Genomic DNA, 57,671 nt, shown 5'->3' with positions numbered 1-57,671 from the left:
AAGGCTGTCCACGTGGGCGTCGGTGATGTCCTCGCCGCGTACGCCGGCCAGCCAGACGACCTTCTGGACGCCCAGGGTCTGCCGCAGCTCCGCCTCGATCACCTCCCGGTTCTTGCCCCGGTTGCGGTTGTCGTTGACGATCGAGCTCTCGGTGACCAGCAGGGTGCCCTCGCCGTCCGTCTCGAAGGAACCGCCCTCGGCGACCAGCGGCGCCTGGACCCGGGGGATCCCGTACTTCTGGAGCAGGGTCCGGGCGACCGACCCGTCGTTCTTGTGCTCCTGCTTGTTGCCCCACCCGTTGAAGTTGAAGTCGACACCGAGGACCTTGCCGCCCTCCTCGACGAAGACGGGGACGGTGTCACGGGCCCACAGGTCGTCCACCGCGAGCGGGATGACCTCGACGTCGTTGCCACAGGCCCGCTGGGCCGCCGCCACCTGGTCGGGCCGCGCCATCATGACGACGGCCTCGTACTGCCCGACCGCCCGCGCGATCCGCGCGATGTCCTCGCGCACGTGGCGCAGGTCCTCCTCCCACACTCCGGCGGCCAGGGCCGGCCAGGACATGAAGGTACGGGTGTGGCTCTCCCACTCGGCGCCGAGGCGGCGCCCGTCGGCCGCGGGGGCGGACCCCTTCGTGGCCTCTGGCTGCACTCCGGCGGCGGACGGGCCGCAGGCCGAGGCACCGGCGACGACCGCGCCGATTCCGGCGAGGGTGCGCAGGACGGTCCGGCGGGTGGGGGGAAGGAAGGACACGGGGAACTCCGATCGTGGGCTGGCGGAAGGGGTGCATCCGGCCAGGGCGGGCGCGAGGTGTCACATAGGCCGACAAACCGGGCCCTATGGACAAGAGTGCGCGCTCCGCACCGCGAACGGCCGCTCTGCAGGGAGAAGTGATGCGGCCTCGTGTCGCCACTGTGGCACTGACTGGAAATTCAGTCAATTCGCGGAGCAGGGGAACCCAGCCGGCCCGTTTCCACTCCGATGGCCTCGCGCACCAGGTCGCGGGCGTGCCGCAGGGGGAGCAGGCCGCTGAGCCAGCGGACGCTGAGCCCCTCCAGCAGAGCCGTCAGCCGCTCCGCGGCCGCGGTGACGGCGCCGCGCGGAGCGGCCGGGCAGAGCTCGGCGAGGTGGCCCGCGATCTCCGCGGCCCAGGCCGCGCCCGCGGCGGCGAGCTCCTCGCGCAGCTCCGGGTCGAAGACCGAGTGGGCCCGCAGCTCGCCCCAGGCCGTACTGTTCTCGCGGACCTCGGGCAGGTCCTGGAACTCCAGCAGCAGAGTCCGCTCCAGCAACTGCCGCGGGCCCGGCGGCAGGACGTCCGGGCCGGTTTCCCGCGCCGTGGCGGTGTAGCGGTCGGCCCGGTCACCGATGAACGCCAGCGCGTGCCGCAGGATGCCGGCCCGGTCCTCGAAGTGGTAGTAGATCAGGGCGGTGGACACGCCGGCCTCGGCCGCCAGGTCCGCCATCCGCAACCCCCGGACGCCCTGACGTGCGATGACCCGCGCGGCGCCGGTGAGGATTTCTGTTCTTCGGTCGGTCACTGCGTGATCCCTCCTGGCCGGGTGCGTCTCGCATTGTCACACATTGACTGAAACTTTAGTTAGCGGCACGATGCGGCCAGGTCATTGCCGCATCGTTGAAAGAGCAACCGCATGTCCGAGCACCATCCCGGAGCGCAGCCCGCCCCCGCCCTCGCCCTCGCCCCCGCACCCGGCCCCGCACCGGCACCCGCGGCGCTGGCCGCAGACGACCCGTACGAGATCGGCGGCTACCGCCTCCACGCCCGCCTCGGCGCCGGCGGCATGGGGGTGGTCTACCTGGCGTACACGCCCGGGGGCCGCCCCATCGCGCTGAAGGCCGTGCGCAGCGAGTTCGCCGCGGATCCCGAGTTCCGGGAGCGGTTCGCCCAGGAGGTGGCCAGTGCCCGCCGGATCCACGGCCTGTTCACGGCCCAGGTCGTCGACTCCGGTGTCGACGACCGCACCCCCTGGCTGGCCACCGCCTACGTGCCCGGCCCGTCGCTGCACGAGGTGGTACGACGGCACGGGCCGCTGCCCGCCCGCACCGTCCTGCTGCTCGTCGCGGGCATCGCCGAGGCGCTCCAGGCCATCCACCGGGCGGGCGTGGTCCACCGCGACCTCAAGCCGGCCAATGTGCTGGTGGCCGGGGACGGGCCGCGCGTGATCGACTTCGGTATCGCGAGGGCGGCCGACGCGGCCGCGCTCACGGGAACGGGGCTGCGGATCGGCACCGCCGCCTTCATGGCCCCCGAGCAGGCGCTGGGGCACCGGGTGACACCGGCCACCGACGTCTTCGCGCTCGGGGCGCTCGCCGGGTACGTGGCGGGCGGCGTGCCGCCCTTCGGGAACGGCCCCGGGTCCGGCGCGCTGTACCGGGTGGTCCACGAGTACCCCGACCTCACCCGCGTACCCCCCGACCTGCACGACCTGATCTCGTGGTGCCTGGTCAAGCGCCCGGAGGACCGCCCCACGACCGTCGAGCTGATCGCGGCCGTGCACGCGCATCCCGAGGTGGGCCCCCGGCCGGAGTTCACCGACGGCTGGCTTCCCGCCCCGGTCCGGGACGAGGTCGGGGACCGGCCCGGTGCCTGGCCGTCCGCGCCGTCCGGGCCGTCCGCGCCGTCCGCGCCGGTCCACGTCCACGCCACGGGGGCGGCGCCCGTCCGGGCCGCCCCCGGGGCGCACGCGCCGACCCTCGCGGAGGCGGCCGGGGCCGGCCGCGCCCAGGGCGCCCCGCAGGTTCCCGCATGGGCGGTGGCGGCGGAGCCGCCCGCACCGGCAAGCGGGTCCGCGCCCGGGGGCCGGGCGACCGGGCGCGGGCGGGGCCGGCTGCCGGCGGTCGCCGCGGCGGTGGCCACGACCCTGCTGGCCTGCGCCGCAGCCGTGTATTACCTGGAGGGCCCGGAGGTGGGTGAGGCGGGCGAGGCGAGACCCGGCGGGAGCTCCGCCATCCCGTCCGGTCCGCCCGCGGCCTCCGCCCCTGCCCCGGCCGCGGGCTCCGGCTACGTGCCCGGCTACGCCCGGGCCGAGCTCACCGCCCCCGACGCCGGCTACGAGTTCGACCTGAAGGCCGGGAAGGTCGTGGCCGCGGAGACGGCCGCCTGGTACCTGGCGCGCGACGGCCAGGCGTTCCTGCCGTCCGAGGACTCGGACGCCTTCGTGGCCGAGGCCGGGGGGCTGACGGTCGCCGACTGCCTGCGCGGCATCGAGACACGGCCGGCCGCCACTCTGCCCTTCGGTGCTCTCGCCAAGGCGCGGCCGTTCTGTGTGCGCAGTCCGGACCGCGGCGAGATCGCGATCGTGCGCCTGGTCGAAGCGGGCGCGGACGGCTCCGTCACGATCGTCGCGGATCAGTACCGCCGCACCTGACGCCCCGCCCATCCCTCCCACTCCTCTTGACTGAATTTTCAGTTAACGCAAGGATGCCGAGTCATTCCGCCTCTTCCCCTCAGGAGGACCCCATGGACACGTCCCGCACCACCCGCCGCCGACTGCTCCAGTTCGGGGCGGCGGCCCTGCCGCTCGCCGCACTCGGGTCGGCCCTCCCCGCCGCCGCACACGCCGTCCTCGCCCCCGGCTCCGGTTCCGCGGCCCTGCGGATGCCCGAGGAGAGCGAGCGCCACCTCCGTACGTACATGGCCTGGCCCGCCCTGACCGCCGTGTGGGAGGGCAGGCTCGACGCGGTGCGCGGCGACATCGCCGACATCGCGTACGAGATATCGCGCTTCGAGCCGGTCGTGATGCTGGCCCGCCCCGGCCAGGCGGCCGACGCCCGGTACCGCTGCGGCCGAGGCGCCCGCCACGCCATCGACGTCATCGAGATCGCCAACGACGACCTGTGGATCCGCGACTTCGGCCCCACCTTCGTCGTGGGTCCCGGAGCGATCGCCGGTGTGGACACCAACTTCAACGGCTGGGGCAAGACCGGCACCACCTACGCCCAGCCGTTCGCCAACGACGCGGCCGCCGCCGGCATCCTCCTCGGCGAGTACGGAGTGCGCCGGATCCGGGCCGGATTCGTCGGCGAGGGCGGCTCGCTGGAGACCGACGGCGAGGGAACCCTGCTGGCCACCGTCAGCTCGCTCGTGAACCCCAACCGCAACCCGGGCATGAACCAGGAGCAGGTCGAACAGGAACTGAAGACCGCCCTCGGCATCGACAAGGTCGTCTGGGTGCCGGGCCTGGCGGGCCAGGACATCACCGACTGCCACATCGACTGCCTGGCCCGGTTCACCGCCCCCGGGCGCGTCATCCTGGACAAGCCGGGCGTGGGCGCGGACCGCAAATGGGTCGCCGTCCACGAGGAGACCAGGCGGATCCTGGAGAGCGCCACCGACGCCCGCGGCCGCCGCCTCGCCATCACGGAACTCCCCGGCCCCGACCGCGCCCGCATCCGCGGCAAGGGGCCCGAGTTCCTGTCCAGTTACACCAACTACTACACCGTGAACGGTGCGGTCCTCGCACCGCAGTTCGGCGACGGCCACGCCGACGGCCTGGCGTACGCGATCCTCCAGGCCGCCTACCCCGACCGGCAGGTGGTCCAGATCGCCATCGACAACGTCGCCGCCGGGGGCGGCGGCATCCACTGCGCCACCCAGTCCCACCCGGCCGTGCCGCCCGCCCTCCGATGACCGCCGCGCCCGCACCGGCCCGCGGGCCCCGCGCCGGGCCGCGTACGCCCGCACCCGAACGCCCCGGTAAGGTGCGGTCCATGGCGTCTCGCAGCACTCAGATCCTGGAAGCGGCCGCCCGGGTGATCGCCCGGCGCGGGGTCCGCGGGCTGCGCGTGGAGGAACTCGCGGCCGAGGCGGGCGTGTCCACCGCCCTGATCTACTACCACTTCAAGGACCGCACGGGGGTCCTGCGCCAGACCCTGGAGTTCATCAACGACCGGGCCGAGCGCTACACCACCGACCGCGCCCCGGACGCCCCGCCGCTCTCCCCCCGGGAGGAGCTGGAGGAGACCCTGCTCCTGGAGCTCCAGGACACGGTGGAGGTACGGGAGAACAGCTCGGCCTGGGGCGAACTGCGGGCGAGCGCCGTCTTCGACGAGGTGCTGCGCGAGGACCTGGCCAGGGCCACCCTGGTCTGGGTCCAGGAGGTCGCCGCGCTGCTCGGCCAGGTCCACCCGATGGCCCCCGCCTCGTCGCTGGCCGCCGCCGCCGAACGGCTCACCGCGCTGCTCGAAGGGCTCAGCATGCGCTGGCTCAGCGGCGGCATCAGGATCGGCCACGCGCGGGAGCTGATGAGCGGCGCCATCGACGCCGAACTGGCCGGCCTCCGCCAGGGCTGACCCGCCCGTCCGACGGCCCCGGCCCCGTGGCGGGGCCCGGCCCTGCCCGGGATGCCCTGCACCTTTCACTGGCCCTTCTATTGACTGAATTTTCAGTCAATGCCAGAGTGAGCCGAAGCCAGAGCTGCCCGCCACCCTGCGGCCGCTCCGCCCGGCCCTCTCCAGGAAGGGCCCGCGCCCGTCGCGCACGCTCCCCACTTCCCCTTGGTTTCACTCGAGGCCGCCCTAGCCATTGACTGAAATTTCAGTCGAGTGAAAGACTCTGTCAACGAAAGAAATGAGACACCTGATGTCTGAATACCGTATGCCTGCCGAGTGGGCCGAGCACGAGGGCTGCCTGATGGCCTGGCCGACCCGCGCGGACCTGTGGGGGAGCGTGCTGGCCGAGGTGAAGGAGGAGTACGCGAACGTCGCCCGCGCCATCGCCGCCTTCGAGCCCGTGACGATGGTCGCCCCGCCCGGCCACGGCGAGGACGCCCGTGCCCACTGTGGGCCCGACACCGTCGGCATCACCGTCATCGAGCTGCCGGTCGACGACTCCTGGTTCCGGGACTCCGGCCCGCTCTTCGTCCTCGACGGCGACGGCAACCGCGCCGGCGTGGACTTCCGCTTCAACGCCTGGGGCGGCAAGCACCACCCGTACGACGCCGACGACCGGATCAGCGCTCTGCTGCTGGACCACCTCGGGGTCGACCGCATCGCCTCCGGCATGATCCTCGAAGGCGGAGCGATCACCGTCGACGGTGAGGGCACGCTGATCACCACGGAGCAGTGCCTCCTGCACCCCAACCGCAACCCCGGCCTCGGCCGGGACGAGATCGAGGCCGAGCTGAAGGCCCGGCTCGGCGTCACCAAGGTCATCTGGCTCCCGTACGGCGGCCTCCTCGACACCGAGACCGACGGCCACGTCGACGGCGTGTGCGCCTTCGCCGCGCCCGGCACGGTCGTCGTCTCGCTGCCGTCCGACCCCACCCACCCCGACTACGCCCGGATGCGCGCCAACCGCGCGGTGCTGGAGGCCGCCACCGACGCCCGCGGCCGCCGGCTGGAGATCGTCGACGTACCGCAGACTGCCTTCGCGGACCTCGCCGACGGCCGGATCGAGGTGTCCTACCTGAACCACTACGTCGCCAACGGCGGCGTCGTCGTCCCCGTGGCCGGCCTGCACCAGGACGAGGACGCCCTCGCCGTGCTCGCCACCGCCTACCCGGGCCGCAAGGTCGTCGGCGTACGCGCGCTCGCGATCGCGTTCGGCGGCGGGGGCGTGCACTGCATCACCCAGCAGATCCCCGCCGCGGGCGGGCGCGCGACCAGCTCCGGCTGACCCGGGGTACCCCGCCGTAACCGGCGGACCGGCCCCGGCGGTCCGCCCGCTCCTCCCTCCCGCACCCCTCACGGCAAAGAGAGCGCGACGATGACCTTCTCCACATCCCGCACGAGCAGACGCCCCCACCGCCGGTCAGGCCGCCGTGCAGCGGCCGTCACCGCCGCGGCCTTGACCTCCGTCTCCCTGCTCGCGGCCTGCTCGGGCCCGCCCAGGAACGAAGGCGGCAACGTCACCGACGTCCACCTCTCCGCCACCACGCCCCCCGCGCGCGGCGAGATCGACTCCTTCAGCTGGGCCGTGTACGCCGAACCGCCCACCCTCGACCACACGGTGGCCTTCGACTACCCGCAGAACACCATCCTGTCCAACGTGTGCGAAAGCCTCATGCGCTGGACCCCGGCCCTCACCACCGAGCCCGGTCTCGCCCAGAAGGCGTCCAACCCCACACCCACCACCTGGGTCTACGACCTCCGTCCCGGCGTGCGCTTCCACGACGGCAAGGAGATGACCGCGGACGACGTGGTCTTCAGCCTCGGCCGCCAGATGGACCCCGACAACGCGGCGGCCTGGGCCCAGGTCTTCCAGAACGTCGCCTCCGTGACCAGGACCGGGCCGCTCCAGGTCACCGTCGAACTGAAGAAGCCCGACTCGCAGTTCCCGCAGTACATGGCCACCGCCGCCGGAGTGGTCGCCTCCAGGGCCGGCGTGGAGGCCGCGGGCAAGGACTACGGCACCACCGGGGGGCTCGCCTGCACCGGCCCCTTCACACTCGGCACCTGGAACAAGGGCCAGTCGATCGAACTGGACCGGTTCGACGGCTACTGGGGCACCAAGGCCAAGTCGAAGAAGGCCGTCTTCCGCTTCATGACCGACCCCTCCGCCCGGACCAACGCCATGCTCAGCGGCGAGGTCGACGGCGGCTACCTGATCCCCACCGAGAGCTACGCCCGCCTGCGGGCCTCCGGCGCCGGCACCCTCTACTTCGGGGAGGGACTCAGCACCGTCAACGTCAACATCACCCATATGAAGGGCCCCCTCGGTGACGTCCGCGTCCGCCGTGCCCTGTCCCTGGCCCTCGACCGCACCGGCTTCGTCAAGGCCGGACTCGGCGGCGCCGGCACCGTCACCAACTCCCTGACCACCCGCGCCGCCTGGGCCGCCGCACCCGAACGCACCCTGAAGACCGCGTTCGACGGACTCCCGCCCACCGGCCAGGACATCGCGAAGGCCAAGGCCCTCGTCGAGGAGGCCGGCGCCACCGGCAAGACCCTCACCGTGGCCACCAGCTCCATCGGCCAGGACGTCTCCCTCCTCGCCACCGCCGTCCAGGCCGCCGGCACGCAGATCGGCCTGGACATCCGGCTGAAGACCATCGCCCCGAACGCGTTCACCGCGCTGTTCACCGACCCGCAGGCGCGCGAGGGCATCGACATGTTCCCGCTCACCTACTACGACTCGATCACCGACCCGCTCGACCTGCTGCAGAACTTCAAGACCGGCGCCTACATGAACTTCGCCGGACACAGCGACCCCGAGTACGACCGGCTCGTCGACCAGGCCACCGCCACCTACCCGACCGAACAGCGCATGGACATCGAGGCGAAGCTCCAACGCCGGGCGGCCGAGCAGCTGTTGTGGATCCCCGTCGCCGAATGGCCCACCGCGCTCTTCATGAACGAGCGGATCACCGGCGCGCCCACCACCATCTCGTACATGTACCACCCGTGGGCCGCCGACGTGGGGGCCGCGCAGTGAGCTTCGCCAGATTCGCCGTGCGAAGGGTGGCGGAGATGGCCGCCACCCTCCTCACCGCCTCGTTCGTCGTCTTCGGTGCCATGTACCTGGCACCGGGCAGCCCGGCGAGCTTCCTCCTCGCCGGCCGGTCGGCCTCCCCGGAGGCGCTGGCCGCGATCAACGCCCAATACCACCTGGACGACCCCTTCCTCGTGCGCTACCTGCGCTGGCTCGGCGGCGTGCTCCAGGGCGACTTCGGCCGGTCGATCACCTACCGCACCGACGTCTCCCGCCTCCTCGCGGACCGGCTCCCCGTGACCCTGCTGCTGATCACCATGGCCCTCGTCCTGGTCGTCGCGCTCGGCCTGCTCCTGGGCCGGATCGCCGCCGTCCGCGGCGGGGCCGCCGATTCGGCCGTCCTCGTCACCACGACGTTCGCCGTCGGCACCCCGTCCTTCGTCGCGGCCGTCCTGCTCCAGGGCCTGTTCGCCGTCCGGCTCGGCTGGTTCCCCAGCAGCGGGGCCGGCGATGGCCTCGGCGACATGCTGTGGCACCTCACCCTCCCCGCGATCGCCCTGGCGCTCTACCTGACCGGCATGCTCGCCCGGGTGACCCGCTCCGCCATGCTCGAAGCCCTCGACAGCGAGCACGTCACCGTCGCCCGCAGCCGCGGAGTACCCGAACGACAGGTCATCCGCCGGCACGTGCTGCGCAACTCCCTCGGGACGGTCCTGACCACCGGCGGGCTGATCGTCTCGACCCTGCTGGTGTGCACCGTCCTCGTGGAGACCGCGTTCGGCATCGGCGGCATCGGCCAGCTCCTGGAACTGTCCACGACCACCAAGGACTTCCCGACCGTCCAGGCCGTCTCCCTGATCATCGTCGCCCTCTTCATGGCCGTGAACCTGATCGTGGACCTGCTGCTGCCCCTGGCCGACCCCCGGGTCACCCTCGGATCCAGGAGGGCCGCCGCATGACCGCCGTCCTCACCCGCCGCCCCGGCCTGGCCCGGATCCGCGCCACCGGGTCCGCCCTCCACCTCGTCTGCCTGGCCCTCGTCGCCGTCGTCGTCCTCGCGGCCCTGCTCGCGCCCCTCCTGGCGCCCTACGACCCCAACGCCGTCGACCTGGGCAACGCCCTCGCCGGACCCTCCGCGGCCCACCCGCTCGGCGTGGACGCCGCCGGCCGGGACACCCTCTCCCGGCTGCTGCTCGGCGCGCGTACCTCCCTGCTCGGCCCGCTGGGCGTCGTCGCCTTCTCCACCGTCGCCGGCATCGCCGTCGGCATGGCCGCCGCCTGGCGGGGCGGCTGGCTCGACTCCGTCCTCTCCCGCAGCACCGAGCTGGTCTTCGCCTTCCCCGGCATGCTGCTCGCCATCCTGATCGTCTCCGTGTACGGCGAAGGACTGCTCGCCCCCGTCATCGCGCTCGCCGTCGCCTACCTGCCCTACGTCAGCCGCCTCACCCGCTCGCTGGTCCTGGCCGAACGCGCCCGCCCGTACGTCAGCGCCTACCAGGTGCAGGGCCACTCGGCCGGGCAGATCTGCCTGCGCCACGTCCTTCCCAACATCGCCCCCGTCGTCCTCGCCCAGTCCACCATCAACTTCGGCTACGCCCTGATGGACCTCGCCGGGCTGTCCTTCCTCGGACTCGGCGTGCCCGCGCTCACCCCCGACTGGGGCCGCATGGTCTTCGACGGGCAGACGGCCGTCCAGCACGGCTACCCGCTGTCCGCGATCCTGCCCTGCGCCTTCATGGTGCTGACCGTCGTCGCCTTCAACGTGGTGGGCGAGCGGTGGGCCGACCGTGTCGCCAGGAGAGACCGATGAACCCCACCCGACCGGTGCCCACCCTCGACATCCGAGGCCTGAGGGTCACCCTGCCGGGCACCGCCCGGCCCGTCCTCGACGGCGTCGACCTCACCGTCGGCGCCGGCGAGACCGTCGCCCTCGTCGGCGAGTCCGGCTCCGGCAAGAGCCTCACCTCCCGCAGCGCGCTGCGCCTGCTGCCGCCCGGCGCGAGCGTCGAGGGCGCCGTACGGATCGCCGGCGAGGACGTGCTCACCATGGACACCGGCCGGCTGCGCGGCGTACGGGCGGGCTCGGTGGCCATGGTCTTCCAGGACCCGCGCGCCGCCGTCAACCCGCTGCGCCGCATCGGCGACTTTCTCACCGAGAGCGTCACCCTCACCGGGACCATGAGCAGGGCGGACGCCACCGCCCGGGCCGTCGGACTCCTGCGGGCGGTGGGCCTGGACGAAGCGGTCCTGGACAGGTTCCCCGGCCAGGTCTCCGGCGGGATGCTCCAGCGCGTCGTGATCGCGGCGGCGCTCATGGGAGACCCCGCGCTCCTGCTCGCCGACGAGCCCACCACGGCCCTGGACGTCACCAGCCAGGCCGAGGCCGTCGCCCTCCTGGCCGCACTGCGCGAACGCTTCGGCACCGGCCTGCTCTTCGTCACCCACGACCTCGACCTCGCCGCCGCCATCAGCGACCGCGTCTACGTCATGTACGCCGGGCGGATCGTGGAGACCGGCCCCGCCGAGGCTCTCTTCGCCCGCCCCCGCCACCCGTACACGGCCGCCCTGCTCGCCTCCACCCCCCGGATGGAGGGCCCCCGGGGCCGGCTCGCCGCGATCGAGGGCCAACCGCCGGACCTGCGCGAGCCCCTGCACGGCTGCGCCTTCGCCAGCCGCTGCCCACTGGCCACGGAGGTCTGCGACCAGCGGGCCCCGCTGCCGGCCGCGGCCCCGGACCGGCCGGACCACCGGGCCGCCTGCCACCACGGCGACCTGCTCGAAGGGAGCGCCGTCGATGCCTGAGAACGTACTGGAGGTCAGGGGACTGCACCGCACCTTCGGGGCCGTCCACGCGGTGGACGACGTGTCCTTCACGCTGCCCGAGGGCGGATCGCTGGGCGTCGTGGGGGAGTCCGGCTCCGGGAAGACGACCACCGCCCGCATCGTCGTCGGCCTGGAGCGGGCCGACGAGGGCGAGGTCCTGGTACGCGGCCGGTCCCGCACCGGGCCCGCCCGCACCGGAGGGCGGGCCGCGCGGCTCGCCCGCGCCCGGGAGGTCCAGATGGTCTTCCAGGACCCCTACCTCTCCCTGGACCCGCGCACCGGTGTCGAAGCGGCCCTGCGGGAGACCCTCCGGCTGCACTTCCCCGGCCGCGACCACGCGCGGCGGGTCCGCGAACTCCTCGACCAGGTCGGCCTGGGCACCCGGGCCGCCGACGCCCTGCCCCGGCAGCTCTCCGGCGGCCAGCGCCAGCGCGTCGCCATCGCCCGGGCCCTCGCCGTCGAGCCGGCCGTCCTCGTCCTGGACGAGGCGGTCGCCGCCCTCGACGTCTCCGTACAGGCGCAGATCCTCAACCTGCTCGCCGACATCAGGGAGCAGACCGGGATCGGGTACCTCTTCATCACCCACGACCTCGGAGTCGTGCGGTGCGTGACCGACGAGATCGTGGTGATGCGCCACGGGGCGGTCGTCGAGCAGGGCCGCACCGACGAGGTCCTCGCCGCGCCCGCCCACCCGTACACCCGGCTGCTGCTGGAGTCGGTGCCCCGCCCCGGGTGGGACCCGCGGGCGATCGCCGCCGCCCGGCGCGCCCTGTAGGGGGCCGGCGGATCCGGGCCGGGCTCGCGGGGCCTGGCGCCGCGGCCCCGCGCCCCGGCCTCCGCGCGGGCCCGCAGGTCGTGCCGGGCAGGCCGGCGATGCTTCCCCTCGGCACCGGGGGTCCGGGGAGCCTCGTCGCGTCCCGGGCCGCGCCCGGTCCGGGCTGATCCGCAGGACGCCCCGCAGGGGTCAGGCTCCGGGGCGGGTGCCGGCGGCGAGCGTACGGATGAGGGTGTGCAGCACCGGCCCGGAATCGACCTCGGAGCCGAGCGACTCCGCGGCGGCCAGGCCGTCCACGGCGGCGGCGACGGCCTCGCCCAGCGCGAGCGGGTCGACGCCTCCGGCTCCGGCCCGGGAGCCGTCCCGTTCGTCGTCCCGTTCGTCGGCCAGGACCTGGAAGAGCGTGACGAAGCACCCGCGCCAGCGGCGGTACTCCGCCTCCAGGCTCTCCCGCACCCGCTCGTCGTTCAGGGCGTGCCAGTGCAACGCGGAGTGGAGGTGGGAGAGTTCCGCGCCCTCGGGCCGGGAGAGCAGCTCGACCACCTGGTCGGCCCGCTCGGCGAACGACCCGGGGGCGGACACCGCCTCCTCCAGCGGGAGGATCCACTCCGGGCGGATGTCCGTGACGACGGCCAGGACGAGATCCGTGCGGTCCTGGAAGTGGTAGTGGCACATCCCGTGCGAAACACCCGACAGCGCCGCCACGTTGCGCGTGGTGAAGCGTTCGGCGAGGCCGCCCGCGAGCAGGGTCCGCGCGGCGGCGATCAGCCGGGCCCGCGTCTGTTCGCCCTTGGCCGAAGGCCGGGGCCGGCCCGTGCGGGCGGGGGTTGCGGACGGGCCGGGGGAGTCCTGTGCGGAAGCTGCCATGACGTCACTCTAACGAGCCCGTGCGCCGCCACCTGGGGCTTTCCCCGATCCTCCGGAACGCCCCCGTCCAAAGTATTGACCGAGCGCTTGGCCAGTTTTAGTTTTCCGGTCAACCCCGCAGTCGGCGGGGGGAGTTCACGGAGTTCACCCCACAAGGAGACCCCTCATGAACGATCACGCAGGGAACCCGCCCCGCGCGGGCATGGACAGGCGCCGGTTCCTGACGGCCGCCGGCGTCACCGCCGCGGCCGCCACCCTGGCGGTGGCCGAGGGACGGGCCCGGGCCGCGGCCCGCCCCGCCGCCGCGGCGGCGGCCGGCGCCTTCCGCGTACCGATCGAGGACGTCCGCCACACCCGCACCTGGATGGCCTGGCCGGACAGCAGCTCCATCTGGGGCGGCAAGCTCACCGGCGTCCAGTCGGACATCGCCCTCATCGCCCGCACCATCGCCAAGTACGAGCCGGTGTACCTCTGTGCCAACTCCGCCGGCGCGGCCAGGGCCCGTTCCCTGTGCGGTCCCACCGTCACCGTCATCACCACCATCCCCGTGGACGACTGCTGGATGCGCGACTCCGGACCGGTCTTCCGCACCGACGGGGTGGGCGGCCTGGACGCCGTCGGCCTCAACTTCAACGGCTGGGGCAACAAACAGGCCCACTCCAGGGACGCCCTGGTGGCGGGCCGGATCGCCGCGCACGTCGGCGTCCCGTTCACCGTCGCCGGACTGGTGGGGGAGGGCGGCGCCGTCGAGCAGGACGGCGCCGGCACCCTGATGGCCACCCGCAGCAGCCTCGTGAACCGCAACCGCAACCCCGGCAGGTCGCAGTCGCAGATCGAGGCCGCGCTGTGCGCCGCCTACGGTGCGACCAAGGTCATCTGGTTCGACGGCGTGGTCGGCCAGGACATCACCGACGACCACGTCGACGCGACCTCCCGCTTCCTCGCCCCGGGGAAGGCCCTCGTCCAGATGCCCCTCGCCTCGGACAACGACGTCTACGCCAAGGACGCGCGCCAGCAGCACCAGATCCTGACCGGCGCCACGACCGCGGGCGGCGCCCGGATGACCGTGGAGAAGCTCCAGGGCCCCGACTACAACAAGATCCGCTCCGCCAACCCCGACTTCCTCGCCTCCTACGCCAACTACTACGTGTGCAACGGCGCCGTCATCAGCGGCCAGTTCGGCGACACCCGGGCCGACCAGGCGGCCAGGGCCACGCTGACCCGCCTCTTCCCCGGCCGCGTCGTCGAGCAGCTCAACATCGACCGCCTCGGCACCGGCGGCGGCGGTATCCACTGCGTCACCCAGCAGCAGCCGGTCGCGTAACCCGCCCCGCCGGGCTTGGTCGGTCTCCGGCGGGGCCGCCATCGCCGCGCCGGCCGGCCTGTGGGGACCGCCGGCCGCTGTCACCGGACCGCGCACGGCGATCGCGGTCGCCGGGGCCCTCGCCCTGGCCACCCCGCTGCTGCTGCCCCGGTCGGTCCCGGCGGACCGCACCGCACTCAGCCGCGGGCCGCGAGGTGGTCGCCGAGGGCCTCGTGGGTCAGGTGCAGACCGGTCCGCAGGACCGCGTCGTGCCGGGTGGGGTGGGCCGAGCGGTGGGCGAGGTCGAGACCACGGGCCCGGTCGAGCTCGGCGGCGAACTCGTCCCCGCGCAGGGCGGCGTCCAGGGCCAGGGCGGTGGCCCGGACCAGCGGGGCGATGTCACGCAGCGCAGGATCGGGATCCGGGGACGGGCCGCAGCGGGCCCGCTCCCGGAGCTCCTGAGTGAAGCACTGCAGGGTGACGGCGCTCCGGACGGCCAGGCCCAGCCGCCCGTCGAGCCCGGCGGGCGGCGTCCGGGTCCGCCGGCGCCGGACGGCCCGGTCGAAGGCGGCCCGGCAGGCCTGCGGCCGTAGCCACAGCTGCTCCCCCTCGGGCAGCGGATCCGGGGCGGCGGGCGGCCCGCCGCGGCCGAGCCGGCCGGCCACCCCGTCGAGGAGGCGCCCGACACCGTCGCGGTAGGCGTCGAGGCCCGCCGCAGCCGACCGGTAGGGGTCCGGCGGCCACAGCAGCGGTCCGAGCAGCACCACCACGGCGATGCCGACCAGGGTCTCCGCCAGGCGGGCCAGCGGGTACCCGGGGAGGGCGGTTGCGTAGATCATCAGCGCGGTGATCAGGACCTGCTGGTTGGGGGAACCGGGCCGGCCCAGGACATACATGCCGGCGCACCCGCAGACCAGCACGGCGAGGAAGGCCAGTGACGAGGGCGGCAGCCGGTCCAGGAGGAGCGTGCTGAGCAGCACGCCCACGAAGACGCCCAGGAGCCGCTCCCACGCCAGGCGCGGCGCCGCGTACACGTCCTCACGGAGGATCAGGACGGCCGGCAGGGCGGCGGGCACAGGTGCCGTGCTCGTGCCCCACCACAGACAGAGGTACCAGGGCACCGCGGCGCAGATCACCAGCCGGGCGCCGGACCGCAGCCTTGGGCCGGCGGACGGGACGTGCGGATCGACGGCGACCGTACGGGGCATAACGGACATCGTAGGGTTCGCCGTCCTGTAGCCGGCCGAACCGCGTGTCGAACGAACGAGGAGTGCGACGTGGGACGTGAGGGCGGGCGGCGCCGGCCGCTGCTGATCGCCGCGGCGGCCGTGGTGGCCGTACTGGTGGGCGTGGGGCTGTACTGGTTCGAGCCGTGGAAGCTCTGGCAGGAGCAGACGGTGCGCGAGGCCCTGCCCAGTACGGCGCCGAGCGCACGGCCCTCGGGTTCCGCCGGGCCCGCCGCGCTCCGGACGCTCGCCACGGGCGACCTCATCAGCCACGAGCACACCACCCGTGGCGAGGTGAGGATCATCCAGGCGCAGGACGGCTCCCGGTTCCTGCGCCTGGAGGGGCTGGAGACCAGTAACGGACCGGACCTGAGGGTGTGGCTGACCGACGCCCCCGTGAAGGAGGGCGTGGCGGGCTGGCGCGTCTTCGACGACGGCGAGCACGTCAGCCTGGGCGAGCTCAAGGGCAACAAGGGGGACCAGAACTACCCGATCCCGGCGGACGTGAACCTGTCCGACTACACCAGCGTCAGCATCTGGTGCGACCGCTTCGACGTCTCCTTCGGCGCGGCCGCCCTCACCCCGGCCTGAGCCGGACCGCCGGCGCGCTCAGGTGCCGGTGAATGCCGGGCCCGTGCGGCGCGCCAGGGCGTTGCTGCCGATGGAGTTGTGGACGCTGAAGCCCACCGCGTCCGAGCGGTAGCGGTCGTCGGACCACTCGACCGGCCGGCCGTCCCGCGTGGTCGTCATCCGGCGCACCCGCAACAACGGGCTGGTGCGCCGTACTTCGAGGAGTTCGGCGTCCCGGGCCCCGGCGGCGACCGCGTCGATGAGGTGCTCCCCGTACGCGAACACCAGCCCCAGGTCCTCCAGCAGACGCTGCGTCACCGACGGGCAGTCCGGCTCGATGCCTTCGACGGCGGGGGCGATCCAGCCCGCGTACACCGTGCGTTCCAGCAGGACCGGTTCGCCGTCCAGCCCGCGCACGCGCAGGACGTGCAGCACGCGCGCGCCCGGCTCCACCTGGAGCCACATGGCGTCCCGGTCGGTGGCCGGCCGGTACTCCGACGACACCACCCGGCCGGTCGCCGTGCGGCCCATGGCCGCGGCCCACTGGGCGAAACTGCGCAGCTCGGCGAAGCTCTGGCTGCGGCGGCTGGCCAGTACCACGCGCCGGGCGCCCTGCCGGGACCCGATCAGACCCTCGGCGGTCAGGGCGGACACCGCCTGGCGGACGGTGCCGCGGGAGACCCCGAAGCGCGCGGCCAGCTCGGTCTCCGCGGGCAGGAGCGCCCCCACCGCGTACTCCTCGCGGTCGATCGCCCGGCGCAGTTCCTCGGCGATCTCCTCGTGCCGGGCCGTCATCGGTGGTGCTCCGTCCCTCGTCGTGAACGCCGAATGTGCGCAGTGTGTTTGACGCGTACAGCGTATGCGCAGGGTCGCTCGGACCGAAACGAGAGGAGAGTGTCCAGGTTATTGGCCGGAATCCGTCGCCCTCCGTTCACCGGAAGGTCACGGATGCCGGGCCTACTGAGGCCGACTTGTTCAGACAAGTTGGGCTCGGACCCACCGAGTCCGCCGTACCGCTCCCACCCCTCCCCGCGCCTTCCCCGCGCAACCTCCCAGGAGAGACCGTGTCCCTGCCGAGAAACGCCTGCCTCGCCGGCTGCCTTGCCGTCGTCGCCGCCCTCACCCTCACCGCCTGCGGCGCCGCTCCCGAGAAGGCCGACAACAAGACCGCCACCGGCAAGGACGCCGCCACCGCGACCTCCGCGGCGGACTTCGGCGGGATGGAGGCCCTCGTCGAGGCCGCCAAGAAGGAGGGCGTCCTGCACGCGATGGCCCTGCCCCGCGACTGGGCCAACTACGGCGCCCTCATCGACGGCTTCACCCAGAAGTACGGGATCAAGGTCGAGGTGGAGAACCCCGACGGCAGCAGCCAGGACGAGATCAACGCCGTCACCGGCCGCAAGGGCCAGGACCGCGCCCCCGACGTCCTGGACCTCGGCACCTCCTTCGCCGTCAGCGGCGCCCAGCAGGACCTGTTCGCCCCTTACAGGGTCGCCTCCTTCGGCGACATCCCCTCGGCGCAGCGGGACGACCAGGCCCGCTGGTACAACGACTACGGCGGCTACATCTCCATCGGCTGCGACGCCGGCCGGGTCAAGAACTGCCCCACCACCTTCAAGGACCTCCTCAAGCCCGAGTACAAGGGCCAGGTCGCCCTCAACGGCAACCCCACCAAGTCCGGCTCGGCCTTCGGCGGCGTCTACGCCGCCGCGCTCGCGAACGGCGGCTCCCTCGACGACATCCAGCCCGGCGTCGACTTCTTCGGCCAGCTGAAGAAGAACGGCAACTACACGCCCGTCGAGTCCACCCCGGCCACCGTCGAGAAGGGCGAGACGCCCATCAGCATCGACTGGGACTACCTGAACGCCGGCTACGCCGACCAGTTCAAGGGCAAGGGCGTCGACTGGAAGGTCGCCGTCCCCGAGGACGGCAAGTACGCGCAGTACTACGCCCAAGCCATCAACAAGGACGCCCCGCACCCCGCGGCCGCCCGGCTCTGGCAGGAGTGGCTCTACAGCGCCGAGGGCCAGAACCTGTGGCTCAAGGGGTACGCCCGCCCGGTGCTCATGGCCGCGATGGAAGGCGCCGGCACCCTCGACAAGGCCGCCGCCGCCAAGCTCCCCCAGGTCAGCGGAACTCCGGCCTTCCCCACGGAGGCCCAGCAGACCAAGGCCAAGGGCGTCCTCGCCCAGAGCTGGGCCAAGGCGGTCGCCGGCTGACCGCCGGCCCGGCCACCGGTACCAGTACCGACATCGACACGAGTTCATGACCACCGACATGACCACCGACATGACCGCACCCCGCACGGCGGCCGCGTCACCCGCGGCTGCCGCCCCGGCGGCCCCGCCCGCCCCCGCCGCCCCCGCCGCCCGGACCGGGCGGCGGGCCCTCCGCTCCGGCGCCCTCGCCGTCGTCCCCCTGCTGCTGTTCACCGCGGTCGCCTTCGGCCTGCCCGCCGTCGCCATGCTCGACGGCGCCTTCACGGTCGGGGACCCGGTCACCGGCGCCGCCTCGTACGGCCTCGGCAACCTGACCGCCTCCTGGCAGGGCGCCTACCTCACCGCCCTCCTCGGCAGCGTGAAACTGTCCGCCACCTCGGCGGTCCTCGCCGCCGTCCTCGGCCTTCTCCTCGCCCAGGCCGTCGTCACCTCCCCGCTGCGCGCCCTGCGCGAGGCCGTACTGACCGCCTCCGGCGTCCTCGCCAACTTCGGCGGCGTCCCGCTCGCCTTCGCCTTCGTCGCCACCCTCGGCAACTCCGGCGTCCTCACCCGCGAGCTGGGCCTGACCGACACCGGCTGGAGCCTCTACAGCTTCTGGGGCCTCGTCCTCGTCTACCTCTACTTCCTCGTCCCCCTCATGGTCCTCACCATCACCCCCGCCCTGGACGGGCTGCGCACCCAGTGGCGGGAGGCCGCCCAGAACAACGGCGCCACCCACCGCCAGTACTGGCAGCACGTCGCCCTGCCCGTCCTCGCCCCCTCCCTCCTCGGCGGACTCGTGCTCCTCTTCGGCAGCGCCTTCGCCGCGTACGCCACCGCCGCGGCCATGGTCGGCAGCTCGGTCCCGCTGGTCACACTTCAGATCGCCGACGCGATCTCCGGCAACGTGCTCATCGGACAGGAGAACGTGGCCCTCGCCCTCAGCCTCGACATGGTCCTCGTCGCGGGCCTGGTGATGGCGGTCTACCTGCCCCTGCAACGACGGAGCGCACGATGGCTCGCCTGACCGCCCGCCCGGCCGCCCGCCTGACCGCCCGCCCGGCCGCCCGTCCGGCCCGGGCCACCACCCCCTGGCGCGCCCTCGTCCTGGCCGCCGCGGCCCTGTACTTCCTTTTCCCGCTCGCCGCCTCCGTCGTCTTCACCGTCGACGTGCCCGGCCAGGGCATCCACCTCGGCGCCTACACCCGCATCCTGGAAACCGAGGGCTTCCTGACCAGCCTGCTGCTCTCCCTCGGACTCGCCGCCGCCACCATCGCGGTCGTCCTGCTGCTCATGGTCCCCGCCACGGTGGCGCTGCGGCTGAGCGCGCCGAAGCTGCGGCCCGTCGTCGAGGTCGTGTGTGCGCTGCCGCTGGTCGTGCCGCCCATCGCCTTCGTCGCCGGCATCGGCACCGTCCTGAAGTGGGGACCCGAGCACCTCTCCCGCACCCCGCTCTTCCAGACCTTCGTCGCCGTCCAGAACCCGGACTTCCCCCTCGTCCTGGTCCTCGCCAACGCCGTGATGGCCCTGCCGTTCGTGTACCGGGCCCTGGACGCGGGACTGCGCGCCATCGACGTCCGCACCCTCGTCGAGGCGGCCCGCTCCTGCGGCGCGAGCCTGCCGCACGCCCTGCTGCGCGCCGTCCTGCCGAACCTGCGCGGTGCCCTCCTGAGCGCCTCCTTCCTCACCTTCGCCCTGGTGCTCGGAGAGTTCACCACCGCCCAGCTCCTCGGCTTCCGGCCGTTCGCCGTCTGGATCGTCAACATCAGCGGCTCGCAGGCCCAGATGTCCGTGGCCGTCTCCGTCATGAGCCTGCTGGTCACCTGGCTGCTGCTCCTGCTCCTCGCCGGCCTGGGCGGCCGTAGCACCCCCTCCTCGACCACCGACCGGAAATGACGGACCCCATGAGCCTCACCGCATCCGCGCCGACCGCGAACGGCGCGCCCGCACCGGCCGACGCGGCCACCGTCGAACTGCGCGGTCTGCGCCGGTCCTTCGGCACCACCACCGCCCTCGACGGACTCGACCTGACCGTGCGCCCCGGCGAACTCCTCGCCCTGCTCGGCCCGTCGGGCTGCGGCAAGACCACAGCCCTGCGCATGCTGGCCGGCTTCGAACACCCGGACTCGGGCGAGATCCTCGTCGACGGCGAGGACGTCACCGCGGTCCCCGCACACCGTCGCGACGCCGGCATGGTCTTCCAGTCCTACAGCCTCTTTCCGCACCTGAACGCCCTCGACAACGTCGCCTTCGGACTGCGGATGCGTCGGATCCGCACCTCCGAGCGACGCACCCGCGCCGCGGAACTGCTCGAACTCGTCGGCCTCGCCGACCGGGGCGACCGCTACCCCCACCAGCTCTCCGGCGGTCAGCAGCAGCGCGTCGCACTGGCCCGCGCCCTCGCCCTGCGCCCGCGGGTCCTGCTCCTGGACGAGCCGCTGTCCGCCCTCGACGCCAAGGTGCGGCTGACGCTGCGCGAGGAGATCCGCCGCCTCCAGCAGGAGCTCGGCATCACCACCCTCTTCATCACCCACGACCAGGAGGAGGCGCTCTCCATGGCCGACCGCGTGGCGGTCATGCGCGCCGGCCGCCTGGAGCAGTGCGCCGCCCCGGCGGAGCTGTACGCGCGTCCCGCCACGGCCTTCGTCGCGGAGTTCGTGGGCACCATGAGCCGCATCCCGGGCCGGCTGCGCGCCTCCGACGCGACCGTCGCGGTCCTGGGCCGGCACCTCGCCGTCGACGGCGCCCCGCCGAGCATCGGGGGTGCGGCCGACGTCGACGTCCTCGTACGGCCGGAGTCGCTCGGCGTCACCATCGCCGAGGACGGGGAAGGCCGGGTCGTCGGCACCTCGTTCCTGGGCGCCACCGTCCGCGTGACCGTCGCCCTGGCCGACGGCACCCGGGTCAAGGCCGACGTCCCCGCGCACGACGCGGGGCGGCTCGCCCCGGGCACACCCGTCCACCTGTCCCTCCCGGACCGCCCCGTCCTGGTCGCTCCACGCACGCCCTGACGCCGGGGCGGCCACGGGCTTGCGCGGCCCGGCCCGGTGCCACGGGCCTGCGGCCGGTTCCGGGTCCGGGGCTGGGTCCGTGCTTGCGCCCGGGTCCGCGTTCGTGCCCGTGCGCGCGCCGGGGTCCGGGCCCGGGTCTGCGCCCGGTCCTGGTCGCTCCGCGCACGCCCTGACACCGGGGCGGCCACGGGCTCGCGCGGGCCGGCCCGGTGCCACGGGCCTGCGGCCGGCACGGTGCCAAGGCTGCGGAGGCCGCGCCCCGCGCGTGCCCGCGCCCGTATCCGCCTCCGGGTCCGGACCCGGATACGGATACGGGTCGGGTCCGCACCCGCCTCCGGGTCCAGGTCCCGGTCCAGGTCCGTGCCAGGGTCCGGTCTGTGCCCGTGCCTGTGCTCGTGGCCGGGCCCGGGTCGGGTCCGCACTCTGCCCGCGTCCGCGCCCGAAGCCCCTGTCCGTGCCCGCACACGCGTCCGCGCGCGTGCCCGAACCCGAGTCCGTGCCCGAAGTCCGCGTCCGCGCGTTCGCGCGTGGACGCCCGGCGCGGCGGCGGCCGGCGGGCGTCTCGCGCTCTGTCCGGCCCCCACTGCCCAGGCCCCGGCCGTAGGGCCGGCCCCGGCCCGCCTTCCCGCCACCCCGTACCGGAAAGAGACACCGTTCGTGACGTCCCCGCACCCGCCCGCCCCGCCGACGCTGCAAGCCGTCCTCTTCGACATGGACGGCACCCTCGTCGACACCGAACAGCTCTGGTGGGACACCGTGGCCGAGGCGGCCGAGCGGCTCGGGCACGTCCTCGTCGAGGCCGACCGGCCCGACGTGCTCGGCCGGCCCGTGGCGCACACCGCCGGATTCCTCGCCGCCCGGAGCGGCGCACCCGCCGCCGAGATCGCCGCCGCACTCCACCGGGCCTTCGCCGAGCGGGTCCGCACCCGGGTCGTGCCCCTGCCCGGCGCTCTGGCCCTGCTCGGCGCGCTGCGTGACGAGGGCGTCCCCACCGCGCTCGTCACCGCCTCCCCCCGGGAGGTCGCGGAGACCGTCGTGGCCGCTCTGGCGGAGGCCGGCCACGGCGGTTTCACGGTCACCGTCACGGCCGACGACACCGCCCTCACCAAGCCCAACCCCGACCCCTACCTCGCGGCCTGCCGCGCCCTGCGGGTTCCGCCCGCCGCCTGCGTGGCCGTCGAGGACACCCCCACCGGCGTCGCCTCCGCCGAAGCCGCCGGCTGCCAGGTCCTCGCCGTACCGTCCGCCGTCCGGATCGACCCGGCCCCCGGCCGTACGGTGCTGGGCAGCCTGGAGGAAGCCACCCCGGACCGGCTGCGGGCACTGGTCTCCGATGCGCCGGCGCCGCGGTTCCTCGTCCCCGTGCTCACCACCCGCCGCGCCCGCGCCGGGCAGCCCTTCACCGCCCGCGTCTCGGGTCTCGTCCGCGGCGCGGCCCGTCCCGTGACGTTCGTCGCCGCCGACCGCCCCGACTGGCTCACCGTCCACGCGGACGGCACCCTGAGCGGAACCCCCTCGCCGCTGCCGGGCCCGGACACCGCCGTCCCCGTCGCCGTCGCCAAGGTCACCGCGGTCGACGCGCACGGCGCCACCGCCCACCTCACCGTCCGTATCCCCGTGGTGGCCGCGGACGCGCCCGCGCTCGACCGGGTCCGGGTGATGAGCTGGAACCTGTGGCTGGGCGGCGCTCCCGTCGACGGCCACCGTGACAAGCAACTGGCCGTGCTCCTCGCCGCCGACGTGGACGTCGTCGGCCTGCAGGAGACCGCCGTGCACGCCGCGCCCGAACTCGCCGACGCACTCGGCTGGTTCCACCACAGCGCCGGGGAGAATCTCGCGATCCTCAGCCGCCACCCCGTCGTGGAGACCCTCGGCGACCCCCGCGTCGGCTTCTACGGGGCCGCGGGCGCCCGGATCCGGCTCGACGAGCACCCAGACGGCACCCCGCACGAAATGGTGCTGTGGACCGCCCACCTCAACCACACGCCGTACGGCCCCTACGACGCCTGCTTCGACGGCCTCCGCGCACCCGAACTGGCCGACCGCGAAAGGGAATCGGGACGGGTCCGCCAGATCGGGGAGATCCTGGCCCGGATGGCCCCGGACCTGGCCGCTGCCGACCGTACCCCCGTCCTGCTCGTCGGCGACTTCAACGCCCCCTCGCACCTGGACTGGACGGCCGGGGCGGCCCCGCTGCACGGCGGGCTCGGCCCCGTGGACTGGCCGGTCTCCCGCGCCGTTGAAGGCGCCGGGCTGCGCGACTCCTACCGGGAGGCCCACCCGGACCCGGTGACGGACCCCGGAACCACCTGGTCTCCCGTCCACCCGCGGCACGAGGACGGCAGCGGCCGCCCGGAACCCCAGGACCGCATCGACTTCGTGCTCCACGCCGGCGACCGCCTCACCGTCCTGGACTCGACCACGCTGGCCACGGGCCGCATCGACCCCAGGCCGCGCGTCGCGGCCAACGACTGGCCCTCCGACCACGCGGCGGTGGTCACCACCTTCCGCTACGCCTGACGGGCGCGGAGCGTGTCACCCCCACCGCCCGGCCACGGCCGGCCGGGGGTCGGCGTCCGGGTCGTCACTGGCCCAGGCCACATGGCCGTCGGGGCGGATCAGCGCGGCCGTCACCCCCGCCCAGTGCGCGTGCGGTACGGAGAGCGGCCCGCGGTGCCGGATGACGCCCTCGGCGGGCCGGGTGCCGCCCGCCAGGTCCAGCAGCACGTGGCGGCCGGCCCGCAGTAGACCGAACAGCCGGGTGCTGCCGAGGGCGAGGTCGGGGGCGCGGGTGCCGGCCAGCCGGTGCCCGCCCCCGGCCGGATAGGCGACCGACAGCGCCGACACCCGCTCCGCCAGGGTGCGCGACAGCTCCGGCAGATCGGCGATCAGGCCGCTCAGCAGCGCTCTCAGCGCCTGCCCTTCGGGGGAGTGGCCGGTCATCAGCGCGGTCTGCGCACGGGTCGAGGCCAGCAGGTCGGCGCCGACCGGATGGCGTTCGTCGTGGTAGGTGTCGAGCAGGCTGTCCGGGGCCTCGCCCCGGACCACGGCGGCCAGCTTCCAGCCGAGGTTGGCGGCGTCCTGGAGGCCGACGTTGAGGCCGACTCCACCGGTCGGGAAGTGCATGTGCGCGGCGTCCCCGGCGAGCAGCACCCGGCCGCAGCGGTAACGCTCCGCCTGCCGGGTGGCGTTGCCGAAGCGGGAGAGCCAGCGCGGGTCGCGCAGGCCGTAGTCGGCGCCCGAGATCGCCACGACCTTCGTGCGCAGCTCGTCCAGGGTGAGGGCTCCGGGCCGGCCGGGGCGGCTTCCGTCGGGGTCCCCGCCGACGATCCGGTGCACACCGTCCGGCAGCGGCACCACCATCAGGCCGCCGGCCGGACCCGAGACGCTGACCGGGCCCGGCGGCGGGTCGTCCAGGACGACGTCACCCAGCCAGCCCCAGGTGGTGGCCTCCGTACCGGGGAAGGCGATGCCCGCGGCGTCCCGTACGACGCTCCGCGTGCCGTCGCAGCCGACGACGTGCGTACCCCGTACCGGCGGCCTTCCGGCGACCTCGACCGTGACGCCCTCCGCGTCCCGGGTCAGCCCGGTCACGCGGTGGCCCCGCAGGATCCGCGCTCCGGCGGCGCGCGCGTGCTCCTCCAGCAGCGCCTCCGTACGGGCCTGCGGCAGGGCCAGCGTGAAGGGGAAGGGGGTGTCGAGCACGCCGAAGTCCATGCGGTCGTCCAGGCCGCCGAAGTGGCCGTCCGGGAGGCGGCGCCCCTCGTCCAGGAACCGGTCCACGACGCCGCGGCAGGCCAGCAGTTCCAGGGTGCGGGGATGCACGGTGAGGGCCTTGGAATGCGGATCCGGCTCCGCCCGGTCCTCCAGCACGGTGACGTCGGCCCCGCCCAGCCGCAGTTCCGCCGCCAGCCACAGGCCGACGGGTCCGGCTCCGACGATGACGATCATCGAATCACCTCTTTCTTGGTCACTGACCAAGAAGTAGACTTGGTCAGTGACCAAAAAGCAAGAGGGCGTGGTGCGGGCGGCGCTGGAACTCCTGGACGAGCGCGGGGCGGAGGGAGTCTCGGTCCGCGGTGTCGCCGACCGGCTCGGCGTGCGGATGAACACCGTGCTCTGGCACGCCAAGTCCAAGGCCCGCCTGCTGGAGCTGATGGCCGACGCCATCGTCGACGAGGTCGCCCCGGACGGACTGCCCGAGGACTGGCGGGAGCGCGTCCACGAGCTGGCCCGGCGCTACCGGCGGGCGCTGCTGTCCCACCGCGACGGCGCGGTGATCGTGGCCGGCACGCACGTCGCCGAACCGGGCACGCTCCGCTTCGCCGACCGCATGGTCGAGGCGCTGCTGGCCGGCGGACTCGGCGAACGGGAGGCCGCCTGGACCTGCTGGTCGATCGTCTACTTCGCCCTGGGACTGGCCCAGGAGGAGCAGACCGCCGACCGGGCCCAGGGCGAGGCCCTGGCCGCGGCCCTGGCGCCCGGCGGATACCCGGCCCTGAGCCGCGTCGGCGCCCACCTCGCCGACGCCTCCTTCGACGAGCGGTTCGAACACGGCATCGGACTCATGACCCGCCGGTGACCGCCCCGGCCGCAATGGCACGCGCCGGACTTCCGTCGCGCCGATGAGTCGGCGGGCACCCGGCGGGCCCGACGAGGACCCGGCCGGGTTCCCGTTCGGCGGCTGGCAGGCACCCCTCCTGGACGAGACCGCCGGGGCGCAGGTCGGCGCCGCGTACGAGGGCACCGACGCCCTCCTGCTCGGCCGGCGCACCTACGACATCTTCGCCGCCTGGTCGGGAAGAAGGCGTTCGACGGAGGCGAGGTGCCCACCGGCCTCACGCTCCTCGAACCCCCGGCGGCCGGTCCGAAGGGCACCGTGTTCCTGCGCTACGGGCTCGCCGAAGGCATACCCGCGACGGGGGACATGAGCGCACCCGGCCGGGGGACCGGCAGCGACGGCTGACGCGCTTTTTTGTCCGCAGGGCAGAAGCCTTGCCCGGATCGGCATCGCGGGGGGTAGCCTCCGCGAAGGGGGCCGCCCTCCGGAAGAACTCTTCCGAAAGCGCGTGTGCGCAGCGTGCTGCACTGCGCTCGGAAGCGACCGGCATTCGCGGACCGCGCGGACCACGCACCTGCCGTCGTCCGCGCGCCGCACTCCTGGAAGGACACACGTGAAGGACTCGAAGGACAGGCTGGAAGCACTGCGGGCCGAGATCGAGCGCCGCAACCCCGCGCAGCCCGAGTTCCACCAGGCGGTACGGGAGGTCCTCGAGACCCTGGCTCCCGTCTTCACCGCCCGGCCCGAGTACGCCGACCCGGCCGTGGCCCTGGTCGAGCGGCTCACCGAGCCGGAGCGGCAGATCGTCTTCCGTGTCCCGTGGCAGGACGACCGGGGCCGGGTCCACGTCAACCGCGGCTACCGCGTCGAGTTCAACAGCGCCCTCGGCCCCTACAAGGGCGGCCTGCGCTTCCACCCGTCGGTGGACATCGGCGTGGTGAAGTTCCTCGGCTTCGAGCAGATCTTCAAGAACGCCCTGACCGGCCTCGGGATCGGCGGCGGCAAGGGCGGCAGCGACTTCGACCCGCGCGGCCGGTCGGACGCCGAGGTCATGCGCTTCTGCCAGTCCTTCATGACCGAGCTGCACCGGCACATCGGTGAGCACACCGACGTGCCCGCAGGGGACATCGGCGTCGGCGGCCGCGAGATCGGCTACCTCTTCGGCCAGTACCGGCGCATCACCAACCGCTGGGAGGCGGGCGTCCTGACCGGCAAGGGCCAGGGCTGGGGCGGCTCCGCGATCCGGCCGCAGGCGACCGGCTACGGCAGCGTGCTGTTCGCCGCCGAGATGCTGAAGGTCCGGGGCGAGTCGCTGGACGGGCTGACCGCGGTGGTCTCCGGCTCCGGCAACGTCGCGCAGTACACGATCGAGAAGCTCCAGCAGCTCGGCGCCAACCCGTTGACCTGCTCCGACTCCCAGGGCTACGTCGTCGACGAGAAGGGCATCGACCTGGCCCTGCTCCAGCAGGTCAAGGAGGTCGAGCGCGGACGCGTGATGCAGTACGCGGAACGACGCGGGGCCTCGGCGCGGTTCGTGCCCGCCAGGCGGGTCTGGGAGGTGCCGGCGGACATCGCCTTCCCCTCCGCCACGCAGAACGAACTGGACGCGCAGGACGCCCGTACGCTCGTGGCGGCCGGGGTCAAGGCGGTCTCCGAGGGCGCCAACATGCCGACCACGCCCGAAGCCGTACGGATCCTGCAGCAGGCCGGGGTCGCCTTCGGGCCCGGCAAGGCCGCCAACGCGGGCGGCGTCGCGGTCAGCGCGCTGGAGATGAGCCAGAACGCCGGCCGGGTGGCGTGGAGCGCGCAGCGGGTGGAGGAGGAGCTCGCCGCCATCATGCGTTCGATCCACGCCGTCGCCCACGAGACCGCCGAGCGGTACGGCGCCCCGGGCGACTACGTCACCGGCGCCAACATCGCCGGCTTCGAGCGGGTCGCGGACGCGATGCTGGCCCAGGGCGTCATCTGACCCGACGGCCGCGCCGCGCCGGAGCCCCGGCGCAGCGGTCCGGGACGCGGCTCCCGGACCGCTGCGGACCCGCGGGACGCCGACGGCGCCGTGGCGGCCGCGATGGCCGCGATGGCCGGATCCGTACTCTCGTCTGGCTCGACCCGCCGGCCAAGCTCCTGGCCAAGAGCCTCATCCCCGTGGTGACCACGATCCGGCCCGGCAGGGCGCCGGAGCCGGCGGCTCAGGAGACGCCGTAGCGCGCCTCGATGCCCGCGACGAGCAGGCGCAGGCTCTCCTCGAAGCCCGCGGCGAAGTCCTGGAAGAGTTCGGCCCCCGCGGCCGCCGCCAGGGGGAACTCCGCCATGCGCGCGGCGCGTTCGTCCGGGTCGTAGCCCTCGCGGCGGTCGCCCGGGAGGGGCTCGACCCCCTGTTCCTCGGTGACGAAGCCCAGCGTGAAGTAGTAGGCCGTGGTGAGCGCGCGGACGGCCTGGGGGAGGCCGAAGCCCGCCTCGGTGAGCGCGCGGAGGTTCTCCTCCATCTGTACCGCGTGTTCGGTGCCGGTGAAGCGGGAGCCGCTGTAGACCTTGGCGCCGTCGCGGTAGCCGAGCAGCGCGGCGCGCAGCCCCGTACTGGCGATCGTGAGCCGCTCCTGCCAGGTGGCGTCCGCCGGGATCCGCTGCCCGGCGACCATCCGCTGGTACATCTCGGTGGCCATCTCGTCCAGCAGTTCCTGCTTGTTCTTGAAGTGCCAGTAGAGCGCGGGCGCCTGGACGTCCAGCTCCTTGGCGATCGCGCGCAGGGTCAGCCCGTCGAGGCCGACCTCGTTCAGCAGCCGCAGCGCGGTGTCGACGGCCTGCTTCTTGTCCAGCTTGGGGGGTCTCCGGGTTGCCACGCTTGACAGTTTAACAGCGTTAAATGCATGCTGCCGGCGGCTGAATTTAACAACGTTAAGGAGAGTGTCATGGGTCTGCAGCACCAGACGCGGGACACCGAGGTGCTCATCGTCGGCGCCGGTCCCACCGGGCTCGCCCTGGCCGTCGACCTCGCCCGCAACGGAGTTGCCGCCCTCGTCGTCGAGCGGTCCGGCTCCCTCTTTCCGGGGTCGCGCGGCAAGGGGCTCCAGCCGCGCACCCTGGAGGTGCTCGACGACCTCGGCGTGTACGAGGAGATCCGGGCGGCCGGTGCTCCCTACCCCGTCGGGATGGTCTGGCAGGACGGCGTCCGCGCCGGCGAGCACCGGATGTTCGACGACATCGCACCGGACGAGAGCGCCCCGTACGCGGGACCCTGGATGGTGGCGCAGTGGCGGACGCAGGAGATCCTCGCGGCGCGGCTCGCGGAGCTGGGCGGCGAGATCGCCTTCGGCCGGGAGGCCGCCGGTGTCGAACAGGACGCGGAAGGGGTCACGGTCACCTTCGTCGCCGGGGCGCCGGTCCGTGCCCGCTACGCCGTGGCGGCCGACGGCGGCCGGTCCACCGTGCGGCGCGCGCTGGGCATCGGCATGACCGGCGAGACGGTCGACCCGGGCCCGATGCTCGTCGCGGACCTCCGGATCACGGGCCTCGACCGCGACAACTGGCACATCTTCCCCCCGGCCGGCGACGCGGGCTTCCTCGCGATCTGCCCGCTGGCCGGAACGGAGGACTTCCAGGCGGTCGCACAGTTCCCGGAGGGCGCCCGGCCGGACCTCTCGCTCGACGGGATCCGCGCGGTGGTCGCCGCTCGCTCCCACCTCGCGCCCGACGATGTGACCGAGGTGCGCTGGGCCTCGGACTTCCGGCCGAGGGCCGCCATGGCCGACCGGTTCCGCGACGGCCGGGTCTTCCTCGCCGGCGACAGCGCGCACGTGCACTCGCCGGCCGGCGGGCAGGGACTGAACACCAGCGTCCAGGACGCCTACAACCTGGGCTGGAAGCTGGCGGCCGTACTGCGCGGCGGAGCCCGCGAGTCACTGCTCGACACCTACGAGGAGGAACGGCTGCCGGTCGCCGCCGAGATGCTCGGCCTGTCCACCCGCATCCACCGCGGCGAGGCCCGGCGTGGCGCCGCCACCCGGCAACTCGGCCTCGGCTACCGGGACTCGGCCCTCGCCGTGGAGACCCGTACGGGCCTGGCGGAGGAGGCGCTGCGGGCCGGCGACCGGGCGCCGGACGGGATCCGGGGCGGGGTCCGGCTGTTCGAGGAGTTCCGAGGGGTCCACTGGACGCTGCTCGCCGTCGGCACGGGTGCCGGTGACGGCTCCGAACTGCCCGACCTGTCCGGACTCCCCGGGCTCGGCGCGGTCCGTACCGTCCGGATCCCCTCGTACGGGGCCTACGGGGACGGGGTGTTCCTGATCCGCCCCGACGGCCACGTCGGGTGGGCCGGCGTCTGCGCGGAAGGGCTCGCCTCCTACGCGGCGGGCATCGCCCGCTGAGGCCGCCGGCACCGCCGCCGAAAGAACGTGCCTATTACACGCAGGAGTTCGTGAGAACGCGTGTGCGAGGTGGAGGAGGTGTGGAGAGCCTATTCAGAAACCTTGTTGAACAAGTCCTTACCCCCGGTTCGCCCTTGATTTGCTCCTGTCAATCGGAACAGGGTTCTTCAGAGCGTTTGACGCCCCACACGTCAACACGAGGAGAACCTTCTACATGGCAACTCACAAGCGGTCCAAAGCTGTTCGCAACACGGCCATAGGAGCGGGGGCCGCGACAGCGGTCGCCGCGGCCCTGTTTGCGAGCCCCATCGCGGGGGCGGCCACTCCGGCCGAAGGGACTGTGCACGGCCTCGGTGCCCCTGGCTCCGTGGACGGCAGCTTCGTCGTCATCCTCGACGCATCTGCGAACAAGGAGGACCTGGCGAAGAAGTACGGCGGCAAGCTGGAGCGCTCCTACGGCTCCAAGGTCAACGGCTTCTCGGCCTCCGGCCTGACGGAGAAGGAGGCCAAGCGGCTCGCCGCCGACCCCGCTGTCGGCACGGTCGTGCAGAACAAGCGCTTCACCATCAACGAGACCCAGGAGAAGCCTCCGTCCTGGGGCCTGGACCGGATCGACCAGGCCGCCACGGCCGGCGACCAGAAGTACACCTACCCCGACGGCGGCGGCGAGGGGGTCACGGCCTACGTCATCGACACCGGGGTCCGCATCACACACAAGGACTTCGGCGGCCGGGCCACCAGCGGCTTCGACGCGATCGACAACGACGAGAGCGCCGACGACGGCAACGGGCACGGAACGCACGTGGCCGGAACCATCGCCGGCACCGCGCACGGCGTCGCCAAGAAGGCCAAGATCGTCGCCGTGCGGGTGCTGGACGACAACGGCTCCGGCACCACCGAGCAGGTCGTGGCGGGCATCGACTGGGTGACGAAGAACCACTCGGGTCCGTCGGTCGCCAACATGAGCCTCGGCGGCGGCGTCGACCAGGCACTGGACGCGGCGGTCAAGCGGGCGATCGACGCCGGCATCAGCTTCGCCGTGGCGGCCGGCAACGAGTCCTCCGACGCGGGCCAGGGCTCCCCCTCCCGGGTGCCCGAAGCCCTCACGGTCGCGTCCAGCACCGAGGGCGACCAGCAGTCCGACTTCTCGAACTTCGGCTCGGTCGTGGACCTCTACGCCCCGGGCTCGGAGATCACGTCCGCCTGGAACGACAGTGACACCGGGGTCAAGACGATCTCCGGGACCTCGATGGCCGCCCCGCACGTGGCGGGCGCCGCCGCCCTGTACCTGGCGGCCAACCCGTCCGCGACGCCGGCCGACACGGCCGCCGCGCTGACCGGGGCCGCGACGAAGGGAGCCATCAAGAACCCGTCCTCCGGCACCGCGAACAAGCTGCTGAAGATTGCGCCGTAACGTTTCGGCAGGCCGGTAGGGAGCGGCTCTCCGCACAGCGGGGGGCCGCTCCTCGGCGTAGCGTGGACGTCATGCCCAGCGGCGACCCCGGTGACGCCGAGCCCCGCGAGGCGCCGGGGCCCCGACGGCGCGGCCCCCTCGGCACCTGGCCGGCCGTGGGACTCACCCTGGCCGTCCTCGTCGCCGCCAATCTGGCCGTGCACCATGGGAATGGCCCCTCCGGCCTGGTCACGGCCGTCGTGGCGAGTGTCCTGCTGCTCGGCGTGCTCCGCGGGGCGGGCGGTACGTGGGCGGACGCGGGCCTGGGCCCCGGCACGTTCGGCCGCGGCGCCCGCTGGGCACTCGTCCTGATCGGCCTCGTCGCGGTCGTCTACCTGGCCGGCGCCCTGCTGCCGGCCACCAGGACCCTCTTCGAGGACCGGCGCCACGACGGGATGGGCGCGGGCGAGCTCGCCCTGCGCGTCCTGGTGCTGGTCCCCGTCGGGACCGTCCTGCTGGAAGAGGTCGCCTTCCGCGGCGTGCTCCACGGCCTGGTGTGCCGCACCCACGGCGTGCTGCGGGCGACGGCCGTGTCGAGCCTGCTCTTCGGCCTGTGGCACGTCCTGCCCTCACTGCACCTGGCGACCGCGAAACCCGCCCTGACCGCGGTCGTCGGCGACTCCGCGGCCGGCGCCGCCCTGGCCGTCGGCGGGGCCGTGCTGTTCACCGCGGCGGCGGGGGTCCTGTTCTGCGAACTGCGCCGCCGCAGCGGCAGTCTGCTGGCCCCCATGGGCCTGCACTGGGCGGTCAACGCGTTCGGTTACGTGGCCGCCTTCCTGCTGCCCTGACCGGGCGGCGGCCGGGCTCAGTCCTGCGGCGGACTGACGATGCCCCGCAGTTTCTCCAGGTCCTGCGCCGTGAACCCCTCCGGCCGCATCGCGGCGTTCCAGCCGTCGACATAGGCCGCCTTGTAGGTGTGACCGTGCCCGTCCGGCACGCCCGTCGAGAACGGCAGGTCGGCGGTGACCTGCCAGAAGGTCACGAAGGGCATCCAGACCATCTCCTCCAGCACGTCCTTGCCGGGCGCCTCGCCGATCCAGTCGGGTTCGGACAGGGCCAGGGCGGGACTCCACCAGACGATCGGGTCGGAAGGGTGCATCAGGTAGAGCACCCGCGTGCCGTCCCATGCGCGGTCCGCCGGAGGGATCCCGGTGACCGGATCGTCGGTGAACCGGACCGTGCGCCCCTCCTTGTACACGGGTTCGATCTCCGGGGTGCCTGCGTCGCGGTGGTCGCTGAACTCGCGGAAGAGCGTGTTGAAGTTGGGCGGACCGGCGAACAGGGTGCCGGCAGTGCGGTTGCGCAGGTCGTACTCCCCGCTGAAGGCCGCCTCGCCGCCGAACGACCCCAGGCTCTCACCCGCCACGAACAGCCGCGGCCGCTCGTCCTGGGGCAGCTTGGACCACACGTCGTACACCGCGTCGAAGAGCTCGCGGCCGGCCTCGCGCGCCTTGGACTGGTCGACGAGGTACGAGAGCCACGACGGCAGGTACGAGTACTGCATCGCCACGGTGGCGGAGTCGCCGTTGCCGAGGTACTCGAAGGAGTCCACGGCGGCGGGATCGACCCAGCCGCTTCCCGTGGTGGTCATCACCAGCAGGTTCTCCCGCTCGAAGCCGCCCGCCCGCCGGAGGTCCGCGACGGCCCGCTCCGCCCGGGTCTCCGCGTCCTCGGCGGTCGACAGCCCGGCGTAGGCGCGTACCGGCTCCTGCGCCGTACGGCGGGTGAACGCGCCGATCTCCGCGGCCGTCGGGCCGCTGCCGGTGAAGGCCCGGCCCTGCCGGCCCAGCGAGTCCCACGGCACGAGAGAGCCGGGCCCGCCCGAGCGCAGGACGGACGTCGGCCGCTGCACCCCTTCGGGCGTCTGCGTGTCGCGTACGCCGAACGCCTCGTTCGCCGCGTTCACGAAGCCGCCCAGCAGCACCCCGCTGACCAGCGACCACGCCACCCCCGCCACCAGGACCCAGCCGACCACCCGGGCCGCCCGCGGCCCGATCCGGCGCCCGAGCAGCCGCGCCGCCCAGTGGTACAGCCGCCGCAGGCCGCGCCCGGCCATCAGCAGCAGGTAGAAGACGAGCAGCGCGACGAACGGGGAGGCGGCGGTGGCGAGTGCGCTGTGGTCGGTGACCCCCATGAGCCCGCGGATCCGCTGCTGCCAGTACTGCCCCAGCGCGAACGCCAGGCCGAACAGCACGACCGCGCAGCCCAGCAGGACGAGCCAGGACCGGCGCGAGGGGCTGCGGGCGTCCCGGTCGGCGAAGGCGCGCCACACGAAGGCGGCGACCAGGCCGAGCCCGTAGCCGATGGCCGCGCTGATGCCGCAGATCAGCCCCTGGAGCACACCGCCCCGGGGCAGCAGCGACGGGGTGAAGGACAGACAGGCGAGGACGAGCGCGCCCCAGCACCCCGGCAGTGTGACACGCACCCGGCGACGTCGCTTCCCGGACGCGCTGGCCTCTTCGGCCTGTTCGGTCCGTTCGGCCTGTTCCGGCCGCTCGCCCTGTTCGGCCGGTTCGTCTGCCTCGGACACCGGCGGATCAATGGTCATCGCTGTCCTCCGGAGGCCATGGTCCCGCGACGCGGCCGTACCTGCCATTTGGGCCGCGGGGCCCCGCGTACCGGGCCGGTGCGCGGCCGTCCGGTCAGCCGTCCCGGTCCGTCCAGTCGGCCCCGGTGAGCCGGCGGAACGCGGTGACGGCGGCCCCCACCGTGGGGAAGAAGTGACCGGGGTCGATGGTGCGGGTGAGCTCGAACCGCTCGATCTTCCGCCGCACCGGATCCTTCAGCTCGGCGAACACCAGGTGCACGCCGCGCGCGTTGAGTTCCTCGTCGAGGTCCTCCAGGACATCGGCCGCGGTGGTGTCCACGTCGGTCATCGGCTCGGCCGCGACCACGATCCAGGTCGGCGGCGGATCCGCGGCGGCCAGCCGCCTGATCTCGTCGCGGAAGGTCTTGGCGTTGGCGAAGAAGAGCGGCGCGTCGAACCGGTAGACCACCAGGCCCGGCAGTTGCCGGGCCTGCGGGTAGGAGCGGACGTCGTGATATCCCTCCAGGTCCGGCACCCGGCCGAGCACGGTGCGGTACGGCCACCACGCCCGCCGGAAGACGTTGAGGACGGAGAGCGCCACGGCGATGGCGATCCCGGGCAGCACGCCGAGCAGGGCCACGCCGAGGAAGGCCGCGCAGCACAGCAGGAACTCCGTACGGCTCTGCCGCCACAGCCGCACGGCTCCGGGGACGTCGGCCAGGGACAGCGAGGCCGTGATGACGACGGCGGCGAGCGCCGGCTGCGGGAGGTCGCGGAACAGCCCCGGAACCAGCACGAGCATCAGGACGATCAGCGCCGCCCCGACGACCCCGGTGAGCTGGGTCCTGGCCCCCGCGCGTTCCGCGACCGCCGTACGGGATCCGCTGGTGCTGACGGGGAAGCCCTGGAAGAGGCCGGCCGCCAGGTTGGCCACGCCGACGCCGGTCATCTCCTGGTTGCCGTGGACCTCCTGACCCGTACGGGCCGCGAAGGCGGACGCGTTGGAGATCGTGTCGGCCAGCGACACCAGGGCGATGCCCAGCGCGCCGCCCAGCAGCAGCGGCAGGTCGGAGAGCCGCACGTCGGGAACGGTGAAGGGCGGGAAGCCCTCGGGCAGTTGCCCCACCAGGGACACACCGCGGTCGCCCAGGTCGAGGAGAACGGCCGCGGTCATGGCCAGGACCACCATCACGAGGACCGCCGGCACCTTCGGCAGGAAGCGCTGCAGCACCAGCACGACGACGATCCCACCGAGGCCGACCGCGGCGGCGGCGGGTACCGCCGCCCCGTCGGCGAGGCCCGTGACAAAACCGGTGAACTCGCCGATCAGGCTGTCCGCCTCGACCTTGAAGCCGAACAGCTTGGGCAGCTGGCCGATCAGAATGGTCAGCGCCAGACCGTTCATGTAGCCGATCATCGTCGGCTTGGAGATCAGGTCGGCGATGAAGCCGAGCTTGGCCACCGAGGCCAGGATCATGATCGCCCCGACCATCAGCGCGAGCACCGACGCCAGCGCCACGGCCCGGTCGGGATCCCCGTCGGCGGCCACCAGCGGCAGGACGGTCGCCGCGATCATCGGCCCCAGCGCGGAGTCCGGGCCCAGCACCAGGATCCGGGACGGCCCGCACACGGCGTAGCCGAGCAGACAGAGCACTGTCGTGTACAGGCCGGTGATGGCCGGCAGGCCCGCCAGCTCGGCGTACGCCATGCCCTGCGGCACCAGCAGGGTGGTCAGCACGACCCCCGCCACCAGGTCCTTGACCAGCCACTCCCGCCGGTAGGTCGAGACCGCCCGGATCCCGGGCACGGCCGCCTCCAGCCGGGGGAGGAGCCTGCGGTCCCGGTGGTGGGCCGGCGCGGGCTTCCCGCCCATCAGCGGCCCCGTGACCGGCGGGCCACGAGCTTGCCCAGCTCCCACAGGATCAGGAGTGCGACGGCGGCCAGCAGCGCCCAGCCGAACTGCCGGGCATCGATCTCCGTCGTCCCCAGGAGGCGGCGGAAGCCGTCCATCTGGGTGACCAGCACCGCCAGCACGAACTGGGCCAGCGCCACCCAGTTCATCTGCCGGCTGTCGAAGGTCGACGGGGTCAGCACCGACTCCGTCTCGCTGCGGCACTCGAACGCGGCCACGATCAGACAGAGCGCGAAGGCGGTGAACGCGATGGACTGACCGGTCCCGGCCCCGTCGAAGCGGGACGTGCCGAGCGTGATGAGCCCGAGCAGGACCACGGTGATCGCCAGCCCGCCCAGCCCCACCGTGATCAGCACGGGCCGGGTGAGCACCGACTCCCCGCGCGGACGCGGCCTGCGCTCCATCAGCCCCGGGCTCTCCCGGTCGAAGCCCAGCGCGAAGCCGAAGGAGGCATTGACCACGAAGTGGATCCACAGCACCTGCGGCGGGGTGAAGGGCTCCCCGGCGGCGATGTTGAACACCGTCGCCCCCAGGAAGGTCAGGACGAAGGTGACCAGCAGGAGCAGGACGAACCGGATGTACTTGGTGAGGTTGTCGTAGATCCTCCGGCCCTGCTCCACGGCATAGACGATCGTCGCGAAGTTGTCGTCGGAGAGGATCATGCGTCCGGCGTTCTTCGCGACGTCCGTGCCGCTGCCCATGGCGATGCCGATGTCCGCGGCCTTGATCGCGGGAGCGTCGTTGACGCCGTCCCCCGTCATCGCGACGACGTCGCCCCTCTTCTTGAGGGTGTCGGCGAGCAGCACCTTGTGCTCCGGCGCGACCCGTCCCACCACACCGATGCCGTCGATCCGGGCGACCTGCTCCTCCTCGCTCAGGGCGGCGAAGTCGGCGCCGAGGATCGCCTCGCCCGGGATGCCGAGCTGCCGGGCGATCGCCGCACCGGTGGTGACGTCGTCACCCGTCACCATGCGGACCCGGATGTGGCCCGCCCGGGCCGCGGCCACGGCGGCCCTGGCCTCCTCGCGCGGCGGGTCGACCATCCCGACGAGGCTGGTCATCCGCAGGTCCGTGACGTACGCGAGGAGATCGCCCTCCGGATCGAAGGCGGCCGGGTCCAGGTCCCGGGTCGCCGACGCCATCACCCGGCGTCCCTCACCGCCCATCCGCTCGGTCTGCTCCTCGGCGCGCGCCGCCAGCTCGCCGACCCACGGGACGGTCCTGCCCGCCGCGAGCGCGGTGGCGGCCCGTGCCACCACCGCCGGGACCGCACCCTTGACGAAGCAGCGCACCACCCGCCGGCCGGACTCGTCGCGGGCCTCGTTGAAGGTGGCCATCAGCTTGTAGCCGGGGTCGAAGGGCAGCGTGGCGAGCCGCGGCAGTCCCGCCCTGGTGGCGTCGACGTCCAGCCCGGCCTTGTGCGCGAGGACCAGCAGAGCGCCCTCGGTGGGATCGCCCACCACCGCGCCGTCCACCAGCTTCGCGTCGCTGGCCACCACGTACGGCAGGATCGCGTCCTCGATGCCGGCGGCGGAGCCCGCCGCATGGTGGACCCGCCCCTCCAGTCCGTACCCCGTGCCCGATACCGTGTACCGGTCGGTGGGACTGAGCACCTCGACGGCGGTCATCTGGTTCATCGTCAGGGTGCCGGTCTTGTCGGAGTTGATCGCCGACGTGAACGCCAGGGTCTCCACCGACGGCAGCTCCTTGACGATGGCGTTGCGCTGCGCCAGGTTGAGGCTGCCGACGGACAGGATCGCCTGCGTCACCGTCGGCAGGGCCTCGGGGATCGCGGCGATGGCCAGCGAGACCGCGCTGACGAACAGCACGTCCCAGGCCTGGTCGCGCTGCCGCCCCAGGGCGAACATCACGATCATGGTCAGGCCCGCGGCGGCCGTGATCCACAGCGTCAGGGTGTCGAGCTCCTTGGTGAGCGGCGGCACCTCCTTCTCGGTGACCGCCAGCATCCCGGAGATCTTCCCGAGTTCCGTCCCGGCGCCGGTCGCCGTGACCACGAGCACGCCGCTGCCGTGGGTGACCGGCGTGTTCATGAACGCCATGTTCGTCCGGTCGCCGGGCGCCGGCAGCGAGCCCGCCAGCGTGCCGGAGTCCTTCGCCGCGGGCACGCTCTCGCCGGTCAGCGCCGACTCGTCGATCTGCAGGGCACTGGCCTCGACGATCCGCCCGTCCGCCCCCACCTGGTCCCCGGCGGCGATGAGGACCACGTCGCCGACGACGAGCCGCTCCGCGGGGATCTCGGCCTCCGTCCCGTCCCTGCGCACCCGCGACGTCGCCTTCATCATCGACTGCAAGGCGTTCATCGCGCTCTCGGCCTTGCCCTCCTGACGCAGGCCCACCACCGCGTTCAGCAGGGTCAGCACGATCAGCAGGATCGCGGTGGTCCACTCCCGGATCAGCAGCGATACGGCCGCCGCGGCCAGCAGGACGATCTGCATGTAGCTGCGGTACTGGGCGAGGAACCGGCGCCAGGCCGGGACCGGTTCCTCCGCGGGCAGCGCGTTCGGCCCGTGCGCGGCCAGGAGTTCCGCGGCCCGGGCCGCGGACAGGCCGACCGCCGGGTCGACGCCGAACGCCGCCGCGACCTCCTCCGCGGGGCGCGCGTACCAGTCGTCCCCCGGAGCCCGGGGCCCCTCTCCCGCCGATTCCGCCCGCACCGTCATCGTCGTGCCTCCGGCTTCACCCGCGCTTCTTCCCGTGCCGCCGGGAGGCGGCGTAGGGGTCGGCCGGCGCTCCGTCCAGGGCCTCCCGTTCCAGCTCCCGCCGGATGACGAGCAGGGCCTTGCGCGCCTCTTCCCCCACGTCGGGATACTGGGGGTCGATGTCCATCAGGGTGTGCGCGAGGACGGCCGCCGAGCAGATCCGCGCGAACCACTTCCGGTCCGCGGGGACGACGTACCACGGCGCCCATGCCGTGCTCGTGGCCGACAGCATCGCGGAGAAGGCGTTCTGGTAGTCGTCCCACCGGGCCCGCTCACGGACGTCGGCAGCGGAGAACTTCCAGTTCTTCTCCGGCTGGTCGATGCGCTTGAGGAAGCGGACGCGCTGCTCCTCCTTGGACAGATTGAGGAAGATCTTCACCACCTTGAACCCGTTGTCCGTGAGGTAGCGCTCCCACCGGTTGATCTCGCGGTAGCGCCGGTCCCACACATCCGGCCCGCACGCCTCCGGCGGCAGCTTCTGCCGGACGAGGTTCTCGGGGTGCACCCGTACGACGAGGACCTCCTCGTAGTGCGAGCGGTTGAAGATGGCGATCTCGCCGCGCGCCGGCAGCCGGCGGGCGTACCGCCACAGGTAGTCGTGGTCGAGTTCCTCGGCCGAGGGGACCTTGAAGCTGCTGACCCGCACGCCCTGGGGATTGACCCCGCTCATCACGTGACGGATCGTCCCGTCCTTGCCCCCGGCGTCGATGGCCTGGAGGCACAGCAGCACGCCGTACGTGTCCTGGGCGGCCAGCCGGTCCTGGTACTCGGCCAGCAGCGACACCCCGGTACGCAGCAGCTCGGCGCCGTCCCGTTTCTTCAGCCCGGCCTTGTAGCGGGGATCGAAGTCCCGTTCCAGGCGCACCTCGGACCCCGGTGCCACCCGCAACGGCTCGATGAAATCCGCGATGCGCTCGGCTCTCTCGTCCGACATGACCATCAGCCCTTCGCCGGACCCGGGCCGTCACCGCCCCGGGCGCCTCGTGCTCATTGTCTGCTCGCCGGGCCAAGATCGCCCGTCCCGCCGGGACCGGGCACGTCCGCCGCTTCGCCGTCCGGGCCGCCGTCCGCCCGCAGGGCGGTGCGGACACCGGCGAGGACCACGGCGATCACACAGAGGGCGATGACGGTCTCGGCCCACAGGAAGGCGAACCAGTCCAGCACACTGCCGATCGGGGGCGAGCCGGGGGCGGTGTTGCGGAACGCCGAGAGGGCGAACAGCGTGGCCGCCATCCAGGCGAGGGCCGGCCACACCAGGCCCTCGCCGCGGGTCGTCAGGTACCAGGTCCCGATGAGCACGGACGCCGCCAGCGCCCACATCACGACCATCATGAAGACCGCGAACACGAGCAGGCTCCCCGACCGGACCGCCCTCAGCTCCATGACGGCCTCCTGCGGGAGTGGCGAGGGGGTCACGGAGAGCGCGAAGAGCGTGTCGTTGTTGGCGAACAGCAAGCGCACCGGCACCTCCTCGCCGCCCGACTCCGCCCAGAACCCGATCTCGGTCCCGTAGGAGTCGAACGGGTAGTCGCCGATCGATCCGCCCGTCAGGACAACCTTCACGTCCTTGACCGCGAGTCGCTCGTGCGCCCTGAACGACAGGTCGCCCAGCGTCGCCTCCGAGGTCTGGATGCTGAGGTCGTCGACCGGGGCGGTCCCGTCGGCCTCACCGAGACTCCCGCGCGGAGTCACCCGGACCCGCAGCACCATTTCCCTGGCCGCGGCGTCCACGCGCTGGACGACCGCCTCCACGTCCACCCGGTCGGCCGCTCGCGAGCCCGCCGTGTGGACCGTGTCCATCGCCTCCCGTTCGGTGAACTGCAGCCACGACCCCACGGCCACCGCCACCACGATCAGCACCGCGATGGGCAGCAGGACCGGCAGGAGCGAGGCCCGGCGGCGGCGCGGGCGGGAGGGTTCCGGGGGTGCGGCCATGGTCACTCCGGCGAGGTGGGAAGGGTGACGGGCTCGTTCGGCTCGACGCCCGCCGCCGTACGATCCTCGTCGAGCGGGCGGGCGATCCACCGCACCCGGGCGGGTGTGTCGGCACGGGCCCGGGCCGCTGATCGGCTCCGCGTGCGCTCGTGGGGTCCGGCCGGTAGCGTCGATGAAGAGCGTTCCGCCCCACGGGGTGTCCGGCGGATCGGGGCCCGGCAGGTCCGCCGCCGATGTCGGCAGAGGAACGAAGCCCATGCCACAGCACAGCATCCACGCGGTGACCGCCGCGGCCGCTCTGGTCTGCCTGACCGCGGCCGGCCCCACCCCCGGCACCCCGACGCCCGGCACGCCCCCACCGGGCGCCACCACCCCCGCCGCCCGCTTCGTGCCCGGACCCTGCCCGAAGCCGCCCGAACCCATCGAGGCACTGGACGGCGCACGCTGCGGCCGGCTCGAAGTCCCCGAGAACCGCTCCCGCCCCGGCGGGCGGACCATCAAGCTGTCCGTCGCGGTCATCCCGGCCGTGGACCCCGCCAAGCCCGCACGGGAACCGGTGGTGTTCATGGCCGGCGGCCCCGGCGCCGACACCTTCGACGACATCCCCTTCCTCGTCGACTCCGGCCTGAACAAGGACCGCGAGCTGATCATCATGGCCCAGCGCGGCAACCTCTACGACGAGCCCAACCTCGCCTGCCCGGAGATCGACCGGTTCAACGGGCAGGCCGTGGGCCTCGGCTACGACTCGGACGAGGCCGAACAGCTCATACTGAAGGCGGTCAAGGACTGCCGCGGCCGCCTGACGGCCGCGGGCGTGGACCTCGACGCCTACAACACCACCGAGAACGCGGCCGACTTCGCCGACCTGCGCAAGGCGCTGAACATCCGGCAGTGGAACGTCTACGGGTACTCCTACGGCAGCAACCTGGCCCTCACCTACCTGCGCCTGCACCCCGAGGGCATCCGCGCCTTCGCCATCGACTCGATCACGCCACCCCAGCACGTGACCCTGCCGTGGACCTGGGCCAGCACGGCCGAGGGGATCGACAACATCATCGAGGCCTGCGCGGCGCAGCCCGCCTGCAAGAACCGCTACCCGGACTTCCGCCGGACGCTGACGGAACAGGTACGCCGGCTGGAGGCCCAGCCCCTGACCCTGGACGTCGCGCCCCCCGGCGGAGGCAAGCCGGTGAAGGTCGTCCTCGACGGCGGCGCGCTGCTGAACCTGATCGTCGCCTTCACCCCCCGGCCCGAGGACCTTCCGGCGGCGCTCGACGAGCTGAGCCGGGGGAACCCGGAGCGCTTCGCGAAGGCCCGCGCGGCCGGATCGGTGCAGAAAACCGGCGAGTTCGCGCACGGCCTGACCCAGTCGGTGGTGTGCGGCGAGTGGGCACCGGGACACACGCCGGCCGATGTGCTGAACGCCGGGCGCAAGGTCTACCCCGCGTGGCCGGACACCGTCCTCGCCGAGGTGCCGCAGCTGCCCTTCCAGTACCCGGCGTGCGGAATCTGGAACGTCCGGGACCGCGCGGCCGCCCAGCGGCTGCCGACCGTGAGCACGGTCCCGGCGCTGGTCATCTCCGGCACGTTCGACGTGAAGACCGGGGCGAGCTGGGCGAAGGACGTGGCCCGCAACCTGTCCCGCTCGACCTCCGTACTGGTCCCCGGCATCGGCCACTGGGTGGTCCCGCAGTCGCCGTGCGCGCAGAGCGTACTGGCCTCGTTCTTCGCTCGCCCGACCGCGCCCGACACCGGCTGCGTGGACGACGTGGAGCCCAAACCGTTCACGATCATCCCCGAATGACCGGGAGGGCAGATGACCTTCGCCCGAGCGCCCCGCCGTCACCACCACGCCGGAAGACTCCTGGCCCCGTCATCGGCCGGCCTGGCAGCCGCCCTCCTCGTCGCCGGGCTGATCTCGGCGCCCGCCCGCGCGCAGACCCGTACCGCCACCGACCCCACCCCGGGAGCGCCGATCGGCACGGTCGCCCGGACCGCGGGCGACGCCACCTACGCACCGGGCCCCTGCCCGAAGACACCGGAACCGATCGAGGCACTCGACGGCGCCCGCTGCGGAACGCTCACCGTGCCCGAGAACCGGGGGAAGCCGGGCGGCCGCACGATCGAACTCGGCGTCGCGATCGTGCCCGCGGCCACCGGCACGCCCAAGGCCGACCCGATCGTCTGGCTCGCCGGCGGACCCGGGGACGACGCGGTGGGGGAGGCGCAGATGGCGATCGACGGCGGCCTGAACCGCGACCGCGATGTCATCTTCATGTCCCAGCGCGGCACCTACTCGGCGCAGCCGAACGCCCTCTGCCCCAACATCGACGCGTTCAACGCCCGTGCCGTGGGCCTGGTCCAGAACGACCCCGCCACCGAGCGCCTGCACGTCGAGGCCACCAAGGCCTGCCGCGACAAGCTCGCGGCCGCGGGGCTCGACCTCAGCACCTACAACGACATCGAGAGCGCCGCCGACTACGAGGACCTGCGCAAGGCACTCGGCATCCCCGAATGGAACCTCTACGGCATCTCCTACGGCACCCACCTCGCGCTGGCCTACATGCGCCTGCACCCCGAGGGGCTCCGCTCGGTGGGCCTCGACGGCATCCTGCCGCCGTCCAGGGCCGGCTCGGCGGCGACCTGGAGCAGCGCCCGGCAGGGCTTCGACGGCCTCTTCAAGGCCTGCGAGCAGCAGCCCGCCTGCAACAAGCGCTACCCGAACCTCTCGGCCACCTTCGACGGACTCGTCCGCCGGCTGGAGGCCGATCCGGTCACCACCACCGTCACGCTCCCCGGCAGCGACAAGCCCGTGAAGGTCGTGCTCGACGGCGGAGCCCTGGTGAACTGGATGACCTCGGCCACCCACGTGGCACCCCAGGTGCCCGCCGCCCTCGACGAGCTGGCGCACGGCAAGCCGCAGCGCATCGCCCAGCAGTGGGCGGGCGGCAAGCTCAGCCCCCAGGCCATGGGCAGGGTCGCGCACGGCCTCGTCTACGGCGTCTTCTGCAGCGAATGGACCCCGTACGAGAGCGAGCAGGCGGCGCTCCGGGGCGGACAGGCGGCGTTCCCGTCCTTCCCCCGCCCCGTGCAGGCGCAGGCGCCGCAACTCACCTTCCTCCACAGCGACTGCGACGCGTGGAACGTCCCCGCCGCGCCGCCCTCCATCCGGGACGCCACGCGCGGCGACATCCCCACCCTCGCCCTGTCCGGCGGCTTCGACTCCCAGACCGGCGCGGACAACGGCCCGTACGTCGCCCGTACGCTGACCGACGCCAAGGTCGTCACGGTCCCGTACGAGCCGCACGTGGTGTTCGCGACGTCGAAGTGCGCCCAGGACATCACCGCCTCCTTCTTCGACAACCCGGACGCACCGGACACCGCGTGCCTGAAGACCTTGAAAGCCCCCCAGTTCGAGATCACTCCCTCACCGGCCCCCGCATCGCCGTCCTGAACACCGTCATGGCCGGCGCCCGGGTGTGAGGCCCGGGCGCCGGCCGCTTCCCCTGCGCTCAGACGTGGCCGCCGCCGTTGCGGACCGGTACGACCGGGCGCCACGGCGCGAAGGCACTCGCCCCGCGCGGCAGGATCCCCGCCAGCTCGGGGCAGTGCCGCAGGACGACGCTGGTCATCCCGTTGCGTTCGACCCAGTCCATGCCGAGAGGCGTGTAGACCTCCGGCCGGAAGTCGACCGTGAGGAAACGGTCGCTCTGCAGGCGCCTGCTGGCCATCAGGATGAACACGCGGAAGGCGGTGTCGCTGAAGCCGAAGCCCGCGGGCGGATTCTCGGCGAACAGCCCCACCATCGTGTCGATGTCGTCCACCGAGCGGTAGACGTCACGCAGCCGGGCGACCGTCCCCGGATCGGCCGACAGGTCCTCGAACCGCCGGATCCGCGGCTTGTGCAGCCCCGCCCGGAAGTCGTTGTAGCGCGGGACCCCGCGGCGCCGGGTGCGCACCAGGTCGACCACCGAGAGGTCGATCACCTCGCCGTCCCGCTCGAACGCCTGCAGGGTACGGGGGAAGTTGTGCAGGGTGATCGCGCCCGGGTGCGCGATGCCCAGCGAGTACAGGGTGTTCACCAGCCCCGTCTTGCGGATGAGCGGCTCCGTGGCGGCGCCCTGGAGGGCGGTGAAGTCCAGGCTGTCGAGCCGGCGCCCGAACCGGTGGTCGACGAGCTCGTAGTCGTCCGGCATCAGCGGGTGCATCCGGTAGACGGTGACGAACTCCTCCGTGAGGGAGTACGGCGCCCCGTGGTGGTCGGGCAGGCTCTTCGGGATGCCCTGCCGGCCGTTCGCCTCCAACAGCCACACGCCCAGCTGGTCGAGCCACTTCTTCGGCGGCCCCTGCCAGTTGGTCCTCATGCCGACGTCGAGCGTCTCGGTGGCGAGGATCGCCGGCGTCCACTCGACCGTGTGGATCTTCGCGATCAGGGCGGACACGACGAGGCGGGCCGTGTGGTAGATCCGGTCCTCGTCCATCCGCGGATACTCGTGCCGCAGGGCTTCGCACACCGTGTTGTGCTCCCGGGCGAACAGGGTGTGCATCGCGCTGAGGCCCAGCCACCAGTTGTCGGTGAACCCGGTGAGCGGGGAGCCGTTCGTGCCGCCCGGCAGGTGCCCGTCCTCCAGCCGCAGACCGGCGCCGCCGTCGGGCTCGCGCAGCGACGTCGCGGCGGACCGGTCACCGCCGTACACCTCTGCGCCGTCCCACCAGTGCGACACGTCGCTCGCGAACACGATCGGCGGCCGGCCGTCACCGGCCGACGGCACCGCCTCGTCCTCACCGAAGCGCATCACCGCCTCCCGCGGGCCGCCCGGCGTGTTCCGCCAGGTCTCGCCGGGCGGCATCGGAACCTCGACGCTCCGGGCGGAGACCGGGAACCTGCGGTGCTTGACCCAGTCGTGCACCTGGAACTGGATCCACGCGGCGGCGAGGATGTTCAGCGACGTCGCGGGGATGAACTGCTCACGCCGCAGCAGTTCCCGGCTGACGGTGACCGGATTGGGCGAGTCGAAGTCGTCCGGGCGGTATACGGGCGGCATGGTCCGGCCGAACGTGGCCCCCACAGCACCCATCCGCGGCGCCGACAGGTCGTTGTACGAACCGTCGTAACTACGCCTGACCAGCAGCTCCTCGTCGGGCGGCGGCGGCACCGGACCGGCTGCGGGCAGAGCCTCCCGGGGCTCGGTGTCGATGAGGTTGTGCCGCCGCAGCGTCTGCCGGAAGGCCATCAGGTTCAGCAGGCCGAGCGGCGTGGGCAGCCGGTGCCACGGGACGAAGCGGTTGACCGCGCGGAAACCGGCCCGCAGCGGTGCCCCGAGCAGGGTGTTGCGCCGCGGCTCGACCGTCACGAAGCGCCGGCCCAGACGGTGGGCGCTGGAGGCCTCGTAGGCGGCCTTGCGGGCCCGGTTGAGGTTGCCCAGGGGGTGGAAGTCCTCCGAGGTGTGCCACGGGTTGAACGCCAGCAGATCGACCCGCGCGGCGCTCGCCCGGGCCTCGGCGGTGTCGACGTCCTGGCGCGGGACGGTCAGCGTCGCCACCGGCACGACGGGCGCGACATCCTCGTGCCACTCGGCCGCCCCGTCCTCGATCGGCGTGCGCCGGGCGTCCACGTACCGCTGCACGCACAGCTCGAAGGTGACGTCCCCCCGGCGCAGCCGCTGGGCCAGCTCGCGCCGCAGGTGATCCGGATCGGTGCCCGACGCCGCCGGGGCCGGCGGGGCGCCCGCGGCGGGCCGCAGCTGGTAGCGCACCGGTCCGCGGTCGCCCCACAGGATCGCGCCCCGGCTCCAGTACGTCTCCAGGGCCAGGCTGTGCACCGTGCGCCGGGTTCCCGCGACGACGTTGCGCCGCATCCGGGTGGCCGCCGGCCGGCCGACCATCAGCGGCAGCGCGACGAACAGGGCGAACCCCTTCCGCAGCCGCGAGTCGGCACCCGCCATGGCCTTGGCGAAGGCGACGAACTCGCCCGCGTCGCGGGCGTGGGAGACCGGGAAGCTCGTCATCAGCAGATCGTGGACCTCGCCCGGGCCCACCTCGACGCGCAGCGCCGCCCCGCGCAGATCGGGCGCGAAGTCGGGCTGGCGGACCCCGCTCGCGTTGGAGAGCCGGACCGTGACCGGATACTCGGCTCCGGGCACGGCGAAGCCCGTCCGCAGGGCCTCCGGAAGGTCCTCGTGGAACCGCAGCCGGGCGTTCTCCACACCGAGGACCGCCTTGGCGTGGAAGGTCCGATCGACCGCCGCCGCGCCGCTGCGTTTCCTCACCTTCACCTGTACCCGCATCAGCTCGCGCGCCAGCCGTTCGAAGAGCAGCCGCTCTGCCTCCGGGCTGCCGCCGGCGTAGCGCTCGTACTGTTCGACCTCGTCCATTCGAGCCTCTTCCCGGAGGGGGTTCCCGTGTACTCCTCCCGACGCTGCACCAGCCCCGAGCCGCTGTCGTGCGGAGCGGAGCAGACAGGCGAACGCCCAGGTGAAAGGCGGGTTGTGGGGCACCACAGTGCAACTGGGCCCGCCCACCTGTCCGGCGCAGCGCCCAGGAATCTTCTGCGTCGCAGCATCGCCCCAGGAAGCCGGTTCCGCGGGGGCGGTCGGCTCCGCCCGGTTGGAGTCGTGACCGGACCCGCTGTTGTTGCGGCACGAGGAGCGTGTGCGCCTTCTGGAAGGCGTCGGCAGACCCACGGCAACAGGAACGGTGAGGCACATGCTCCCATCCAGCGAATCCCCGGAAGAGCAGGACCAGCAGGCCGCGGCGGCGCGGCGGTACCGAGAGGCGGCCGCGGAACGGAAGGAGATCGAGAAGCAGCTCGCGGCGGGCGTGCGCTACCCGGACACCCCGGAGCGGATCGCCTCCCGGGCCAACCGGCTGCTCGAACGGGGCGGGGTGCCTCCGACGGCCGCCGTGGACAGCGTCCACGCGGAGGCGCTGGACGTGCCCGAGACCCTGGAGCGGGTCATCGGCCTCACCAAGGACCTCCAGCCCTGGAGCTTCCTGCCCCGGGGTGCCCGCGCGGCCGCCACCGTCGCCCGGATCTCGATCCTCCGGGGCGGCCTCGAACGGCCCCAAGGAACCGGCTTCCTGGTTTCCCCCCGGCTGCTGCTCACCAACCACCACGTGCTGCCGGACGCGGCGACGGCACGCCGCTGCTTCCTGGAGTTCAACGCCCAGGTGACCATCGACAACGCCCCCGACGCCGCGATCCGGTTCGCGCTCGACCCCGACACGTTCTTCGCGGCGGACAGCCATCTCGACTACGCGCTGGTCGCGGTCACTCCCGCCGCCGACGGCAGCCTCGCCGGCGAGCGGTTCGGCTGGAACCGGCTGAGCATCCAGCAAGGCAAACTGGTCCAGAACGAGCCGGTCAACGTCATCGGCCACCCGATGGGCCGGCTCAAGGAGATCGCGCTCCGCGACAACGCCCTCGTGCAGCGGCTGGACGACTTCCTCCACTACCGGACCGACACCGAGCCCGGCAATTCCGGCTCCCCGGTCTACAACGACCAGTGGGAGGTGGTGGCGCTGCACCACATGGGCGTGCCGAACACGGACGCCCAGGGCCGCATCCTGCGCAAGGACGGCCAGCTGTGGCGCAGGGGCATCGACAGCGACGACACCGTCGACTACGTCTCGAACGAGGGCGCCCGCATCAGCTCGGTCCTCAAGCACCTCGCCGCGTTGCCGCTGGACCCCGGGCGGCGTGCGCTGCTGGCGGAGATGGGCCCGGAGTCCGGGCTCCGGCAGGATGCCGTCGCCGGTCCGGTGGAGACACCGGTCGCACCGGTCGCACCGGCCGTTCCCGCCGCAGCCGCCGCAACCGCCGCAACCGCGGCCCCGGCCGTCCCCGTCGCACCGGCCGTGGCCCCGTCCCCGGCACCCGTGTCCGCTCCCGCGCCGCAGGAGGCGGCGACGGCCCCCGCGGCCGGCGGTGTCCGCGGTCTGAAGGGCGCGCCGAACGCGCTCTGGGGCGCGGGCCAACGGCACCTGGTGTTCCTGCACGGCCGCAGCCAGCAGGGCAAGGACCCCGAGCTGCTCCGCCGCGGCTGGACGGGGGGACTCAACCACGGCCTCACCCGCGCCGGGCTCCGTACCGTCGACCCGGAGCACGTCTGGTTCCCGTTCTACGGCGACCGGATCGTCGAAGTCATCGGGCAGCACGAGGCGCTTCCCGCCTCCTACGCCGACGCGCCCGCCGCGGCGGCGCTGGAGGCCTTCGCCGCCCGGTCGGCGGAGGGGACGTACGAGCAGCTGGTCATGGAGGCGGCGGTCCTGGCCGGCATGCCGCCGAACGGACAGGACGCCGCCGAGAACATCGGCAGCGCGCTCATCGGATCCCTCCAGGGCGCCCTGAGCTGGCTGTCGGCCAAGACCGACGTGGACGCGCTGGCCATTGCGACGATCTTCCGCGACGTGGACGCCTACCTCGGTGACCCGAGGGTCCGCAAGGAAGTCCTGGACCGGGTGCTCGAAGAGATCCCGCACGAGGGCGAACTGGTCCTGGTGACCCACAGCCTCGGCACGGTGGTCGGCATGGACCTCGTCGCCAACCGGCTCCTCCCCGGTATGAAGGTCACCCTTCTCGTCACGGCGGGCAGTCCCCTGGGGATGAACGCGGTGACCAGCAGGCTCGCCCCGCCGGGAACGAACCGCCCCGGTACGGTCACCGAGTGGGTCAACGCCTGGTGCCCGACCGACGCGGTGGCCATCGGCTGCCCGCTGGAGCGCGTCTGGGGCAAGCTGACCGAGGAACACGCGGTGGTGAACGCGAGCGACCGGGCCCACAGCATCGAGGAATACCTCGCCCACCCCGAAGTCGCCCAGGCGATCGACCGGTTCCTCACGAAACCCGCCGCCTGACCTCCGACCGGCCTGTACCTGACCGTCAGCGGACGGGGGCGGGGGCGATGCCGCCCCCGCCCCGCCGCGTCATTCAGTGCTCACAGAGGGAGAACTCCCGTTCGTAGAGCTGCTCGTTGTGCTCGTCGACGAAGAACTTGCGTTCCTGCATGAGCTGTTCGCGGAACTCCTGCGCCTGAGCGAGCGTCATGGTCGTGGTCTCGGCCCACGGCTGCTGCGGCGGCACGTCGGAGGTGGAAACGATCGTCTCCGAGGGGTCGACCAGGAAGAACGCGAGGATCTTGCGGTGCCCTGGGCGGGTGGCGTCCGCGAGGCGGAACGAGCCGACGCGGTGCTGCAGGATGTTCGGGAACGCCAGGCAGCGGCCCGCCGGGGTCGGCGCCGATCCCAGGAGCTGGTTCAGCGAGTCCTCGTTCTCCAGGCCGTAGACCTCACGCAGCCCGTCGTCGTCGTTCTGCTCGTAGTCCGGGTCGTCGAGCGCCGCCCGGAAGCTCAGGCTGCTGTCGGTGATGTTCTCGCTGTCCCAGTAGTAGATCCCCGTCGAGACGATCCGCTCGTTGAGCATCCCCTCGACGTGCCAGGAACCGCCGGCGTACTCGGGCTTCTCCGGCGTCAGGTGGATGGTGGCGAGCTTGACGATGACCTGCAGACGGCGGCCGCGCAGGCCGACCCGGGCGGAGGCCTCGGGCGACCCGGGCGGGGTGAAGTCGGGGGCATCGGGGACGACCGGGCTGCGGTTCTCCCGCCATGCGTCGTACGCCTCGTCCCACTCGCGCATGGCCGCCCTGTGGGCCTCGGGATCGCTGTAGTCGGACTTCCTCGGGTACGTCGGCCTGGGCTCGTACCACCCGTACGGGTCGGCCTCGATCCGCAGGGGCCGGGGATGACGCAGATCGGTGAGCACGTTCTCCCACAGCGGCAGCATCCGCCCGAACAGGTCCGGCAGGACGGCGACCAGCTCGTGGTGCGTCTCGGGGTGGACGTTGTTGACGTAGGAGCGGAAGGCGACATCGCCGTCCTCACTGACGTCGACGTCCGTGGGCAGCCACTGGAACTTCTCCGAGAACTCGTACTTCGAGTAGCGGTCGGTCGGATTCCGCCAGGCCTCCTCAGGGGCGCCGCTCGCCTCCTTCACCAGGCAGAACATCGACGGATGCACCAGATCCAGCACCTGGCCGTCCGATCCGGGGTGCCAGTCCTGCTCGGCTTCGGGGACGTCCTCCAGGACCCGGACCGCCTCGCGCAGCCGGGACCGGAGCTTGTCGTCGACCAGCGTGTCCGACTGCCAGACTCCGTCGACGGCCGACACCTCGATGCCGGTCCGCTCGTCCCGCAGCGCGGCGTAGTGCGCGAGTTCGGCCAGCACGTACCGGACCTGCGCCTCGGTGAGGCCCTGGGCGACCGCCTCCTGCGTCCACTTGGCGACGATGCCGGCATCGTTCATCTTCTCGAACCACCCCGGCTTCGCCCGAATGTGTGCGCTGCACTCGATCATCTCGAGTTCCCGCAGCGTCCGGGGTGTCGCGAACGCTATGGAACGGGAAGCGTGAAAGGGCAGCGGGAAAGCAGACAGGCCGGTCAATTCTCTGGGTCCTCCGAGTCGGTGTGCGGTGGCCGGAAGAATACTTCAGCCGACTGACACCGCAGCCGCGCTCCGGAACCGGAACCACCCACGGTCAGAACGGTCGTGAGGGCCCTTCTCAGACCACGGAGAGGAGGTCGACCACGAAGACGAGGGTGGAACCCGCCGGGATCAACGGCGAGGGGGACTGCTTGCCGTAGCCGAGGCGCGGGGGCACGATGATCTCGCGCCGGCCGCCGACCTTCATCCCCCGGATGCCCCGGTCCCAGCCCTTGATGACCCTGCCGCCGCCCACGGCGAACTTGAACGGCTCGCCCCGGTCCCAGGAGGCGTCGAACTCCCGCCCGGACGCGAAGGTGACCCCGACATAGTGGACCCGGACGACCCTGCCCGGCTTCGCCTCGGGCCCGTCCCCCACCACGAGGTCGCGGACCGTCAGCTCCTCGGGAGCGTCCCCCTCCGGACGCTCGATGACAGGCCTCGTCGGTTCACTCATCGCAGCCTCATGTCTTTCCGCATTGCTCTCCGCCGGACGACCGAAGTACATCAGACCCCACCCGCACGTCTCACATGACGGGGCGACAGATCATCGCTCCGGGCGGTCCGGGCGGTCCGGGCCCGCAGCGTGCCCTCGAAGGATCCGGGTTCGCCGGCCGATGAACACTGTCAGGTTGTTGCGTCCGCCGTACGGGCACGGATACGGCCGGCTGCTTCGAGGCGGGACAGCCGCCGGTGTTCCCGGGAGGCCCAGCGCCGGACCCGGTCGGGTTCGAGAGGGGTGCCGTGGCCGACGTGGAGGCGGGTGGGGTTCAGCGCGAGCATCCTGCGCAGACTGGCCAGGTTGAGCAGGGGGTCGTCATGGAAAGGCGGATTGGCCGGCCGGCCGCCGACCAGACCGAAGAAGGAGTTGGCGATCAGGTCGCCCGCGACGAGGTCTCCCCGGTCGGTGAGAACGGAGACCGATCCCGCGGTGTGACCGGGCGTCGGCATGATGCGTGCGGTGACCCCGAAGTCCTCCAGATCGGTCTCGCCGGTCACGAGCACGTCGGGTTCGAACGGTTCGACCCGCATGTGCAGGTGCTTGTTCCGGGCCATGAGGCGGCCCATCGGGCCGGTGGGCAGGTACGGCTCCCGGGCCCGGCCGGCACGGAACGGACCGAGGTCCGCGACGTGCCCCGCGACCGGCGCCCCGGTGAGACGGCTCAGTTCGGCGGCGGATCCGAAGTGGTCGATGTGGCCGTGCGTGACGACGATCAGCGACACGTCCGCGGGGTCGACACCGAGGGCGGCGACCTGCTCGTAGATCTTCCGGCCGCTGCCGGGCGTTCCCGCGTCGACGATGACGGGCCGACGGCCCAGCAGCAGGTACGCGTTGATGTTGTGCCGGCCCATGACAGGGATCGGGACGACCTTGGTTCGGGACACGGTTCTCTCCTCGGGCATGACTGTTCCCCGCCGCACGGTGATCCGCGGGCGGTCGGGACGGAAATTCCGCGACAGGGCTAGCGGAAGCGGCGCCGGTATTCGGCGGGAGTGGTGCCGAGGCGGCCGCGGAAGACACGGTGCAGGCTCTCCACGGAGCCGAGGCCGCTGAGGGCGGCGATCTCGGGCAGGGTGTGGCTGCTGTCCTGGAGCAGCCGTCGGGCGGCCTCCAGCCGTACGGACTCGACGTAGGCGGCCGGTGTGATCCCGGTGCGCCGGCGGAACAGCCGGGCGAAGTGGCGCACGCTCAGGTGCAGCCGCGCGGCCAGAGCGTCGGCGGACAGGTCTTCGGCGAGATGATCACCGATCCATACGCGCAGGTCGTCGATCCGGTCGCCGGGATCGGCCGGAAGCGCGAGCGGCACGCTGAACTGGCTCTGGCCGCCCGCACGTTTGACGTACATGACCATCGTGCGTGCGGTGGCCAGGGCGAGTTCGGGGCCGTGGTCCTCGGTGACCATGGCCAGTGCCATGTCCATCCCCGAGGCGATGCCGGCGCAGGTCCACAGCCGGCCCTCCCGGATGAAGATCGGGTCCGGGTCGACGGTGACCTGCGGATGGTCGGCGGCCAGCCGCGCGGCCGTCCGCCAGTGCGTGGTGGCGGACAGGCCGTCCAGCAGGCCCGCCGCGGCCAGCAGGTGCGCGCCCGAACAGACGGAGGCCAGCCGGTGGTCACCGGGTGCCGCCGTACGCAGCCAGTCGACGATTGCGCCGTCGACCACCGGCTCCACCCCGTGGCCGGTGACCCGGACCGCACCCGAGACCAGGAGGGTGTCCACATTGCCGGGCACCTCGTCCAGCGTCAGGTCGGCCATCAGCCGGATCCCGCCGGCGGTGGCCACCGGCTCACCCCCGGGGGTCGCGACGCGGACGCTGTACCCGGGCCGGGCGGCGCCCGCGACCCGGGTGGCGACCGAGAACACCTCGGCCGGCCCCGTGACGTTGAGCGGCTCGACCCCGGGAAAGGCGGCGATGACGACCCTGTGCGGTGAAAGCATGCCCCGATCATGGCGCCCCGCCCCGAGGGCCGCAATGACCATGTTCTGTCAGATCCGGACATCCCGTCGGCCTGCCCCGGAAGCCGTGTCCTGGCCGTCCCGGCACTGCAAAATGGTTTGAGCTCGGGCGGCGGTACCGACAGGATCGGAGAAGACCGATGAGTTCTTCCCGGCGCCGCAGTCTGTCAGTGTGACCGCCACGCGCGGAGGACACTCACAAGACGGAAGGCGTCATGGCCGCACCACACGAAACACCCACCCTCTCGCCCGACCGAGTCACCGCCGTGCTGCGGATTCTCGTGCTGTCCACGTTCGTCGTCCTCCTCAACGAGACGATCATGGTCAACGCGATTCCGCGGCTCATGCGCGAGTTCGATGTCACCGCAGCCGCCGCAGGGTGGCTGTCGACGGCATTCATGCTCACCATGGCCGTCGTCATCCCGGTGACCGGATGGTTCCTCCAGCGCGTGACGACCCGGACCGCCTTCGGTCTCGCCATGGCACTGTTCCTCGCCGGCACGACTCTGGCCGCGGCCGCGCCCGCCTTCCCCGTACTGCTCGCTGCCCGCGTCATCCAGGCCAGTGGCACCGCCGTCATGATGCCGCTGCTCATGACGACGCTGATGACCCTCGTGCCCCCGCGCGACCGCGGCCGTGTCATGGGCAACATCACCCTCGTCATCTCCGTCGCACCCGCCCTCGGCCCCGCCGTCTCCGGTGTGCTGCTGCAGCTGGGGTCATGGCGCCTGCTGTTCCTGGCCGTGATCCCCGTCGCCGGAGCCATGGCCCTGTTCGGCCGGCGTGAACTGATCAACATCGGCGAGCCGCAGGCCGCCCCGATCGACTGGTTGTCCGTCCCGCTGGCGGCAGCGGGCTTCGGCGCCCTGGTGTACGGCCTGAGCGGGCTCGGTGCCGAGAACGCGGCGCAGGCCGCCCTGCCCCCGGTGCCCGTCACTCTGGCCGGCGCCGCGCTCGTAGGACTGTTCGTATGGCGCCAGCTGGCCCTGCAGCGCTCCTCCACCCCGCTGCTGGACCTGCGGGCGCTGTCGTCGCGCCACTTCTCCATGGCACTGGGGCTGATGTGCCTGTCCTTCATGGCCCTCATGGGCGCCTTCATCCTGCTGCCGATATACCTGCAGGAGGTGTGCGGCCTGACCTCGCTGCAGACCGGGCTGCTCCTCATCCCGGGCGGCCTGACCATGGGCCTGCTCGGACCCCAGGTCGGCAAGCTGTACGACCGATTCGGCGCACCGCGCCTGGTCGTACCCGGAGCCGCTCTCACGGCGCTCTGCCTTGCGCTGTTCGCCCTCACGGCCGAACGGACCTCGCCGTGGCTGGTGCTGGCCCTTCACGTGGCTCTGAGCGCGGGCATGGCGTTCGTCTTCACCCCCGTCTTCACCTCGGGTCTGTCCGTACTGCCGCCGCACCTCTACCCCCACGGCTCCGCCATCCTGGGCTCGCTCCAGCAGGTCGCCGCGGCGGCCGGCACGGCCCTGGTCATCAGCGTCATGTCGGGCCACGCGGCAACGGCAGCAGCCGAGGGCGCCGACAGCACCGGCGCCCTCGCCGTGGGCATCCGGTGGGGATTCGGCGTCGGCGCCGTGCTCGGCGCCCTGGCCGTGCTGGTCGCTCTGCTGATCCGTACCCCGGCCACACCGCCACAGCCTCCGGTGCCGGAGACCCAGGACGAAGGCGGCACCGAGACGAGCAAAACCGCCCCCACGCCCACCTGACGCCGCCGGCCGGGGAAATCCCGTCGGCCGGCGCCGCCGGCACGGCCGCGCCGGCGGTACGGCCGCACGATCTGAACCGGTACCGGGAATCAGGCCGCGACGAGCTCCTTCTCGCGGCCCGGCGTCCCGGTCCTGGGCTTCTTGTTCGGCAGCGAGAGCCGGAAGACCTTGCGCCACGCGGAGAACACCTGCTTCGGCAGCGGCCCGGTGACGTACTCCAGCTCGTACTTCTCGAACAGCGCGCGCACCTTCACCGCGACCTCGGCGTACCGGTTGCTCGGCAGGTCCGGAAACAGGTGGTGCTCGATCTGGTGCGACAGGTTGCCGGTCATGAAGTGCATGGCCCTGCTGCCGCTGATGTTCGCCGAGCCCATCATCTGGCGCAGGTACCACTGGCCGCGCGTCTCGCCCTTGATCGACCGGCGCTCGAAGACCTGCACGCCCTCGGGGAAGTGCCCGCACATGATCACCGAGTGGGACCAGAGGTTGCGGACCAGGTTCGCGGTGAACGTGGCGGCGAGCGTGGTGAGGAACGACGGGCCCGAGAGCAGCGGGTGGATCACGTAGTCCTTGAGCACCTGCTTGCGGATCTTGCGGCCGACGGCCTTGGCCCGCGCGCGGAACTCCGGGTTCTTGCGGCGGCGCTTGCTCAGGTTCCGGCCGAGCTCCAGGTCGTACGCCGCGATGCCGTACTCGAAGAAGCAGGCGTTGATGAAGTTCCACAGCGGCTGGCCGAGGTGGAACGGGTGCCACCTCTGGTCCTCGTCGACGCGCATGATGCCGTAGCCGAGGTCGTTGTCCTTGCCGATCACGTTGGTGTACGTGTGGTGCAGTTCGTTGTGCGAGTGCTTCCACTGGTCTGACGGCGAGACGTGATCCCACTCCCAGGTGGTGGAGTGGATCTTCGGGTCCCGCATCCAGTCCCACTGGCCGTGCAGGACGTTGTGGCCGATCTCCATGTTGTCCATGATCTTCGCCACGGACAGCCCGGCGGTGCCGATCAGCCACGCGGGCGGGAAGAACGAGAACAGCAGCACGCCCCTGCTGACCAGCTCGAGCTTGCGCTGCGCCGAGATGACCTTGCGGATGTAGGCGGCGTCCTTCTCGCCCCGGCTGGCGATCACCTCGTCGCGGATCGCGTCCAGCTCGCGGCCGAGCTCCTCGATCTGCTCCGCGGTCAGGTGGGCGGTGGGGTCGATGGCGGTCAAGGTGCTCCTACCGTTCGATGTCGCAGGGGCCCGCCGCGGCGGACACGCAGGTCTGGATGAGGACGCCCGGCTCGGCCTCGGTGATCTCGCCGGTGCGCAGGTCGCGGACGGCGCCCGCCTTGAGCGGTGTGACGCAGCCGAAGCAGATGCCCATGCGGCACCCGGACGGCATGAGCACGCCGGCCTCCTCGCCGACGTCCAACAAGGGCGTGGCGCCGTCCGCGTCGACGGTCTTGCCGGTGGCGCTGAACACGACCTCGCCGCCGTCACCGGCGACGACGATGCCGGGGCGGAAGCGTTCGGTGTGCAGGTGCTCTCGGACGCCGTGTTCGCTCCAGAACTCCTCGGCGGCGTCGAGCAGGCCCGCGGGCCCGCAGGCCCAGGTCTCGCGCTCGGCCCAGTCGGGTACCAGTTCGCCGAGACGGGCGATGTCGAGCATGCCGTCCGTGTCCGTGTGCACCTCGGTGAGCCGCAGCTTCTTGTCCGCGACCAGGTCGTGCAGTTCCTTGCGGAAGATCACGTCCTGCGGCTGTGGCGCGCAGTGGACCATGACGGCGTCGTCGAACTCGATGTCACGCAGCATGCCCATCACAGGCGTGATGCCGCTGCCGGCCGTCAGGTAGAGCACCTTGGCGGGCTTGGTCTCCGGCAGCACGAAGTCACCGGTTGCCTGGTCGAGCTGGACCAGCGTGCCGGGCTTCGCCCTGCGGACCAGATGGTTGCTGACCTTGCCGTCCGGGATCGCCTTCACGGTGATCGTGACGCGGCCGTCCCGGCGGTCGGTCGGCGAGGTGAGGGAGTAGGCGCGCCACAGGCGCCTCCCGTCGACGTCGACCCCGATCCGCACGTACTGACCGGCCGTGTGACCACGCCAGCCCCTTCCCGGCCTGATCACGATGGTCGCGGCGTCACCCGTCTCGGGGTGCACGGCCTCGATGCGCCCACGCAGGTCGGCGCCCGCACGCAGCGGGCTGACCAGGTCGAGGTAGTCCGACGGCAGCAGCGGCGTCGTGATCATCTCCAGCAGTTTCCACGCCCTACTGCGGAGGGCTGCACTCGTCATGACCCCAGCTTGATGCGCCTCAAGGCGTAAAGTCCTGACCGCAAGACGTAAATCTGGCCGACCGAATTGTTCGCAGGGAATAAAACATGAGCCATCCCATTCGGAGGGTCAC

46 protein-coding genes (2 of these 46 running past the window's edge) are annotated in these 57,671 nt (G+C 72.7%); 27 read left to right on the top strand and 19 right to left on the bottom strand.

Annotated features, from left to right (window positions below):
- Positions 1–753, bottom strand: partial view of an agmatine deiminase family protein gene (locus NRK68_RS04940; RefSeq protein WP_183068131.1) — the 5' portion only. It extends 405 nt beyond the left edge of the window; 753 of the gene's 1,158 nt are visible here — the first part of the coding sequence; its start codon is at positions 751–753; the stop codon falls past the left edge of the window.
- Positions 754–932: 179 nt separating this feature from the next.
- Positions 933–1,538 (bottom strand): TetR/AcrR family transcriptional regulator, encoded by a 606-nt coding sequence (locus NRK68_RS04935; protein ID WP_183068130.1) that lies wholly within the window; start codon positions 1,536–1,538, stop codon positions 933–935.
- Between the two features lie 111 nt (positions 1,539–1,649).
- Between NRK68_RS04935 and NRK68_RS04930 the strand changes: the two genes are divergently transcribed.
- The 9 genes from NRK68_RS04930 to NRK68_RS04890 all read left to right on the top strand — a co-directional run bounded on the left by NRK68_RS04930 (position 1,650) and on the right by NRK68_RS04890 (position 11,987).
- Entirely contained in the window at positions 1,650–3,386 is a 1,737-nt protein-coding gene (locus tag NRK68_RS04930; protein ID WP_257855113.1) for a serine/threonine-protein kinase, read from the top strand.
- 92 nt (positions 3,387–3,478) lie between these two features.
- Complete coding sequence (locus tag NRK68_RS04925) at positions 3,479–4,648, top strand: agmatine deiminase family protein (protein ID WP_257855112.1); 1,170 nt, start codon at positions 3,479–3,481, stop codon at positions 4,646–4,648.
- 80 nt (positions 4,649–4,728) lie between these two features.
- Positions 4,729–5,310: a TetR/AcrR family transcriptional regulator gene (locus NRK68_RS04920; protein ID WP_183068127.1), complete on the top strand. Its 582-nt coding sequence runs from the start codon at positions 4,729–4,731 to the stop codon at positions 5,308–5,310.
- 289 nt (positions 5,311–5,599) lie between these two features.
- The gene (locus NRK68_RS04915; RefSeq protein WP_183068126.1) at positions 5,600–6,634 is read left to right on the top strand and encodes an agmatine deiminase family protein; all 1,035 of its coding nucleotides are present in this window, start codon (positions 5,600–5,602) and stop codon (positions 6,632–6,634) included.
- Between the two features lie 171 nt (positions 6,635–6,805).
- Positions 6,806–8,392, top strand: coding sequence for an ABC transporter substrate-binding protein (locus NRK68_RS04910; RefSeq protein WP_257855111.1), 1,587 nt, complete (start codon positions 6,806–6,808; stop codon positions 8,390–8,392).
- Positions 8,389–9,348, top strand: coding sequence for an ABC transporter permease (locus NRK68_RS04905; RefSeq protein ID WP_183068124.1), 960 nt, complete (start codon positions 8,389–8,391; stop codon positions 9,346–9,348). The genes NRK68_RS04910 and NRK68_RS04905 overlap by 4 nt, the downstream gene beginning before the upstream one ends.
- A complete protein-coding gene (locus NRK68_RS04900) occupies positions 9,345–10,199 on the top strand; it encodes an ABC transporter permease (protein WP_183068123.1) in 855 nt (284 codons plus the stop codon). The genes NRK68_RS04905 and NRK68_RS04900 overlap by 4 nt, the downstream gene beginning before the upstream one ends.
- Positions 10,196–11,191: an ABC transporter ATP-binding protein gene (locus NRK68_RS04895; protein WP_257855110.1), complete on the top strand. Its 996-nt coding sequence runs from the start codon at positions 10,196–10,198 to the stop codon at positions 11,189–11,191. The genes NRK68_RS04900 and NRK68_RS04895 overlap by 4 nt, the downstream gene beginning before the upstream one ends.
- Complete coding sequence (locus NRK68_RS04890) at positions 11,184–11,987, top strand: ABC transporter ATP-binding protein (protein ID WP_257855109.1); 804 nt, start codon at positions 11,184–11,186, stop codon at positions 11,985–11,987. The genes NRK68_RS04895 and NRK68_RS04890 overlap by 8 nt, the downstream gene beginning before the upstream one ends.
- Before the next feature lie 189 nt (positions 11,988–12,176).
- Here the strand turns inward: NRK68_RS04890 and NRK68_RS04885 are convergent, their stop codons facing one another.
- Entirely contained in the window at positions 12,177–12,854 is a 678-nt protein-coding gene (locus tag NRK68_RS04885) for a TetR/AcrR family transcriptional regulator (protein WP_257855108.1), read from the bottom strand.
- Between the two features lie 166 nt (positions 12,855–13,020).
- Between NRK68_RS04885 and NRK68_RS04880 the strand changes: the two genes are divergently transcribed.
- Entirely contained in the window at positions 13,021–14,178 is a 1,158-nt protein-coding gene (locus tag NRK68_RS04880) for an agmatine deiminase family protein (RefSeq protein ID WP_257855106.1), read from the top strand.
- A 176-nt stretch (positions 14,179–14,354) separates the two neighbouring features.
- Here the strand turns inward: NRK68_RS04880 and NRK68_RS04870 are convergent, their stop codons facing one another.
- A complete protein-coding gene (locus NRK68_RS04870; protein ID WP_257855105.1) occupies positions 14,355–15,365 on the bottom strand; it encodes an FUSC family protein in 1,011 nt (336 codons plus the stop codon).
- 69 nt (positions 15,366–15,434) lie between these two features.
- Here NRK68_RS04870 and NRK68_RS04865 point away from each other — a divergent pair, with 69 nt between their 5' ends.
- Positions 15,435–15,974 carry a DM13 domain-containing protein gene (locus tag NRK68_RS04865; protein WP_373023469.1) on the top strand — a complete coding sequence of 180 codons (540 nt, stop codon included), beginning with the start codon at positions 15,435–15,437 and terminating at the stop codon, positions 15,972–15,974.
- An 18-nt stretch (positions 15,975–15,992) separates the two neighbouring features.
- On the opposite strand, the gene NRK68_RS04860 is transcribed toward NRK68_RS04865, so the two are convergent.
- Positions 15,993–16,748, bottom strand: a complete 756-nt coding sequence (locus NRK68_RS04860) for a GntR family transcriptional regulator (RefSeq protein WP_257855104.1) — start codon at positions 16,746–16,748, stop codon at positions 15,993–15,995.
- Between the two features lie 275 nt (positions 16,749–17,023).
- Between NRK68_RS04860 and NRK68_RS04855 the strand changes: the two genes are divergently transcribed.
- The 5 genes from NRK68_RS04855 (at position 17,024) to NRK68_RS04835 (ending at position 23,682) form a co-directional block, all read left to right on the top strand.
- Positions 17,024–18,172, top strand: a complete 1,149-nt coding sequence (locus NRK68_RS04855) for an ABC transporter substrate-binding protein (protein WP_257857770.1) — start codon at positions 17,024–17,026, stop codon at positions 18,170–18,172.
- A 70-nt stretch (positions 18,173–18,242) separates the two neighbouring features.
- Positions 18,243–19,178 carry an ABC transporter permease gene (locus NRK68_RS04850; protein ID WP_257857769.1) on the top strand — a complete coding sequence of 312 codons (936 nt, stop codon included), beginning with the start codon at positions 18,243–18,245 and terminating at the stop codon, positions 19,176–19,178.
- On the top strand, positions 19,166–20,047 hold the full coding sequence (locus tag NRK68_RS04845; protein WP_257855103.1) for an ABC transporter permease: 882 nt from the start codon (positions 19,166–19,168) through the stop codon (positions 20,045–20,047). Before NRK68_RS04850 ends, NRK68_RS04845 begins: the two co-directional genes overlap by 13 nt.
- A gap of 8 nt (positions 20,048–20,055) precedes the next feature.
- On the top strand, positions 20,056–21,162 hold the full coding sequence (locus tag NRK68_RS04840; RefSeq protein ID WP_257855102.1) for an ABC transporter ATP-binding protein: 1,107 nt from the start codon (positions 20,056–20,058) through the stop codon (positions 21,160–21,162).
- A 657-nt stretch (positions 21,163–21,819) separates the two neighbouring features.
- Positions 21,820–23,682: an HAD-IA family hydrolase gene (locus tag NRK68_RS04835; RefSeq protein ID WP_373023468.1), complete on the top strand. Its 1,863-nt coding sequence runs from the start codon at positions 21,820–21,822 to the stop codon at positions 23,680–23,682.
- Between the two features lie 15 nt (positions 23,683–23,697).
- On the opposite strand, the gene NRK68_RS04830 is transcribed toward NRK68_RS04835, so the two are convergent.
- Entirely contained in the window at positions 23,698–25,113 is a 1,416-nt protein-coding gene (locus NRK68_RS04830) for an FAD-dependent monooxygenase (protein ID WP_257855101.1), read from the bottom strand.
- 46 nt (positions 25,114–25,159) lie between these two features.
- On the opposite strand from NRK68_RS04830, the gene NRK68_RS04825 reads away from it, so the two are divergent.
- The 3 genes from NRK68_RS04825 (at position 25,160) to gdhA (ending at position 27,692) form a co-directional block, all read left to right on the top strand.
- Positions 25,160–25,744, top strand: a complete 585-nt coding sequence (locus NRK68_RS04825; protein WP_257855100.1) for a TetR/AcrR family transcriptional regulator C-terminal domain-containing protein — start codon at positions 25,160–25,162, stop codon at positions 25,742–25,744.
- A 243-nt stretch (positions 25,745–25,987) separates the two neighbouring features.
- On the top strand, positions 25,988–26,128 hold the full coding sequence (locus NRK68_RS04820; protein WP_257855099.1) for a hypothetical protein: 141 nt from the start codon (positions 25,988–25,990) through the stop codon (positions 26,126–26,128).
- A 208-nt stretch (positions 26,129–26,336) separates the two neighbouring features.
- Positions 26,337–27,692: an NADP-specific glutamate dehydrogenase gene (gene gdhA / locus NRK68_RS04815; protein WP_257855098.1), complete on the top strand. Its 1,356-nt coding sequence runs from the start codon at positions 26,337–26,339 to the stop codon at positions 27,690–27,692.
- Positions 27,693–27,915: 223 nt separating this feature from the next.
- Here gdhA and NRK68_RS04810 read toward each other — a convergent pair whose 3' ends face one another.
- Positions 27,916–28,566: a TetR/AcrR family transcriptional regulator C-terminal domain-containing protein gene (locus tag NRK68_RS04810; RefSeq protein ID WP_257855097.1), complete on the bottom strand. Its 651-nt coding sequence runs from the start codon at positions 28,564–28,566 to the stop codon at positions 27,916–27,918.
- A gap of 69 nt (positions 28,567–28,635) precedes the next feature.
- Between NRK68_RS04810 and NRK68_RS04805 the strand changes: the two genes are divergently transcribed.
- The 3 genes from NRK68_RS04805 (at position 28,636) to NRK68_RS04795 (ending at position 32,331) form a co-directional block, all read left to right on the top strand.
- Positions 28,636–30,090, top strand: coding sequence for an FAD-dependent oxidoreductase (locus NRK68_RS04805; RefSeq protein ID WP_257855096.1), 1,455 nt, complete (start codon positions 28,636–28,638; stop codon positions 30,088–30,090).
- 214 nt (positions 30,091–30,304) lie between these two features.
- A complete protein-coding gene (locus NRK68_RS04800) occupies positions 30,305–31,504 on the top strand; it encodes a S8 family peptidase (RefSeq protein WP_183068113.1) in 1,200 nt (399 codons plus the stop codon).
- Positions 31,505–31,575: 71 nt separating this feature from the next.
- Positions 31,576–32,331, top strand: coding sequence for a CPBP family intramembrane glutamic endopeptidase (locus NRK68_RS04795; protein ID WP_257855093.1), 756 nt, complete (start codon positions 31,576–31,578; stop codon positions 32,329–32,331).
- A 17-nt stretch (positions 32,332–32,348) separates the two neighbouring features.
- Here NRK68_RS04795 and NRK68_RS04790 read toward each other — a convergent pair whose 3' ends face one another.
- From NRK68_RS04790 to NRK68_RS04770, 5 genes are all read right to left on the bottom strand, one after another.
- Positions 32,349–34,091, bottom strand: a complete 1,743-nt coding sequence (locus NRK68_RS04790) for an alpha/beta hydrolase (protein ID WP_257855091.1) — start codon at positions 34,089–34,091, stop codon at positions 32,349–32,351.
- A gap of 94 nt (positions 34,092–34,185) precedes the next feature.
- Complete coding sequence (locus tag NRK68_RS04785) at positions 34,186–35,943, bottom strand: SulP family inorganic anion transporter (protein WP_257855090.1); 1,758 nt, start codon at positions 35,941–35,943, stop codon at positions 34,186–34,188.
- Positions 35,943–38,663 (bottom strand): cation-translocating P-type ATPase, encoded by a 2,721-nt coding sequence (locus tag NRK68_RS04780; protein WP_257855089.1) that lies wholly within the window; start codon positions 38,661–38,663, stop codon positions 35,943–35,945. The genes NRK68_RS04785 and NRK68_RS04780 overlap by 1 nt, the downstream gene beginning before the upstream one ends.
- Positions 38,664–38,679: 16 nt before the next feature.
- Positions 38,680–39,636: a polyphosphate kinase 2 family protein gene (locus NRK68_RS04775; RefSeq protein ID WP_183068108.1), complete on the bottom strand. Its 957-nt coding sequence runs from the start codon at positions 39,634–39,636 to the stop codon at positions 38,680–38,682.
- 53 nt (positions 39,637–39,689) lie between these two features.
- A complete protein-coding gene (locus tag NRK68_RS04770) occupies positions 39,690–40,637 on the bottom strand; it encodes a DUF4436 family protein (RefSeq protein ID WP_257855088.1) in 948 nt (315 codons plus the stop codon).
- Between the two features lie 256 nt (positions 40,638–40,893).
- Between NRK68_RS04770 and NRK68_RS04765 the strand changes: the two genes are divergently transcribed.
- Both NRK68_RS04765 and NRK68_RS04760 read left to right on the top strand, forming a co-directional pair.
- Positions 40,894–42,441 (top strand): alpha/beta fold hydrolase, encoded by a 1,548-nt coding sequence (locus NRK68_RS04765; RefSeq protein WP_257855086.1) that lies wholly within the window; start codon positions 40,894–40,896, stop codon positions 42,439–42,441.
- A gap of 12 nt (positions 42,442–42,453) precedes the next feature.
- Positions 42,454–44,091 (top strand): alpha/beta fold hydrolase, encoded by a 1,638-nt coding sequence (locus NRK68_RS04760; RefSeq protein WP_257855085.1) that lies wholly within the window; start codon positions 42,454–42,456, stop codon positions 44,089–44,091.
- A 58-nt stretch (positions 44,092–44,149) separates the two neighbouring features.
- Here NRK68_RS04760 and NRK68_RS04755 read toward each other — a convergent pair whose 3' ends face one another.
- Positions 44,150–47,011 carry a peroxidase family protein gene (locus tag NRK68_RS04755; RefSeq protein WP_257855084.1) on the bottom strand — a complete coding sequence of 954 codons (2,862 nt, stop codon included), beginning with the start codon at positions 47,009–47,011 and terminating at the stop codon, positions 44,150–44,152.
- A 331-nt stretch (positions 47,012–47,342) separates the two neighbouring features.
- On the opposite strand from NRK68_RS04755, the gene NRK68_RS04750 reads away from it, so the two are divergent.
- Complete coding sequence (locus NRK68_RS04750) at positions 47,343–49,493, top strand: trypsin-like serine peptidase (RefSeq protein WP_257855083.1); 2,151 nt, start codon at positions 47,343–47,345, stop codon at positions 49,491–49,493.
- Between the two features lie 73 nt (positions 49,494–49,566).
- Here the strand turns inward: NRK68_RS04750 and NRK68_RS04745 are convergent, their stop codons facing one another.
- From NRK68_RS04745 to NRK68_RS04730, 4 genes are all read right to left on the bottom strand, one after another.
- Complete coding sequence (locus tag NRK68_RS04745; RefSeq protein ID WP_183068102.1) at positions 49,567–51,075, bottom strand: DUF4246 domain-containing protein; 1,509 nt, start codon at positions 51,073–51,075, stop codon at positions 49,567–49,569.
- A 118-nt stretch (positions 51,076–51,193) separates the two neighbouring features.
- Positions 51,194–51,571, bottom strand: coding sequence for an FKBP-type peptidyl-prolyl cis-trans isomerase (locus tag NRK68_RS04740; protein WP_183068101.1), 378 nt, complete (start codon positions 51,569–51,571; stop codon positions 51,194–51,196).
- A gap of 170 nt (positions 51,572–51,741) precedes the next feature.
- Positions 51,742–52,500, bottom strand: a complete 759-nt coding sequence (locus NRK68_RS04735; RefSeq protein ID WP_257855081.1) for an MBL fold metallo-hydrolase — start codon at positions 52,498–52,500, stop codon at positions 51,742–51,744.
- A 77-nt stretch (positions 52,501–52,577) separates the two neighbouring features.
- Positions 52,578–53,555 (bottom strand): GlxA family transcriptional regulator, encoded by a 978-nt coding sequence (locus NRK68_RS04730; RefSeq protein WP_257855080.1) that lies wholly within the window; start codon positions 53,553–53,555, stop codon positions 52,578–52,580.
- A 233-nt stretch (positions 53,556–53,788) separates the two neighbouring features.
- Here NRK68_RS04730 and NRK68_RS04725 point away from each other — a divergent pair, with 233 nt between their 5' ends.
- Positions 53,789–55,288, top strand: a complete 1,500-nt coding sequence (locus NRK68_RS04725; protein ID WP_257855078.1) for a DHA2 family efflux MFS transporter permease subunit — start codon at positions 53,789–53,791, stop codon at positions 55,286–55,288.
- A gap of 89 nt (positions 55,289–55,377) precedes the next feature.
- Here the strand turns inward: NRK68_RS04725 and NRK68_RS04720 are convergent, their stop codons facing one another.
- Positions 55,378–56,496, bottom strand: a complete 1,119-nt coding sequence (locus NRK68_RS04720) for a fatty acid desaturase family protein (RefSeq protein WP_183068097.1) — start codon at positions 56,494–56,496, stop codon at positions 55,378–55,380.
- Positions 56,497–56,503: 7 nt separating this feature from the next.
- On the bottom strand, positions 56,504–57,559 hold the full coding sequence (locus NRK68_RS04715) for a ferredoxin reductase (protein WP_257855077.1): 1,056 nt from the start codon (positions 57,557–57,559) through the stop codon (positions 56,504–56,506).
- Between the two features lie 86 nt (positions 57,560–57,645).
- Here NRK68_RS04715 and NRK68_RS04710 point away from each other — a divergent pair, with 86 nt between their 5' ends.
- A protein-coding gene (locus NRK68_RS04710; RefSeq protein WP_257855075.1) for a PucR-like N-terminal domain-containing protein crosses the window boundary here: on the top strand, positions 57,646–57,671 show its beginning. Its footprint extends 1,114 nt past the window's final position; only the first 26 of its 1,140 coding nucleotides appear in the window; it begins with the start codon at positions 57,646–57,648; its stop codon lies beyond the right edge, outside the window.

It is taken from the genome of Streptomyces yangpuensis, from assembly GCF_024666385.1.
GTDB lineage: Bacteria > Actinomycetota > Actinomycetes > Streptomycetales > Streptomycetaceae > Streptomyces > Streptomyces yangpuensis.
The sequence above is the reverse complement of the archived record's forward strand: the minus strand, read 5'-3'. Positions and strand labels throughout refer to the sequence as shown.

Excerpts from the sequence above, each read along its gene's own strand:
- NRK68_RS04755 (WP_257855084.1), bottom strand. The coding sequence starts at position 47,011 with ATGGACGAGGTCGAACAGTACGAGCGCTACGCCGGCGGCAGCCCGGAG.
- NRK68_RS04840 (WP_257855102.1), top strand. The coding sequence starts at position 20,056 with ATGAGCCTCACCGCATCCGCGCCGACCGCGAACGGCGCGCCCGCACCG.
- NRK68_RS04850 (WP_257857769.1), top strand. The coding sequence starts at position 18,243 with ATGACCGCACCCCGCACGGCGGCCGCGTCACCCGCGGCTGCCGCCCCG.
- NRK68_RS04790 (WP_257855091.1), bottom strand. The coding sequence starts at position 34,091 with ATGACCATTGATCCGCCGGTGTCCGAGGCAGACGAACCGGCCGAACAG.
- NRK68_RS04885 (WP_257855108.1), bottom strand. The coding sequence starts at position 12,854 with ATGGCAGCTTCCGCACAGGACTCCCCCGGCCCGTCCGCAACCCCCGCC.
- NRK68_RS04900 (WP_183068123.1), top strand. The coding sequence starts at position 9,345 with ATGACCGCCGTCCTCACCCGCCGCCCCGGCCTGGCCCGGATCCGCGCC.
- NRK68_RS04730 (WP_257855080.1), bottom strand. The coding sequence starts at position 53,555 with ATGCTTTCACCGCACAGGGTCGTCATCGCCGCCTTTCCCGGGGTCGAG.
- NRK68_RS04860 (WP_257855104.1), bottom strand. The coding sequence starts at position 16,748 with ATGACGGCCCGGCACGAGGAGATCGCCGAGGAACTGCGCCGGGCGATC.
- NRK68_RS04845 (WP_257855103.1), top strand. The coding sequence starts at position 19,166 with ATGGCTCGCCTGACCGCCCGCCCGGCCGCCCGCCTGACCGCCCGCCCG.
- NRK68_RS04805 (WP_257855096.1), top strand. The coding sequence starts at position 28,636 with ATGGGTCTGCAGCACCAGACGCGGGACACCGAGGTGCTCATCGTCGGC.
- NRK68_RS04800 (WP_183068113.1), top strand. The coding sequence starts at position 30,305 with ATGGCAACTCACAAGCGGTCCAAAGCTGTTCGCAACACGGCCATAGGA.
- NRK68_RS04765 (WP_257855086.1), top strand. The coding sequence starts at position 40,894 with ATGCCACAGCACAGCATCCACGCGGTGACCGCCGCGGCCGCTCTGGTC.
- NRK68_RS04925 (WP_257855112.1), top strand. The coding sequence starts at position 3,479 with ATGGACACGTCCCGCACCACCCGCCGCCGACTGCTCCAGTTCGGGGCG.
- NRK68_RS04890 (WP_257855109.1), top strand. The coding sequence starts at position 11,184 with ATGCCTGAGAACGTACTGGAGGTCAGGGGACTGCACCGCACCTTCGGG.
- NRK68_RS04830 (WP_257855101.1), bottom strand. The coding sequence starts at position 25,113 with ATGATCGTCATCGTCGGAGCCGGACCCGTCGGCCTGTGGCTGGCGGCG.
- NRK68_RS04895 (WP_257855110.1), top strand. The coding sequence starts at position 10,196 with ATGAACCCCACCCGACCGGTGCCCACCCTCGACATCCGAGGCCTGAGG.
- NRK68_RS04915 (WP_183068126.1), top strand. The coding sequence starts at position 5,600 with ATGTCTGAATACCGTATGCCTGCCGAGTGGGCCGAGCACGAGGGCTGC.
- NRK68_RS04750 (WP_257855083.1), top strand. The coding sequence starts at position 47,343 with ATGCTCCCATCCAGCGAATCCCCGGAAGAGCAGGACCAGCAGGCCGCG.
- NRK68_RS04775 (WP_183068108.1), bottom strand. The coding sequence starts at position 39,636 with ATGTCGGACGAGAGAGCCGAGCGCATCGCGGATTTCATCGAGCCGTTG.
- NRK68_RS04785 (WP_257855090.1), bottom strand. The coding sequence starts at position 35,943 with ATGGGCGGGAAGCCCGCGCCGGCCCACCACCGGGACCGCAGGCTCCTC.
- NRK68_RS04930 (WP_257855113.1), top strand. The coding sequence starts at position 1,650 with ATGTCCGAGCACCATCCCGGAGCGCAGCCCGCCCCCGCCCTCGCCCTC.
- NRK68_RS04760 (WP_257855085.1), top strand. The coding sequence starts at position 42,454 with ATGACCTTCGCCCGAGCGCCCCGCCGTCACCACCACGCCGGAAGACTC.
- NRK68_RS04880 (WP_257855106.1), top strand. The coding sequence starts at position 13,021 with ATGAACGATCACGCAGGGAACCCGCCCCGCGCGGGCATGGACAGGCGC.
- NRK68_RS04725 (WP_257855078.1), top strand. The coding sequence starts at position 53,789 with ATGGCCGCACCACACGAAACACCCACCCTCTCGCCCGACCGAGTCACC.
- NRK68_RS04740 (WP_183068101.1), bottom strand. The coding sequence starts at position 51,571 with ATGAGTGAACCGACGAGGCCTGTCATCGAGCGTCCGGAGGGGGACGCT.
- NRK68_RS04870 (WP_257855105.1), bottom strand. The coding sequence starts at position 15,365 with ATGCCCCGTACGGTCGCCGTCGATCCGCACGTCCCGTCCGCCGGCCCA.
- NRK68_RS04715 (WP_257855077.1), bottom strand. The coding sequence starts at position 57,559 with ATGACGAGTGCAGCCCTCCGCAGTAGGGCGTGGAAACTGCTGGAGATG.
- NRK68_RS04920 (WP_183068127.1), top strand. The coding sequence starts at position 4,729 with ATGGCGTCTCGCAGCACTCAGATCCTGGAAGCGGCCGCCCGGGTGATC.
- NRK68_RS04770 (WP_257855088.1), bottom strand. The coding sequence starts at position 40,637 with ATGGCCGCACCCCCGGAACCCTCCCGCCCGCGCCGCCGCCGGGCCTCG.
- NRK68_RS04795 (WP_257855093.1), top strand. The coding sequence starts at position 31,576 with ATGCCCAGCGGCGACCCCGGTGACGCCGAGCCCCGCGAGGCGCCGGGG.
- NRK68_RS04780 (WP_257855089.1), bottom strand. The coding sequence starts at position 38,663 with ATGACGGTGCGGGCGGAATCGGCGGGAGAGGGGCCCCGGGCTCCGGGG.